Here is a 57,671-nt window from a genome sequence, read left to right as displayed (position 1 = left end):
TTGTGATCACCCGCCAGCCCTGACGAGGAATGTTTGCTCAAACGTGATGCGGTGCTGCGACTTCCGTTATCCGGACGGCACGATCAGCTGAGCGGACCATCTCGGGGCCTCTTCCCCCTAATCGGACATGTCCCTCAACTGGGTCTTCGAGCTCCTGAATTGGGGCGAACGAAGGCCTCCGGAGCGAACTCCGGAGGCCGGTGGGACAGGAGGCGAGCAGCGGTACGTCTCAGTATCCGGACGGCGCCGGGGGCGTGTAGCCGTACCCGGGAACGGGCGCCGCGCCGCGGCCGGCGTGCGCCTCGCGGTCGTAGAAGGGGCGCCCGTTCGCCCGCAGCCAGAGGGCCACCGGGTCGTAGGCGTCGGAGAGGGCGACCGTCGAGACGGGCAGCCCGTCGGGTACGGCTCCGATGGACTGGCGCATCATCGCGCGGACCGTGTCGACGGCCGCCGCGGAGGTGTCGTACAGGTCGAGACCGATGACGAGGTACGGGGAGCCGAGCGCGGGCTGCACCCAGCCGCGGCGCAGCGCCCGGACGGCGGGGGTGCGGTGCGCGTTCTGCGTGAGCAGGGCGTAGAACTGCGGGAGCTCCAGGGTGGGCTCGGTGACCCGCAGCGGCCCGGCGGGCATCCGGTCGAGGCCGGTGGCGATGCGGCGCAGATCGGCCCAGGGGATGCCGACGCCGCCGCCGGGGGCGTGCGGATTGAGCCAGACGCCCCAGCGGTCCGGGTAGAGGGCGCGGGCGATCTCCCGGCCGGCGACGAGTTCGTGGGCGCGGTGCCAGCCGGAGGCGGAGAGTTCCTGGGCGGAGGTGACGCAGGGCGCGTAACCGAAGCCCTCGACCTCCATGTTTCCGTACTGGGCGTCGGCCGAGCCGGGCGAACCGTGCCAGAGCAGCATCCAGAGCTCGCCGTCGGCGAGGGCGTGCAGCAGCTGCTCGTACGCGTCGTAGCGTCCGGGTGCCACCTGGCGCAGCATGTGCTCGACCTGTCCGGCCGCAGCGGTGCCTGACGCGCTCACCCTGGGTCCCGCCCCTCTTCCGTCACCACGTCTGTTCCGGCGTCCGTCCTGGCGACGCCCGTCCTGCCGGCGTCCGTCGTACCGACGCCCGTCCTGCCGACGCCTGTCATACCGACGTCCGTCCTGCTGTCGAGAAGTTCAGCTTAAACAGGCCCTCTGTCACACGGCGGCGCGCTGGTAGAAGGGGCGCACCCGCTCCAGCATCCAGTCGCCGACCGGGTCCTGCGCCATGTCGAGCAGGATGAGGTTGACGGGCCAGGCGACCTCGACCCGTCCGAGGGCGCGGCCGAGGGCGTCCAGCGGCGCGTTTCGGTCGACTCCGTCCCAGGCGGCGAGCTGTACGCCGATGAAGAGGGCGGGTTCGGTGCCCTCGACGCTGGCGAGGGCGCGCCGGGCGGTGACGACGACGCCGGTGGCCTCGAACTCGGCGGAGGCGGCGGCGAGGAAGTCGACGGGGTCGTCCTGCCAGTCGGGCTCGAAGAGGCGGACGCGGCCGCCGGTGGCGGGGCCGTCGAGCGGGGTGCGGCCGGCGCGGCAGAGTTCGGCGACGGCGGGCGGGGGCAGCGGGACGCCGACGGTGCCGCCGGGGTTCACCGCGATGCCGAGCTGCGGGGGCAGGCCGCGGGCGAAGTCGCGGGCGGGGGCGACGGTGAAGGACATGTGGCTGCCGACGCAGGCGAGGAACTGCTGTTCGGAGCTGAAGACGGGGACGAAGGCCGCGCCGTCGATCTCCATGGTGGGGATGTCGAGGTCGGGGCTGTCGGGTCCGCCGCCGTTGGGCAGGGGCACCCAGACCGGGCTGCGCCCGAGTACCTCGACCAGCCGGCCACCGGCCGAGGGGTTGCCGAGTGAGGCGGCAAGGACCTCTTCGAGCTCATTGCCCGGCCACGTCACGTCCACGGTCGCGTTTCCCCTTCTCGCACGGCCTGCCGTACCGGCCGCCCGGCAGCACCCTAACGCCGCCCCGGCGCCGCCGTGGCCAAAAGACAAGGGTACGAGCGCCCGCCGCGCGGCCCCCGGGGAGGTGGTCCCTTCGGGAGGCCGCTCAGGAAGGCTCCCGGAATCCGATCTTCCGCAAGGTGTCCGCCGCGTCCCGGTCGAGCAGGGTCACGGAGGCGCAGCCGTGCGGCAGACGGCCCGACTCGGCGGCGGCGACGAGTCTGCCGACGGCCCGCCGGTGCCGGGCGAAGGCGTAGGAGGAGACGCCCCGGCCCCGGGAGCGCTGGCCCTGGCGGGCGGTGTCCGGGGAGACGTCGAGGAGGACCAGGTGCAGGGCACGGCCGCGGCGACGGGCCTCACGGGCGAGCCAGCCGCGCACCCACGACTGGGTGCCGCAGTCGTGCACGATCACCCCGGCGCCGGAGCGCAGGGACCGGCGCAGCCCGGCGTAGTGCGCGAGCCGGGCCAGCGGGCGGTAGACGGCGTACGGCAGGAAGCGGGGCATGCGGGCCTCCCAGCGCTCCCGGGTGTCCTGGGAGTCGATGCCGGTGCCCTCGACGGCGCGCTTCATGAGGGTGGACTTGCCGCTTCCGGGCAGCCCGGAGACGACCACCAGGTCGCCGGCGGCGAAGGTGAGGGCGCGGGGGCCCCGGCCACCGCGCTCGCGCAGGTCGCGCAGGAGCCGGCCGCGGCCCCGGGTCCTGGCGCGGGCCCGCTGGGACGGTATGCCGGTACTCGGAGCGTACGCACCGGTGTGCTGGAACCTCATTCGCTTCTCCCCCTGCCCGGGCCTGAGAAGACCCTTGCCCACAAAGTGTAAAGAAACGGTAATGAGACACAAGCGATGTGCCCCGCCGAGCTCGCGTGCAATGATGTGCGCGCCAGGCGCGCACAGTCGCCACACAATCGCATACCGGCCGCTCGAATCCGCGCGGGAGAGTTCCGGACCGCCGTGTCCGGACGCCGAAGGAGCAAGACCCTCCCTTGAATCTCTCAGGCCCCGTACCGCGCGGATGAGGCAGATCTGAAAAGCGGGACACGTGCGTGTCCCCACCCAAGGTGCAAGCCGACCTCTCGGTGCCGGTCCCCCGGCGACGAGATGCTCTCGGTGAACCTCTCAGGTTCCATGACAGATGGGGAGGACGTCCTCGCCCGTCATGTGTTTCGTCACCGATCACGCCCTTGGGACCCGGGAGCCACCCCATGAGCACTGCCCCCCGTCTGACCGCCCTCGATGCCCTGCATCGTTCGCTGGGCGCGACCATGACCGACTTCGCCGGCTGGGACATGCCGCTCCGGTACGGCAGCGAGCGGGACGAGCACATCGCCGTCCGCACCAAGGCGGGTCTGTTCGACCTCTCCCACATGGGTGAGATCACCGTCACCGGCCCGGCGGCCGTCGAGCTCCTCGACCACGCCCTGGTCGGCAACATCTCCACGGTGGGCGTCGGCCGGGCCCGCTACACGATGATCTGCCAGGAGGACGGCGGCATCCTCGACGACCTGATCGTCTACCGCCTCGGCGAGACGGAGTACATGGTCGTCGCCAACGCCTCCAACGCCCAGATCGTCCTGGACGCCCTCGTGGCCCGTTCCGGCGGCTTCGACGCCGAGGTCCGCGACGACCGCGACGCGTACGCCCTGATCGCGATCCAGGGCCCGGAGTCCCCCGGCATCCTGAAGTCGCTCACCGACGCCGACCTGGACGGTCTGAAGTACTACGCCGGTCTGCCCGGCACCGTCGCGGGTGTGCCGGCCCTGATCGCCCGTACCGGCTACACCGGCGAGGACGGCTTCGAGCTGTTCCTGAAGCCCGAGCACGCCGAGGGCGTCTGGAAGGCGCTGACGGAGGCGGGTACCCCGGTCGGCCTCATTCCCTGCGGTCTGTCCTGTCGCGACACGCTCCGCCTGGAGGCGGGCATGCCGCTGTACGGCCACGAGCTGACCACCGCCCTCACCCCCTTCGACGCCGGTCTCGGCCGGGTCGTGAAGTTCGAGAAGACCACCAACGAGGGCCGCTTCGTCGGCCGTGAGGCGCTGGAGAAGGCCGCCGAGCGCGCCGAGACCGCCCCGCCGCGCAAGCTCGTCGGTCTGGTCGCCGAGGGCCGCCGGGTCCCGCGTGCCGGCTTCTCGGTGGTCAAGGACGGCGTGGTGATCGGCGAGGTCACCTCCGGCGCCCCGTCCCCGACGCTCGGAAAGCCGATCGCGATCGCGTACGTGGACGCGGCGCACGCCGCGCCCGGCACCCAGGGTGTAGGTGTGGACATCCGCGGCACCCACGAGCCCTACGAGGTCGTGGCGCTGCCGTTCTACAAGCGCCAGAAGTGACGTATCCGTCTCACTTCGCGTCTCACCCCGCAAGACCCACGTTCATCAGCACTCCCCCGATCCAGGAGAATCAGGCCATGAGCAACCCCCAGCAGCTGCGCTACACCAAGGAGCACGAGTGGCTGTCGGACGCCGTGGACGGCGTCGCGACCATCGGCATCACGGAGTTCGCCGCCAACGCGCTCGGTGACGTCGTCTACGCCCAGCTCCCCGCCGTCGGCGACACCGTCACCGCGGGCGAGACCTGCGGCGAGCTGGAGTCGACGAAGTCCGTCAGCGACCTGTACTCCCCCGTCACGGGCGAGGTCGTCGAGGCCAACCAGGACGTGGTGGACGACCCGTCCCTGGTGAACACGGCTCCGTTCGAGGGTGGCTGGCTGTTCAAGGTGCGCGTCGCGGGTGAGCCGGACGACCTGCTCACCGTCGACGAGTACACCGCGTTCTCCGCCGGGAACTGAGACCGGGCCCGAGACCCCTTAGGGATCGATTCATGTCGCTTCTGAACACTCCCCTCCACGAGCTGGACCCCGACGTCGCCGCAGCCGTCGACGCCGAGCTCCGCCGTCAGCAGTCCACCCTCGAGATGATCGCCTCGGAGAACTTCGCTCCGGTCGCCGTCATGGAGGCGCAGGGCTCCGTCCTCACCAACAAGTACGCCGAGGGCTACCCGGGCCGCCGCTACTACGGTGGCTGCGAGCACGTCGACGTCGCCGAGCAGATCGCGATCGACCGGGTCAAGGACCTGTTCGGCGCCGAGTACGCGAACGTCCAGCCGCACTCCGGCGCCTCCGCGAACCAGGCCGCCCTCTTCGCGATCGCCCAGCCCGGCGACACGATCCTGGGTCTGGACCTGGCCCACGGCGGTCACCTCACCCACGGCATGCGCCTGAACTTCTCGGGCAAGCAGTTCAACGTGGTCGCGTACCACGTGGACGAGGCCGGTCTGGTCGACATGGCCGAGGTCGAGCGCCTCGCCAAGGAGCACCGCCCGAAGGTGATCATCGCGGGCTGGTCCGCCTACCCGCGTCAGCTGGACTTCGCCGAGTTCCGCCGGATCGCCGACGAGGTCGAGGCCTACCTGTGGGTCGACATGGCCCACTTCGCGGGCCTGGTCGCGGCCGGTCTGCACCCGAACCCGGTCGAGTACGCGGACGTGGTGACCTCCACCACGCACAAGACGCTCGGCGGTCCCCGCGGCGGCATCATCCTCGCGAAGAAGGCGTTCGCGAAGAAGCTGAACTCCTCGGTCTTCCCCGGTTTCCAGGGCGGCCCGCTGGAGCACGTGATCGCGGCCAAGGCCGTCTCCTTCAAGGTCGCGGCCTCGGAGGACTTCAAGGAGCGCCAGCAGCGCACCCTGGACGGCGCCCGCATCCTGGCCGAGCGCCTGGTCCGGGACGACGTCACCGAGCACGGTGTCTCCGTCCTGTCCGGCGGCACGGACGTCCACCTGGTCCTGGTGGACCTGCGGAACTCCGAGCTCGACGGCCAGCAGGCCGAGGACCGTCTCCACGAGGTCGGCATCACGGTCAACCGGAACGCCGTTCCGAACGACCCGCGCCCGCCGATGGTCACCTCGGGTCTGCGCATCGGTACGCCGGCGCTCGCCACCCGCGGTTTCGGGACCGAGGACTTCACCGAGGTCGCCGACATCATCGCGGAGACCCTGAAGCCCGGCTTCGACGCCGAGAAGGCCGGATCGCTGAAGGCACGGGTGACGGCGCTCGCCGACAAGCACCCGCTGTACCCCGGCCTGTAGTAATTTCGTACCCTTTCGTTCGTACGAACCTTCGGGGCACCGCGCACACTGGACAGTGAGCGCGGTGCCCCACCCCATGTCCCCGCGCCGCATCGCACGCCCTTCTCCGCGCTTTTCTGCTCCACCCCGGCAGACAACGGCGTCTAGCCCCCACAAGGAGTCCTCCCGTGGCCATCTCGGTCTTCGACCTGTTCTCGATCGGTATCGGCCCGTCGAGCTCCCACACGGTGGGCCCGATGCGCGCGGCCCGGATGTTCGCCCGCCGCCTGAAGAACGAGGGCCTGCTCGCCCACACCGCGACCGTACGGGCGGAGCTGTACGGCTCCCTCGGTGCGACGGGCCACGGCCACGGCACACCGAAGGCGGTCCTGCTGGGCCTCGAGGGCAGCTCGCCCCGCACGGTGAACGTCGAGACCGCGGACGACGAGGTCGAGCGGATCAAGTCGAGCGGCCGGATCAATCTGCTCGGCGCCCACGAGATCCCCTTCGACTTCGACGCCGACCTGATCCTGCACCGGCGCAAGGCGCTGCCGTACCACGCCAACGGGATGACGATCTTCGCGTACGACGCGGAGGGCGGCCTCGTCCTGGAGAAGACGTACTACTCGGTCGGCGGCGGCTTCGTGGTCGACGAGGACGCCGTCCAGGGCGAGAACCCGATCGTCCCCGACGACACCGTCCTGAAGTACCCCTTCCGCACCGGCGACGAGCTGCTCCGCCTCGCGAAGGAGACCGGCCTGTCGATCTCCGCGATGATGCTGGAGAACGAGAAGGCCTGGCGCACCGAGGACGAGATCCGCGAGGGCCTGCTGGAGATCTGGCGGGTCATGCAGTCCTGCGTCTCGCGCGGCATGTCCCGCGAGGGCATCCTGCCCGGCGGTCTGAAGGTCCGCAGGCGCGCCGCGAACCTGGCCCGCAAGCTGCGCTCCGAGGGCGACCCGAAGATGCACGCCATGGAGTGGATCACCCTCTACGCGATGGCCGTGAACGAGGAGAACGCGGCGGGCGGCCGGGTGGTCACCGCCCCGACGAACGGCGCGGCCGGCATCATCCCCGCCGTCCTGCACTACTACACGAACTTCGTGCCCGGCGCCGACGACGAGGGCATCGTCCGCTTCATGCTGGCGGCCGGCGCGATCGGCATGCTCTTCAAGGAGAACGCCTCCATCTCCGGCGCCGAGGTCGGCTGCCAGGGCGAGGTCGGCTCGGCCTGCTCGATGGCGGCCGGCGCGCTCGCCGAGGTCCTCGGCGGCACCCCGGAGCAGGTCGAGAACGCGGCCGAGATCGGCATGGAGCACAACCTGGGCCTGACCTGCGACCCGGTCGGCGGCCTGGTCCAGATCCCGTGCATCGAGCGCAACGGCATGGCGGCGGTCAAGGCCGTCACGGCGGCGAAGATGTCGATGCGCGGCGACGGCAGCCACCTGGTCTCCCTCGACAAGGTCATCAAGACCATGAAGGAGACCGGCGCGGACATGAGCGTCAAGTACAAGGAGACCGCCCGCGGCGGTCTCGCGGTGAACATCATCGAGTGCTGAGCACGTAGGTGGCCTGGGCCCTGAACCGCGCCGGGCGCGGTTCAGGGCCCAGGCCGTCCACGCGGAGGGGGTCATCACCACACCGTGAGGTCGTTCCGCTTCCAGAGCGCGACGACGGCGGCCGCCCAGTCCGGTTCCCATCCCGGGCGTATGCCGCGTGCCCCCCCCAGCCTTCCGGCCGCCTCCGCGGGAGGGGGCGCCCGGCCGCCCGCGCCCTCCGCGCCGCCTCGTACATCTCGTGTGCCCTCCGCAGGGCCTGCGCGTCGTCGTCGGCGGTCCCGGTGAAGACATGCGTGCCGCGGCGTTCCGGCGCGGCGGTGTTCTTCATGGGGACGTCGACCTGGAAGTAGGACGGGGTCACGACGCCTCCTCCTTGCCTGTCGGGCCGGCGGCGGCGCGTGAGCGGTCCTCGGCTCGCGTCCGCGCCGGTGGCCGTTCGCTCACTCACCCACGACGCTAGGCGGCCTGCCCCGACGGAAATATCCGTGGCCGGTCGATACGCATGCCCGATCAACAGCCCGGAGGCGGCCCCGGCGGGCTCGGCGGCGCCGCTCCTCCGTCCGCTCCCTGCAGACCGGGCAGACCATCCGCCCGGCAGCCCCTGACGTCCCCCTGGCCGACGTCGGCAGGCGTCGGTCCTCCGGCCGAGGTCCTCGGCGGCCGGTCGCCCCGCGCCCGGCTCACGCCGCCGGGTGCGAGGTCGCCCAGGACGAGGCTCGTACGGCCGGCCTCGTCCTTTCTTGCGTATCCGGGATCGCGCGCTACCGCGTTTTCCGAGCGGGGGACGGCCCCCATAGTTCAACCACTCGGCAGCCAACGCCTTTCGGCCACAAGCCGCTTGCCTTTCGCCGAGCACGCATGGAAGCCCCCCTCGACCGGGGCGCGGCGCCCCTGCGCACCCCCACCCGTCCCGCCCCGATTCCCAGGGCCGGCCGTATCTCCCTAGGAGACCCATGTCCCTCTTCTCCCCCCGTGGACGCCTTGTGCGGGCGACCGTCGCGGCGCTGGCGACCTGTACGGCGACGACGCTCGCCGTCCTTCCGGTCGCGGCGCGGACCCCTGACGCCGGCGCCCCGGCCGCATCGGCTCCCGCGCCCCAGGGGCCCGCGGCCCGGACCACACGGCAGCTCGGATCCGCTGCCGACCCCGCGGCGGCACAGAGTGCCGCCGACTACCTGCCCGTCTCCTACACCTGCAACAGCGGTCTGCGGATCAAGGCGCAGCAGATGACCACCGCGCAGCTCCAGACCACGTGCAGCAGCCTGATAGGCCAGGACGCCTTCTTCCACGACATCGTCAAGGACGGCGGGCGACCGGTGGCCTACGACGTGAACACCTCGCTGGAGGTCGTGGTGTTCGGCTCCCGCGCCGAGTACCAGCGTCTGGCCGGCTACCTCTACGGTGCCAACACCGGTTCGGGCGGTGAGTACCAGGAGGGCAACCCCTCCGCCACCGGCAACCAGGCCCGCTTCGTCACCTACCGTGACGACAGTGTCCAGGCGTTCACGATCAAGAACCTCAACCACGAGTACACGCACTACCTCGACGGCCGCTACGACATGTACGGCGACTGGAACGCCAACATCTCCACCCCCACCCTCTGGTGGATCGAGGGCCTGGCCGAGTACGTCTCCTACGGCTACCTCGGGAAGTGGAACTCGTGGGCGGGCGGTGAGGCGTCGAAGCAGACCTACGCGCTCAGCACCCTGTTCGACACCACGCAACAGCACGACCAGAACAGGATCTACGCCTGGGGTTACCTGGCCGTCTACTACATGCTGGAGCAGCACCCGGCCGACGTCACGAAGATCCTGGGGTACTACCGCACCGGCCAGTGGCAGGCGGCGCGCACGTACCTCAAGCAGACCATCGGCACCCGCTACGACGCCGGCTTCAGGGCGTGGCTGCTGACGTGACCGCACCCGCCGGCCGGGGTCCCTGGTGAGTCGAGGAAGGTTGATTGCGTATCCGTGGAACTGCTCCGCGGATGTTCGGGAGGACCCGGCGGCCGCAGAATGCGTACGTCGACCGACCGGACTCACGGGCCGTGCAGCGGATGTGCGCGAACCGCCCAGCCTCGGTCGGCCGGCTTGTGCACGGACGTGCGGAACGAGCCGGGCGCGGCGCCGTCGGTCAGTCCCGGCCGGCCGGCGTCGCGTCCTGCCGTCCGGCAGTCGGCGGGGCGTGCTCCGCGGCGCGCCTCCCGCCACGGGCTCTTCCGCACGTCCGGGCACCCCGCCCGCCGAGAACCGTGGACAGGCAGCGACGGCCCGTGAGGGTTGCCGCGCGTCCCGACGGGAATCGCACGGCGCGACACGCTTCCCGCGGGTCCCGCCGCGGAGAACGAGAGCGAGGATGGCGGCGTGATCGAAACGCATGGTCCCGCTCTGCGGCCGCTGGCACGTGCTCTCGCCGACCAGCGCGCCGATCCGATCCTCCTGTTCGTCGAAGGCGTCGCAGGAGGAGGGAAGAGCCACCTGCTCCGGGAGCTGGCCGGTCTGCCCGGACCGGCAGGCGCGGCCCGTCTGTGGTGGCGGTGCGGAGTCGAGGGCGGGCAGCCGGACGAGGATCACCGGCGGGGAACGGCCCTGTGGCTGATCGACGACGTCCATCGGGCGGACGCGGGAGAACTCCGGAAGGTGCGCCGGGTGCTGGAGGCGCTGGCGCCGGGCTCGGCGGCCGCCGTGACCTACCGGCCGGAGGAACTCCCCCTGCCCGGCCTGCCCCTGGGCGGTCCGCCGGTGGCCTACCCGTCGAGGCTGACGGTACTGCGACACCGGCTGGAGCCCTGGCCCGAGGAGCGCGTCCGCCGGGCCGCCGAGGAGGCGCTCGGCGGGGCTTGGACGGCCGAGGCTGTACGCGCACTGCACGAGAGCACCGGAGGGGTGGCGCAGGTCGTGGTCGACGTGCTCGGCGCGCTGCGGGAACAGGAGCCCGCGTTCACCGGCACAGTCGCCGAGGTGCAGGCGGCCGGCCCGCCGACGCGCCTGACGGAACTCGTGCTGAGCCGTACGCACGACCTGCCCCCGGCGTACCGTCCGGTGGTCTGGGCGGCAGCCGTCCTCGACGAGCCGGCGGGTCGCGACGAGCTGATCGCGGTGTCGGGCCTCGGAACGGCGGCGGGAGGCGACGCCCTGCTGGGGGCCCTACAGGGCGCGGCCCTGGCCGAGCAGGACGGCAGGTGCCGCTACGGCTTCGCCGTTCCCCTGGCGGCGGCCGCCGTGCGCGCCACTCTTGCCGGCCCGGTCCGCCAGGACCTTCACGGTCGCGCGGCGGCCGTGCTGAGCCGCAGACGGTGCGTGCCGTGGGCGACGGTGGCCGAACACCACAGGACTGCCGGCGACACCCGCAGATGGCTCAGGTGCGTGGAGAAGGCAGCCGAGCAGGCGGCGGCGGCCGGACGACACCAGCAGGCCGTCACCTTGCTGGAGCGGACGCTGGCCTCGTCCGGCCTTCCGTCGCAGATCCGGGCCCGGCTGGCCTCGCTGCTGGCCCGCAGCGCGGTGAACGGGCTGCGCTCGGACCAGACCGTGGAGGTGCTCACGCAGATCGTGCGCGACGCGTCCCTCCCCCCGGCCGTGCGCGGAGAGCTGCGGCTCGACCTGGGACTGATGCTGTGCAACCAGCTGGGCCTGTTCCCCGAGGGGTGGCGCGAACTGGAGACCGCCGCCGCCGAGCTGCGCGAGGTCCGGCCCGACCTGGCCGCACGCGCCATGGCGGCGCTGGTCCTGCCGTACTGGCCGGGCCACCCCGTCGAGGTCCACCGGGAATGGCTGATCAAGGCCACGGCTGCCGCGGACGACGCGGACGACGCGGTCATGCGCACGGCGGTCCTGGCCAACCGGGCCTACCTCGCGACGAGTTGCGCCGACCCCGATGCATGGGAGCTGGTGGAGCGGCTGCCCACCTCGACCGACGACCCCGCACGCGCCCAGCAGTCGGCACGCGGCCTGTGCAACGCCGCCGACTCGGCGGTTTGGCTCGGCTTCCACGACCGGGCCGACGCCCTGCTGGCGGTGGGAGACGACCTGTCCGCCCGGAGCGGCGCGCCGTACATCGAGCACACGGCACGGGGCGCCCGGCTGTTCCAGGAGTGGTGGACCGGCCGGTGGTCGGGCCTGGCCGGGCGGTGCGAGGACTTCGTCGCCGCGACCGCCGACATGCCGGTCATCGCTTCCGAGGCGTGCGTCGTCCGGGGCCTGCTCGCCCTCGCCCAGGGGGACTGGGCGGAAGCGACGTCCTGGCTGTCCCAGCGGGGGACGTTCAGCATGGAGCGGCTGCCCGTGCCCCTGGGCGCGACGGCGGCCGGCGCCATGATCCGGGTGGCGCTGGCCCGCCGGGAGGTGGAGGCCGCGGCGGAGCAGGCGCGCACCGCATGGACGGTGGTGGCCGAGAAGGGAGTGTGGCCGTGGGCCTCGGAGATCGCACCGTGGACCGTGGAGGCCCTGGCCGCCTCGGGTGACAGGGACGCGGCGCACATCGTGGTCCGGCGGTTCGCCCAGGGCCTCGGCCGGAGCGACGCACCCGCCGCCGTGGCCGCGCTGGCCTGGAGCCGGGCCGTACTGGCCGAAACGGAGGCGCCACTCCGGGAAGAACGGGGCGAACCGCCGCGAGAGAGCCTGCTGGAGGCCGCGAAGCTGTACCGGGAGGCCGCGGCGGCCTACGAGGCCATGCCCCGTCCTTACGCCGGGGCGCTGATGGCGGAACGTGCCGCACGCTGCCTGTTCGCCGCGGAGGGCGAGGTGGATCCCGCCGCGGACACGGAGGCCCAGAGCACCGGCGCGCCGCATGCGCCAGGGCAGGGAGACCCCACCACCGCGTGGGCGATCACCGAGCTGGAGTCCTGCACACAGCGCTTCACCGACCTGGGGGCCGTCTGGGACGCCGCGCGGGTCAGGGCCCTGCTGCGCACCCGTCAGCCGGCCAGGAAGGGCCGTCCTCCCGGCCGCCCCTCGCACACCGACGAGCTGTCCCCCCGGGAGGCGGAGGTGGCCCGGCTCGCGGTCTCCGGCCTGACCAACCGGGAGATCGCCGCGACGCTGCACCTCTCCCCCCGGACCGTGGAGCAGCACATCGCCCGCGCCATGCGGAAGACCGGGGCACTCTCCCGGCGCGACCTCGCGCCGGGACCGGAGCGCACGCCCTGACACCCCGCGGAGTACGTCCGCAGGCGGCGGGGCGGGGGTCCGGGAAGCGTCACCGGGCCCCGGGCGGGCGGCAACTCGGCGTTGCGGCGCCCACCCGGGCGGGCGGGTCAGGCCTTGTTGTAGTGCGCCCAGAACTCGTCCCAGGACAGGACGCCGTCGCCGTTGTCGTCACGCTGCTTGATGAGGACCTCGGCGACCGTCTCGGTGACGTGGAAGTCGCCGTGGCGCGCCATGAGGCTCTTGTACTCCGCGGCGGTGATGAAGCCGTCGCCGTCCGCGTCGAACTGGTTGAATGCCGTACGTGCCGACTCGATGTCCGCCACTGCTTCCGCCCCTTCTCGGTGCTTATCTGACGGGGGTCAGATTAGCTGGCCCGCCCCTGCCGGATGATGGGGGTATGAACGAGGTCGCACGGATCCTGGCGGACGCGGCGAGCGGACGGTTCCCCGCCCCGGACGGCACGACGACGGTGGTGCCCCCGCCGAACCCCCGGGACGCCGGGGTGCTGGCCTTCACCGCCCACTCGGTGGTCTTCACGGACGCCGACCCGGCATGGGTGCGGGCCGAGCTGGCGGCCACGTCGAGCGACCCGCTCGCGGCGAGCATGAACCCGGCCTTCCTGGTCGCCCTGATGGCCCGCACCGGCCTGCACATGAACACGATCGACCTGCTGACGGTGGCCGACCGCCTGCCGGGCGCTCCCCCGCTGGAGCTCCGCGAGATCGAGGACCCGGAGCATCCCCGGGTGGCGCGGGCCCTGAAGTTCCGCGACGACGTCCGGGTGTGGGCGGCCGACGGCGGGGTGCTGGTCCTGGGCCGGGGCGTCGCGGGCCGCTGGGAGGCGGCGGTCGAGGTGGACGAGGAGGTCCGCCACCGGGGGCTGGGCCGCGCGCTGGCCACGGCGGCCCGCCACCTCACGCCCGGCGACGTGGTGTGGGCCCAGCAGTCCCCCGGCAACGCCCGCAGCGTCCGGGCCTTCCAGGCGGCCGGCTACCGCCCGGTGGCGTCGGAGGCCCTGCTCATCGCGGGCTGACGGAACCCCGGGCCGACGGACCTGTCCGTCCGGGCGGCCGCTAGCGGAAGACCCCCGTGTGGCCCAGCGAGTAGCGGCCCGGCTGCGGGTAGACGGCGAGGCCGTGGGGTCCGCCGCCGACCGGGATGCGTGCCAGCTGCTTGCCGCTCGCGGTGTCGATGGCGTAGACCTCGGAGTCGTAGCGGCCGGAGAGCCAGAGGACCTTGCCGTCGGCGGAGACGCCTCCCATGTCGGGGGAGCCGCCGTCCGGCAGCCGCCACTTCTTCGTCAGTCCGTTCTTCCCGAAGTCGAAGACGGAGACGGATCCCTCGCCGCGGTTGGGGATGTACATCTCGCGGGAGTCCCGGCTGATGTAGAGCCCGTGGGCGCCCTTGCCGGTGGGCATCAGGGTCGGGGTGGTGAACTTCTCGCCGTCCAGGACCCACACGCCGTGGGCCATCATGTCGGCGATGTAGAAGGTCTTGCCGTCCGGGGAGATCTTCACGTCCTGCGGCATGGCGCCCTCGAAGGGCAGTTTCTGCTGGCCGATCACCTCCATCTTCTCGGTGTCGACCTTGAGCAGTTCGCCGGAGAACTCGCAGGAGACGACGAAGTAGCGTCCGTCGGCGGAGAAGTCGGCGTGGTTGACGCCGTAGCAGCTGACCGGGACGGTCTTCCTCCGCTCCATGGTGTGGGGGTCGCGGAAGACCAGCTCGCGGTCGAGCGAGGCCATCACGATCGCGTACTTGCCGTTGGGCGTGAAGTAGAGGTTGTACGGGTCGTGGACCTCGACGGGCTTGCCCGCGACACCGGTGGCGGGGTCGATCGGGGTGAGGGTGTGGCCCCGGTTGTTGTTGACCCAGAGGGTCTTCAGGTCCCAGGAGGGCACGACGTGCTGGGGCTGGTTGCCGACAGGGATGGTCTCGACGACCTGGTAGGTGGCCGGGTCGATGACGGAGACGGTGTTGGAGTTGGTGTTGGGGACGTAGACACGGGAGGGGAAGTTCTTGACGACCGGGGAGAGCTGGTCGGGCCGGTCCGCGGCGTAGATGTCCTTCGGGTCGAGGACCGGCGGCATCCCGGGGAGGCCGGCGGGCGCCGCGGCCGGCTTGGGTACGGCGGGGGCCGCGGCCTTCTTCACGGGGGCGGCGCCGTCGCCCGGGTCCCCGCTGCCGCAGCCGGCGAGCGCGACGAGGAGGGCGGCCGCGAGGAGCGCTCCGGTCCGGGTCGTGACGGGTCCGCGCGAGCGGTGGGTCGGTGCGGGGCGGGTCCGTGTGTGGTGGGCCTGCGTGCGGTGTCTCTGCGTGCGGTGGGCCATCAGGTCAGCAGCTCCGTGGTGGTGACCGCGCGCAGTCCGCGACGGTCGAGGTCGGCGAGGAGGAGGGGCAGCGCCGCGGCGGTGTCCGGGTAGCCGAAGTGCAGGCTGACGACGGAGCCGGCCCGGACCGACCCGGTGACGTTGCGGACGACGACGGCGGGGCCGGGCGAGGTGAAGTCGAGGGAGTCGACGTCGTAGGAGAGGACGTGCGGGTATCCGGCGCGGTGTGCGGCGCGCAGGACGGCGGGGGCGGCGTGCTGGGTGCGGGAGGGGCGGAACCAGGTGCCGATGGAGCCGGTGAGCCGGCGCAGCCGGGTGGCGCAGGCCTCGATCTCGGCGAGGGCCTCGGTCTCGGTCATGGCGTTGACGTCGATGTGGCGCTGGGTGTGGTTGCCGAGGTCGTGTCCGCCGTCGAGGACCCGGCGGGCCAGGTCGGGGTGGGCGTCGAGCCAGCTGCCGACGGCGAGGACGGTGACGCGGGCGCCCGCCTCCTCGGCCTGGCCGAGGAGTGTCCGGGCGAGGGCGGGGTCGCCCTGGCCGTGGAAGGTGAGGGCGACCCGGGGCCGGTCGCGGGGGCCGTGGGTGATCTCGGCGGGACGGCCGGGGAGGCGCCGGGGTGCGGGGGCCGCGTGGGGTGCGGGGGCGGGGCGTCTCGGGGCGGGCGCGGCGGGGCGGGGGGTCGTGCCGCAGGCGGTGGCGAGGGCTCCCGCGAGGGCGGCGGCCGCTCCGGCCCGGAGGGCTCCGCGGCGGTCGGTCGGCTTCACGCGACCATTCAAAGGCCGCGATGCCCGATTCATTACGATTAGGCCAATTCAGGACGTTTACGGAGCTTCGCCGGGCGTCCAATATGCGGACGACCCCCGGAAACACTCCATGAACCGCATAGCCATTCACTGTTTGCAAGGTGAGTGCCGCACGTCACCAACGATTCACTATTAAAGTGTCCGCTTTTGACCCACCTTGCCCCGCTAGGGACTTTTGGCAGGAGCACCCCTTGTCTGCCATAGTCGGAGTCACCGACCCCCATTGACCCGGGCCAGGTCGACACAGCGGCCGTGGATACACCCCCCCCCCGTCCACGGCGCATCACACGAAAGCCCCCACGTGCCCCACCACGGCACACGGGGGCTTCCGTGTACCCGGAGGCACACGGCGGCGGTGCACGCGGCGACCCTCAGGGGCGGCCGTCGACTCTCAGGGGCGGTCGGCGACCCGCATCTCGAACCAGGTCGTCTTGCCGCGCGGCGCGAGGTCCACGCCCCACCGGTCCGAGAGCTTGTCCACCAGGAAGAGCCCCCGGCCGCTCGTGTCGAGCTCGTGCACCGGCATCAGACACGGCAGCCCCCGCGAGGGATCCCGGACCTCGACCCGGATCCAGCCGCGCCGCCGCTGGAGCCGCAGCGCGAAGACCCGGGCGCCGGTGTGCCGGACCGCGTTCCCGACGAGCTCCGAGACCAGGAGCACCGCGTGCTCGGCGATCGCCGGGCCGAGCGCCCACTGCCGCAGCACGACATGCTGGGTGAGCCTGCGGGCCACCCACGCGGATTCGGGTCGGGACGGCAGCCGGACATCCTCCTCGGCCGGGTTGCCGTACAACTCCACTGCGTCGGCGGCCTGTTCGTCGTCCGCGGCCGGTGACCACCGCGCTGCGGCGGCGCTTGCGCGCTGCCACGGTTGTTCCCTACCCTCCAGGCCCGCCATGCCCCCATCATGGCCGCACGAAGCCGTCCGCGGGGGCCGTTCCGGCGGAATCGGCCCCTACGAAAGGACGTCTGTCAGGTCAGGCGAACTTCGCCTTCCCGGGACCCTCCTCGACGAAGCTGCGCATCCCGTTCTCACGGTCCTCGGTGGCGAACAGGGCGGCGAACCAGGTGCGCTCGATGGCGAGGCCCGTGTCGATGTCGGCCTCCAGGCCCTGGTCGATCGACTCCTTCGCGGCCCGCAGGGCCACCGCGGGGCCCTGGGCCAGCCTGGCGGCCCAGGCGTGCGCCTGCTCGTACACCTCGGCGGCCGGGACGACCCGGTCGACCAGACCCAGCGTCAGGGCCTCGTCCGCCTTGACCATCCGGCCGGTGAAGATGAGGTCCTTGGCCTTGGAGGGGCCGACGAGCCGGGAGAGGCGCTGGGTGCCGCCGGCGCCCGGGATCAGGCCGAGCAGGATCTCCGGCTGGCCCAGCTTGGCGTTGTCGGCGGCGATCCGGTAGTCGGCGCAGAGGGCGAGCTCGCAGCCGCCGCCGAGGGCGTAGCCGGTGATCGCGGCGACGACCGGCTTGGGGATGCGGGCGACGGCGGTGAAGGCGTCCTGGAGGGCGCGGGAGCGCTTGACCATGGCCACGTGCTCCATGACCTGCATCTCCTTGATGTCCGCGCCGGCCGCGAACACCTTCTCCCCGCCGTAGAGGACCACGGCCCGGACGTCGTCGCGGTCGGTCGCCTCCTGGGCCAGCTCGCGCAGCCGGTCCTGGGTGGCGATGTCCAGGGCGTTCATCGGGGGACGGTCGAGGCGGATCGTGCCGACGCCTTCGGCGACTTCGAGGTTCACAGTCATGGAAGGAAGGTTAGTGGCCGTTAACGCGAAGGGGCCCGGTGCTGTTGCTCACAGCACCGGGCCCCTTCGTACCGACCGCGTTCCCGCGGACGCGGTCACGCGGACGAGCGGTGGACTACTTGATCCACTCCGACCAGTCCATGTTCCAGCCGTTGAGGCCGTTGTCCGGCTTGATCTGCTTGTCCTTGGAGTTCTTCACGATGACGACGTCACCGATGATGGAGCGGTCGAAGAACCAGGCCGCCGGCATGGAGCTGTCGCCCGCGCCCCGCGCGTCCTGGAGGCCGACGCAGCCGTGGCTGACGTTGGCGGAGCCGAAGGTGCCCGCGGAGGCCCAGTAGTTGCCGTGCACGAAGGTGCCGGACTGGGACAGACGCATCGCGTGCGGCACGTCCTTGATGTCGTACTCGCCACCGAAGCCGACGGTGGCCCCGTTCATCCGGGTCACCTTGAACTTCTCGCTGATGACCATCTGACCGTTGTACGTGGTCGTGGACGGCGCGCCCGCGGTGATCGGGATCGTCTTGATGACGGCGCCGTCGCGCTCGATCTTCATCGTCTTGGCGCTCGCGTCGACGGTGGAGACCTGACGGCGGCCGATGGTGAAGGTGACCGTCTTCTTCTGCTTGCCGTAGACGCCCGGGCGTCCCTCGACGCCGTCCAGGTTGAGGTGCACGGTCACCTTGGTGCCGGCGGCCCAGTACTTCTCGGGACGGAAGTCGAGGCGGTCGTTGCCGAACCAGTGGCCCTCGATCTGCACGGCCGGCTCGGCCGTCACCTTGATGGCCTTCTCGACGGCCTCGGGGTCCGTGATGCCGCGGGTGAAGTTGATCGACACCGGCATGCCGACGCCGACGGTCGAACCGTCCTCCGGCGTGTAGTGGCCGATGAAGGTGTTCTTCGGGACCAGGGTGGTGAAGGTGGTGTCCTTCGCCGACTCGCGGCCCTCGGCGTCCTTCGCGATCGCGTGGACCTTGTACTGCGTGGCGGCGGCCAGGTGGGCGGTGGGCGACCAGCTGGCGCCGTCCGCCGCGATCCTGCCCTCGACCGGGGTGCCCTTGGAGTCGGCGACCGTGACCGTGGTCAGCTTGCCCTGCTGGGCGGTGACCTTGAGGACGCCGCTGGTGGCGACCGAGTCGGCGCCGTCCTTCGGAAGGATCGTCACGACCGCCTGGGAGGCCGCGTTCTCCTGCTTGCCGCCGCCCTGGGCGGCCGGTCCCTGGCCCCCCGTACCGCCGCCGGCCGACTCACCGCCGCCGCAGGCGGTGAGCACCAGGAGCAGCGCTCCCGCCGCAAGGGCCTGCAGCTTGACGCCCCCGCGTCGGCCGCGCCGCCCCGTCGTCCCTACCGATGCCCCCGATATCGGCTGCCCGTTCACTGTGGTCGTCTCCCCTCACACGGCCTGGCACTGCCACGGCCCCACCCCCGTGCGCATTCACTCGCGCACACGGCGCTAGATAATCACACCGCAGGACACGAAAGATCCTCGTGAATGTCACCGTTCCGTCCCGATCGACCTGCTAAGAGAACGGACGGGCCGGGCGGTGCGGGGGAGACGAAAGGGTCAGCGCAGCGCGGAGCCGGCCTTCCACCGGTTCCACTCCATGTTCCAGCCTCCGAGGCCGTTGTCGGGAGCGACCTCCCGGTCACGGGAGTTGACCACTTCCACCACGTCGCCGATGAGCGTCCGCTCGAAGAACCAGCCCGCGGGCGACTCGGGGCTGCCGCCCTTCTCGTCCCGCAGACCGATGCAGCCGTGGCTGACGTTGGCGCTGCCGAAGGTGTCGGATGAGGCCCAGTAGTTGCCGTGCAGGAAGGTCCCGGACTCGGTGAGGCGCATGGCGTGCGGCACGTCCTTGATGTCGTACTCGCCTCCGAAGCCGACCGTCCGGCCGTCCATCCGCGTCACGTCGTACAGCTCGGTGACGACCATCTTGCCGTTGTACGTGGTGGTCTTCGGCGCTCCGGCGGTGATCGGGACGGTGGTCAGGACCTCGCCGTCCCTCCTGACCTCCATGGTGTGCGCGGCGGCGTCGACCACGGAGACCTGGGAGCGGCCGACGGTGAACCCGACCGTCTTGCGCTGGATGCCGTACACCCCGGGAGCGCCCTCGACGTCCCGCAGGCCGAGCTCGACGGTGACCTTCGTGCCCGGCCGCCAGTACGCGGCGGGACGGAAGTCGAGCCGTTCCTTGCCGAACCAGTGGCCGACGACCTCGACCGGCGGCACCGAGGTGATCCGGATGGCCCGCTCGACCTCGGCGCGGTTCTCGATCGGCATGTTGAAGCCGAAGGAAACGATCATTCCGGTGCCGACCGTGGAACGGTTCTCCGGTTTGAAGTAGCCGATGAACCGGCTCTCGGGCACCACGGTGGTGAAGGTGGTGTGCCGGGCCGAGCGACGGCCGTGCCCGTCGAGCGCCACCGCGTCCACGCTGTACTTGGCCGCCAGTTCGAGCCGGGCCTCCGGCCGGGGCCGCCAGCGCAGCCCGTCGTCGGAGATCCGCCCGGCGACCTCGGTCCGCCGGCCGTCCTCCACCTGGACGACGGTCACCCGTTCGAGCCGCCCGCTGTCCACCTTCACCTCGACCGGCCCCTCGGCCGGCACCCCGCGCCTGCCGTCCTCCGGGCTCACCCGGATGACGTCTCCGGGGGCCCGTGCCTTGCCCGGCAGGGAGATGTCGATGCCTCCTCCGCCGTCCGACGCCGTGCAGCCCACGAGGCCCGCCATCAGTCCCGCCACCGCGAGGGCGTACCTCGCCCGCTTCCATGCAACTGTCACGCTCGGCCCAACGACAGCCACCCTCCAGGGGAAACGTCCGTACGGGGCATGTTGGGAGCCGGGCCGTTCGGGCAGAACAGGGGGAGAACCACGCGCGGGTGCGGCGGCCGGGACGCCGCCGCTCCCCCGGGTGCGGGCCAGACGAGCCGCGGGAGGCCGGAACGGTGGCGAGCGCAGCCGAGCAGGAGGCGGTACCGAAGCATGCCCCGGAGCGGGCCGGGCCACCGGTGTGGCCGGGTGCGCCGATGCCACTCGGCGCCCGCTGCCGGGTGGGGCCCGCCGGGGTCGCGGGCACCAACTTCGCCCTGTGGGCGGGCGGGGCGGAGGCGGTGGAGCTGTGTCTCTTCGACCCCGACGGGACGGAACGGCGGCTGCCGCTGACCGAACTGACCCATGAGATCTGGCACGGCTTCGTGCCCGGGATCGGGCCCGGGCAGCGGTACGGCTACCGGGTGCACGGGCGCTGGGACCCGTGGACGGGTGCCCGCTGGAACCCGGCGAAGCTGCTCCTCGACCCGTACGCGCGGGCCGTCGACGGCGACTTCGCGCTGCCCCCCGAGGTGTACGGGCACGTCCGCGACTGGCCGCAGCAGCATGTGGCCGACACCGTCCGCGACGAGCGGGACTCCGCCCCGCACGTCCCCAAGGGGGTCGTCGTCCAGGACGACGACGACTGGTCCGACGACCGCAGACCCAAGACGCCCTGGCAGGACTCGGTCATCTACGAGCTCCACGTCAAGGGCTTCACCCGGCTCCACCCGGGCATCCCCGAGCGGCTGCGGGGCACCTACGCGGGGCTGGCGCACCCGGCGGCGATCGAACACCTCGTACGGCTCGGGGTGACGGCCGTCGAACTGCTCCCGGTGCACCAGTTCGCCCACGAGGACCACCTCCTGCGGCGGGGTCTGCGCAACCACTGGGGCTACAACTCGATCGGCTACTTCGCCCCGCACGCCGGCTACTCGTCCTCGGGGACGACGGGGCAGCAGGTCGGCGAGTTCAAACGGATGGTGCGGGCGCTGCACGCGGCCGGCATCGAGGTCATCCTCGACGTCGTCTACAACCACACCGCCGAGGCGGGCGAGCTCGGCCCCACGCTCTCCCTGAAGGGCATCGACAACCGCGGCTACTACCGGCTCCAGTCCGACGCCCGCCGGTACGCCGACTACACCGGCTGCGGCAACACCCTGCACGTCGTCCAGCCCCAGGTGCTGCGCCTCATCACCGACTCCCTGCGCTACTGGGTCACGGAGATGGGCGTCGACGGCTTCCGCTTCGACCTGGCGGCGGCTCTCGCCCGCTCGATGCACGACGTCGACATGCTCTCCCCCTTCCTCGCCGTGATCGCCCAGGACCCGGTGCTCCGCCGGGTCAAGCTCATCGCCGAACCCTGGGACGTGGGCAACGGCGGCTACCAGGTGGGTGCCTTCCCGCCGCTGTGGACCGAGTGGAACGACCGCTACCGCGACGCCGTACGGGACTTCTGGCGCGGCGCGCTGCCCGACGTACGCGACCTCGGCTACCGCCTCTCCGGCTCCAGCGACCTGTACGCGTGGGGCGGGCGCCGGCCGTACGCCTCCGTCAACTTCGTCACCGCGCACGACGGCTTCACCCTGCGGGACCTCGTCACCTACGAGCGCAAGCACAACGAGGCCAACGGAGAGGGCAACCGCGACGGCACCCACGACAACCGCTCCTGGAACTGCGGGGCGGAGGGCGAGACCGACGACCCCGGGATCAACGCGCTGCGGCTGCGCCAGCAGCGCAACCTCCTCACCACCCTGCTCCTCTCCACCGGTGTCCCCATGCTCGTCGCGGGGGACGAGATGGGCCGCACCCAGGGCGGCAACAACAACGCCTACTGCCAGGACAACGAGACCGGCTGGATCGACTGGAACCTCCCGGACGACCCCGGCCGGGCCCAGCTCCTCGCGCTGACCCGGCGGCTCCTCGCCCTCCGCCACCGGCACCCGGTCCTGCGCCGCCGTGCCTTCTTCTCCGGCCGCCCCCAGGGCACGGACGGGCTGCGGGACCTGGCCTGGTTCACGGCCGAGGGCGCCGAGATGACGGAATCCGACTGGTACGCGCCCACGGCCACGCTCGGGCTCTATCTGTCGGGCCGCGACATACCGGGCCGGGACGAGCGGGGCGAGCAGATCACCGACGACAGCTTCCTCGCCTTCCTCCACGCGGGCCCGCGCCCCCTCGACCTCCGCCTTCCGGGACCTCCGTGGGCGGAGACGTACGAACTGGTCGTCGACACGGCCGCGGAGGACCAGTCGGTCACACCGGGAACGGTCCACCGGGGCGGCGGGATCCTCACCGTGGGGGCCCGCTCGATGGTGCTGCTCCGGGTCGGCGGGTGAGCCCCGGCCCGGCCACCGCGGCGCGACGGCGGTGGCCGGGCGGGCGGGTGCTCCCCCTGCGGACCGGGGCGCGGCCCGCACGGGCACCCCGTGCCGCGGGCCGTCCGAACATCCCCCGTGACGGGCCCGCGTTCTCGAACAGTGTCCGGTCAGGTCCTCGGCGGTGTCTTTGGCTTTCGGCGCACGGATCCTTGACTCTGCGCGCACTCCCGGTGCTCGCTGGGGCTGTGGCCGTGGGCCGTGCGGAAGGCCCTGCTGAAGGCCGCGTGGTGGCGGAAGCCCCAGCGGGCGGCGACGGACCGGACGGGAGTGCCGTCCTGCGCGGGGTCGGCGAGGTCCCGCGCCGCGCGGGCGAGCCGCTCGTCGCGGATCCAGCCGGCGACGGTGAGGCCGTGGTCCTGGTAGAGCCGGTGGAGATGGCGCAGCGAGATGTGGTGGGCGGCGGCGACGGTGCCGGGGGCGAGGTCCGGGTCGGCGAGGCGGCGGCGGGCGAAGTCCTGGGTGCGCAGGAAGAGCGCGCGGCGGCGGCTCTCCGGTTCGGTCGCGCCGTCGGCGTCGAGCCGTGCGGCGGCCGCGCCCGCGAGCAGGTCGAGGAGCACGGTCGTCAGCCGCGGCCCGTCCTCGGGCCGGAAGGCCCCGGGCTCGGCGGCGATCCGGCCGAGGAACGGGGCGAGCAGCGCGCCGAAGCCGCTGTCCCCGGGGATGCGGAGGGCGACGAGCCGTTCGGCCTCGCGGGCGGGGAGCGGCAGCAGGGCCTTCGGGAACTGGACGACGATGTGGTCGAGCCGCCCCGCGGGGTGCCGGGTGACCCCGTCGAACGGCAGTGAGGAGTCGTAGACGGTGAAGTCGCCGGTGCGGAAGACGTTCTCCCGGCCGGCCTGCGCGATCGCCATCTCCCCGCCGAGGGTGAGCGACAGCTGGTAGTAGCCGGGGTCGGCGCGGCGGATGAGCCGGGGCGTGCGGCGGGTGGTCAGCGGCGGATAGCGCAGGGCGGTGACCTGGGCGGCTCCGAGGTCGACGGTGTGCGCCTCGGCCCGGAAGTCACCGGCGTGCTCGCTGGCCATGACGGTGGGGATGAGGGCGGCGGCCGTCATGTCGTGCCAGTACCCGAACCGCTCGCGGGCCGGCAGCTCCTCGGTGCTGATGCGGTGGACGCGCACGGTGCCCCTCCCCCGGTCGGCTCGCGAGGGGGCGGCGGTCAGGAGCGGCCCAGGATCCCCCGGTCGTACCCTGCGGCGACGGCGGCCGCCCGGTCGTTGACCCCCAACTTGCCATAGATGTGGGTGAGATGGGTCTTGACGGTGGCCTCGCTGATGAACAGTTCGGCGGCGATGGCCCGGTTGCCGGTGCCCTTGGCGACGAGGGCGAGGATCTCGCCCTCGCGCGCGGAGAGCGCGGTTCCGGCGGCCTGGGCCGCGGGTGACCGGACGGCGGTGACGAGTCGGGTGGCGACGGCCGGGGACAGTACGGTACGGCCCTCGGCGGCGGCCCGCACGGCCCCGAACAGTTCCTCGCGGGGGGCGTCCTTGAGGAGGTAGCCGGTGGCGCCCGCCTCGATCGCCGGGAGCGTGTCGGTGTCCGTGTCGTAGGTGGTGAGGACGAGGACGCGGGCGCGGGCGCCGAGGCGGGTGAGTTCGGCGATGGCGTCGACTCCGTTGCCGCCGGGCATGCGCAGGTCCATGAGGACGACGTCCGGGTCGAGGCGCAGGGCCAGTTCGACGGCCTCACGACCGTCGGAGGCCTCGCCGAGCACACGGAAGCCGGGGCCGGGGCCGGAGCCGGCCGCGGTGAACATGCCGCGCAGTCCGTCCCGTACGACGGGGTGGTCGTCGACGATCAGCAGGGTGATCTCATTCATGGCGTGGCCAACGGTACGCGAGCGGAGATCGCGGTGCCCTCGCCCGGAGCGGTCTCGACGGTGACGGAGCCGGTGAGGCGCTCGGCGCGGGCGCGCATGCCGTCGAGCCCGAACCCGCCGTACCTGTCGTCGCGTTCGCGCAGGACGAGCGGGTCGAAGCCCCGGCCGTCGTCCCGAACGTCGAGGGTGATCTCGTCGCCCATGTAGGAGAGGGTGACGCCTGCCCGGGTGGCCCCCGAGTGGCGTGCGGCGTTCGACAGGGCCTCCTGGGCGATCCGCAGCAGTGTGGCGGCGACCTCCTCGTGCAGCGGCCGCTCGGCGCCCGTGACGGTGAACCGGGTGTCGACGCCGCTGTGTTCGGCCCAGTCGGCGACCGTCTTGCGCAGGGCCTCGGGGAGGGTGTCGTGGGCCAGGGCGACCGGACTCAGATTCCGTACCGAACGGCGGGCCTCGCCGAGGCTGTGCCGGGCGAGATCGGCGGCCCGCCGCAGATGGACGTCGGCACGGTCCCGGCCGGGGACGGCCTGGGCGGCCTGGAGCTGGGTGACGACTCCGGTGAGGCCCTGGGCGATGGTGTCGTGGATCTCGGCGGCGAGCCTGCGCCGCTCGTCGGCGATCCCGGCCTCGCGGGCCTGGAGGAGGAGCTGGGCCTGGAGGGTCGCGTTCTCGGCCAGGGCCTCTTCGAGACGGCTGTTGGCGCGGGCGAGTTCGGCGATGGTGGCGGTGCGCTCGGCGGCCTTCTCGGCGTCCTTCTCGGCGAGGTGGGAGAAGGCCATGGCGAGGCAGGCGTTCAGGGCGAACAGACCACCGAAGGCCAGCCAGTTCACGGGGGAGGCGGGCGGCAGACCGCCGGACTGGGAACCGGCCATGGTGGCGGCGGTGACGAGGAGTCCGGCCCGGGCGAGGCGGCGGGGCAGCAGGTGGACGGCGTCGAAGGAGCCGACGCAGGCGTAGATCGCGAAGAAGGGGTTGAGCCAGGTGAGCGCGAACGCGAGGGCGGTGCGCAGGGCGAAGAAGGCGACGGAGGCCGGCCCCGGCGCCCCGGGCACGAGCACGGGTCCCGTACCGGGCCGCTCGGCGCCCCAGCCGGTGGCGGCGACGATCCGGGCGCAGCGACGGTCCCACACCGCGTGGAGGAGGAGCACCCCCGCCACGAGGACGCCGGCCGCCACCGTCTCCGTACGGTCCATGATCAGGTCCGCCGACGCGCCGGCGATCGCCAGGGCGATGCCGAGCAGTCCGTACGGTCCCCAGCGGAAGAACTGGCGCCAGCGCTCCTCGACGGTGGTGGGCACGCCGCCCTCGCCCCCTCTCACTCCCAGCGGAACCAACGCACCGACGCGCCGGTGAGCGCGGCCGTCCACAGGGCCATCACGCCGAGCGCCGCCCAGCCGGGCCCGCCGCCCGAGGCGGCCGCGTCGAGGGCTTCGGAGGCGGCGCCGAACGGGGTGAGCCCGACGATCCGTTGCAGCGTATCGGGCATGGCCTGGACGGGCACCCAGACGCCGGCCGTGAACATGGTGGGGAAGAAGACGACCGAGCCGACGGCGGTGGCGATCTTCTGGGTCCGGGAGACCGCGCACACGGCGGCGCCGACGGCCAGCGAGCCCGAGACGGCGAGGAGCAGGGCGAGGACGTACCCCGCGGGGTTCCCGGGCAGGGCGACGCCGAAGGCCAGCCGGCCCACCGCGATCACCAGGACCGAGGAGACCAGGGCCGCGCAGGCGTGCAGCGCGATCTGGGCGTTGAGCAGCGCCATGGGCCGGACCGGGGTGGTGGACAGGCGGCGCAGGATGCCGCGTTCGCGGTAGCCGGCGAGGACCGGGGGCATCGCCTGGAGCCCGGCCATGATGAGGGCGAAGAGGACGGAGACGGGCACGTAGAGGTCGATGACCCGGCGCCCGCCGAGGTCCTCGGAGACTTCCCGGAAGGACGGGATGAGACCGAGGATCACGAGCAGCACGGTCGGCGAGACCATCACCCAGAACAGGGTGCCGGGCTCGCGGCCGAAGAGGCGGAGCTCGGTCCGCAGGATCGCCGTGGCAGGGCTGGGCGTGTTCGGCGTACTCATCGGAGGTCGGCTCCCGTCAGGTCGAGGTAGGCGTCGTCGAGGGTGGCGTCGGTGACCCGCAGCTGCCGGGCCGTGACGCCCCGGCGGGCGAGGAGGGAGACGAACGCGGCGACGGTCTCGTCGGTGCCGGCGACGACCGTCCGGCCGTCCGCCACCGTGACGGAGACGGCTTCGGGCAGGGCCCGCAGTGCCTCGGGGTCGAGCGGGGTGTCGGCCGCGAAGGAGATCACCTTGGCGGCGGCGGCCCGCCCGATCAGCCCCTCGGGGGTGTCGAGCGCGGTGATCCGGCCCTGGTCGAGAAGGGCGATCCGGTCGCAGAGCCGCTGGGCCTCCTCCATGAAGTGGGTGACGAGCAGCACGGTCACCCCGTCGTCCCGGATCGACTCGACGAGCGACCAGACCTCGCGGCGGGCGCGCGGGTCGAGGCCGGTGGTGAGTTCGTCGAGGACGACGACCCGGGGGTCGCCGAGGAGCGCGAGGGCGATGAAGAGCCGCTGCTTCTGGCCGCCCGACAGCTTTCCGAACCGGGTCCTGAGGTGGGGCAGGAGCCCTAGCCGTTCGGCGAGCGCGTGCCGGTCGGCGGGCCGCTCGTAGAAGGAGGCGTACAGGTCGAGCGCCTCACGGACGGTCAGCTTGGCCTGGAGCTCGCTCTCCTGGAGCTGGACGCCGAGGACCCGGGTGAGCGCGGCGCGCTCGGTGGCGGGGTCGTGGCCGCAGACCCGTACCCGGCCCTCGTCGGGGGTCCGCAGTCCCTCGACGCACTCCACCGTCGTGGTCTTGCCGGCGCCGTTGGGGCCGAGGATCCCGAAGATCTCGCCCTCGCCGACCTCGAACGACACCCCGTCGACGACCTTCCGGCCGGCGTATGTCTTGTGCAGTCCCCGCACCTCGATCGCTGTCATGCCCCCAGGCTGTCGGCCGGTGCGCGGCACGGGTATCGGCCGACCCGCTCGTCTTCGCCATCAGCCGATCGGTTGACGGCGGGTACGACCCGGGGGCGCGGGGCCGGTACGACATCCGGCCGGAAAACCGGATGAGACGTGTCAGTGGTGAACCGTATGGTCGGACCTGATGCCCGAGAAACCTGTCGCCCCAGAGCCCCCCGGTCCCGACGCCCCCGACGCCGCCGGCACTCCCGCCGCCCCCGACCGTTCGACGGTGCGGGTGCTGCTCCGTCTCTGGCCGTACGTGCGGCCCGTGCGGGGGCGGCTGTTCACGGCCGCGGTCGTCGCGATCGTCGCCTCCTGTCTGTCGCTCGTCATCCCGCTCGTCCTGAAGTGGATGGTGGACGGGCCCGTCGCGGACCGGGATCCGGGCGGGGTGTGGCTGGGCGCCCTCTATCTGCTGCTGCTCGGTGTCACCGAGGCGGTGCTCTTCGGCTACCGGCGCTGGCTGGTGGCGCGGCCGCTGTCCGGGGTCGAGGCGCGGATGCGGGCCGATCTGTACGGCAGGCTCCAGCGCCTCCCGATCGCCTTCCACGACCGGTGGGCCTCGGGTCAGCTGCTCTCGCGCGGCACGACCGACCTCATGCTGGTGCGGATGTTCCTGGCCTTCCCGCTGACGTTCCTCCTGGTCAACGGTGTGACGATCCTGGCTGGTTATGTCCTGCTGCTCGCCCAGGACTGGTCCCTCGGTCTCGTCCTGCTGACCCCGGTCGTCCCCCTGGTGATCGTCTGCTCGCTGTTCGAGGGCCGGTACGGGGTGGTCGCGCGCCGCGCCCAGGACCAGGTGGGCGATCTGACGACGGTCGTCGAGGAGAGCGTCCTCGGCATCCGCATCGTGAAGGGCTTCGGCCGGCACCGCAGCCAGGCGAGGGCCTTCCGTGACCTCTCCGGGCAGTTGCGCGGCACGGAACTCGCCAAGGCGCGGCTGCTCGCGATGATCTGGGCGGTCATCACCGTCGTACCGGAGCTGGCCATCGGCGCCGCCCTCGTCCTCGGCACGATCCAGGTGGCGGACGGGAACCTCTCGGCGGGCACGCTCGTCGCGTTCCTGTCGACGGCCCTCGCGCTGCGCTGGCCGGTGGAGTCGATCGGCTTCCTGCTCGCGATGAGCCAGGAGGCGGCGACCGCGACGGAACGGTACTTCGAGGTGATGGACGCCGACGAGGAGCCGGACACCCCCGCCGGGACCGGCGCCGCGTCGGACGGCCCCGACGGGGTGCGGTTCGAGGGCGTGTCGTTCCGCTACCCGGACGCCCCCGAGGGCTCCCCGCCCGTCCTCGACGGGGTCGACCTGCACATCCGTCCCGGCGAGACCCTGGCCCTGGTCGGCGGCACGGGCTCCGGCAAGACCACGCTCACCGCGCTCGTACCGCGGCTGCACGAGGCGTCCGGCGGCCGCATCCTCCTCGACGGCGAGGACATCGCCCGGATGGAACGGGGGCGGCTGCGGTCCCTGGTGTCGGTGGCCTTCGAGGAACCGACGCTGTTCTCCGCGAGCGTCGGGGAGAACGTCCTGATGGGAACCGACGGGACGGCGGGCGAGCCGGAGCTGCGCCGCGCCCTCGGCGTGGCGCAGGCGGACGGCTTCGTCGACCGGCTGCCCGAGGGCTCCGGGACCCAGGTCGGCGAGCAGGGCCTGAGCCTCTCCGGCGGCCAGCGCCAGCGGCTCGCCCTGGCCCGGGCGGTCGTCGGCCGCCCCCGCTTCCTGGTCCTGGACGACCCGCTCTCCGCTCTCGACGTCCACACGGAGGCCCGGGTCGAGGCGGCCCTGCGGGAGGTCCTGCGGGAGACGACGGCCCTGGTGGTGGCGCACCGCCCGTCGACGGTGATGCTGGCCGACCGGGTGGCCCTGCTGTCCGAGGGCCGGATCACGGCCGTGGGCACGCATCAGGAACTGCTGCGGACCAGCGAGGAGTACGCCTGGCTGATGTCCGGCGAAGGCAAGGACGAGCGATGACAGAGACGACGACCCTCACCGAGCGGCAGGCCCCGGCCGAACCGGAACCGGCCGGGGACCCCTTCGACCGCGACGACCTCCCGGCGCCGCCCGGGGCGACCGGCGCCCTGCTGCGCTCGCTCCTGGCCGGCCACCGCGCACGGGTCGCGATCGCCGCGCTGGTCCTGCTCGTCAAGGAGGGAGCCGTCCAGGCGGGCCCGCTCCTGGTCGCGTACGCCATCGACCGGGGTGTCCCCGCCTTCCGCGCGGGCGACCACGGACCGGTCGTCGCGGTGGCGCTCGGCTACCTCCTGTGCGCCTCGCTCTCGGGCCTCCTCCAGTACGTCTTCGTCCGCGGGGCCGCCCGGATCAACCAGGACGTCCTCCTCGACCTGCGCGGCCGCATCTTCCGGCACGCCCAGGTCCTCAGCGTGGACTTCCACGAGCGCTACACCTCGGGCCGGCTGATCTCCCGCTCGACCACGGACGTCGAGTCCCTCCGGGAGCTGCTCTCGGAGGGGCTCCAGGAACTGATCGGCGTCCTCCTCTCCTTCGTCTCGATCGCGGCCGTCCTCCTCTGGCTGGATCCGGGCATCGGCGCGGTGGCGGTGGCGTCCTTCGTTCCCCTCTACCTCCTGGTGGGCCTCTACCGGAGGCGCGCGGGGGCGGTGTACGCCGAGCGTTCCACGGCCATCGCGGGCGTGATCGTGAAGTTCGCCGAGACGATGAACGGCATCCGTCCGGTACGGGCGTTCCGCCGGGAGGAGATCAACGACGCCGAGTTCGCGGCCCTCAACCACCGGCACGAGCGCAGCAACGGCGACGCGCTCCTGGAGATGGCCCGGTACGTGGTCGGCTCGCGCCTCGTCGCCAACACGGCGGTCGCCGGCATGTGCCTGTGGGGCGCCCACCGCGTGGCCTCGGACTCCCTGCAGCTGGGTGTCCTGGCGGCGGCGGTCCTGTACATGCGCCGTCTGTACGACCCGATCGACCGGCTGGGCATGTTCCTCAACTCGTACGAGTCGGCGGCCGCGTCCCTCACCAAGATCGCGGGCCTGCTGGCCCAGGAGCCGGGGGTGCCGGAGACGGCCGCCCCCAGGCCCCTTCCGGACCGCTCGGGCTCCAAGGGCCGCGAGGTGGTCTTCGAGGGGGTCCGCTTCGCGTACCGGACGGGCGGCGAGGTGCTGCCCACCATGGACCTGACGATCCCGGCGGGCCAGACGGTCGCCGTCGTCGGAGCGACGGGCGCGGGCAAGTCGACCCTCGCGAAGCTCCTCGCCCGGTTCTACGACCCCACGGACGGCGCGGTACGGCTGGACGGCGTGGACCTGCGCGACCTGTCCACCCCGGAACTCCGCCGGGGCGTCGTGATGGTCACCCAGGAGGCGTTCCTCTTCTCCGGGACGGTCGCGGAGAACATCGCGATCGGCCGCCCGGACGCGAGCCGTGCGGAGATCGAGGAGGCGGCACGCGCCATCGGGGCGCACGAGTTCATCTCCGCCCTCCCGGACGGCTACGACACGGACGTGCGCAAGCGCGGCGGCCGCATCTCGGCCGGCCAGCGCCAGCTGGTGGCCTTCGCGCGGGCGCTGCTCGCGGACCCCGCGGTGCTGATCCTCGACGAGGCGACGAGCTCCCTGGACGTACCGGGCGAGCAGGCGGTGCAGCGCGCGATGGACACGGTCCTGGCGGGCCGTACGGCGGTGGTCATCGCCCACCGCCTGTCCACGGTCGAGGTCGCGGACCGGGTCCTGGTGATGGAGTCGGGCCGCGTCGTGGAGGACGGCACGCCCTCGGCCCTGGTCACCGGAGAGGGCCACTACGCGGGGCTGCACCGGGCCTGGCGGGAGAGCCTGGTGGGCTGAGGACACCACCGGGCGTCCTCGCGCCGGGCGCCCGGCCGGGGGCCGTACTCCGGACGCACGGGGGCTGTGCCCCAGGCAGCGGAGCCCGTACTCCGGACGCACGGCGGGGTCCGTACTCCGCGCGCCCGGCGGGGTCCGTACTCCGGGAGCTCTGTGAGTCTCAGCCCCGCCGGGCGTCCGCCGCCCGCAGCAGGAGGAAAGCCAGCACGGCAGCGCCGGCCATCAGCACCGCGGCTCCCACGGCGACCGCCCCCATGGCGTCCACGAACGCGTCCCGCGCGGCGTCGAGCACCGAGGGCCCCCGGTCCAGCGCGCCCCCCAGCGTCTCCCGGGCCGCGGCCGGTGCGGAGGCGGGCATCGCGGCGGTGTAGACGGCCGCCCCCAGGGATCCCAGGACGGCCATGCCGAGCGCCCCGCCGAGCTCCTGCCCCGACTCCAGGACGGCGGCGGCGGAGCCGGCCCGCCCGGGCGGCGCGGCCCCCAGGGCGAGCTCGTTGGCGAGGGTCATCGCGGAGACCAGCCCGGCGGCGTACACGGCGGCGGCCACGAGCACCACCCACAGGGGCGTGGCCCGGTCGACACCGGCGAGCCGGCCGAAGCCGGCGGCGGCGACGAGGAACCCGCCGCCCATGACGTACGCGCGGTCGACCTTCCGGGCGAGCGCCGCGGCCACGGGTGCGGCGACGAGCACGCCACCGGTCGGGACCAGGCTCCACAACGCCGCCTCGAACGGACTCCGCCCGAGAACGGACTGCAGGTACTGGGTGAGGAAGACGGCGAAGCCGACGGTCGCCGCCATGGCGATCAGATTGACGAGCACGGACCCGCCGTAGGCCCGGTTCCGCAGCAGAGCGAGATCGACCACGGGACGGGCGAGCCGCGACTGCCGCCGGACGAAGACGACCGCGACGGCCGCCCCGGCCGCCACGCCGCTCACCGGCAGGACGGCCCAGCCGTCCTGGGCGATCTCCTTGATGCCGTGGATGACCGGCAGCACGGCCCCGAGCGACAGCACGGCACTGAGCACGTCGAACTTCCCGCCGTCGGCGGCCCCGTCGCCCTTGGACTCGGGGAGCAGCGGCGGCCCGAGCACGAGCAGCAGCACCATGGCCGGCAGGTTGACGAGGAAGACGGACCCCCACCAGAAGTGTTCGACGAGCGCGCCGCTGACCACCGGTCCGAGGGCGATGCCGCTCGCCATCACGGAGGTCCACAGGGTGACCGCCTTGGCGCGCTGTGCCGGATCCGGGAACAGCACCCGGATCAGCGCGAGCGTGGCGGGCATCAGACAGGCCCCGGCGACTCCGAGCAGCGCGCGGGCGCCGATGAGCGCGCCCGGGCTCTGGGCGTAGGCCGCGGCGACCGAGGCGACGCCGAACAGGGCCGCGCCGCCGAGGAGGACCCTGCGGCGCCCGACACGGTCGCCGAGCGCGCCCATGGTGATGAGGAGACCGGCGAGGACGAAGCCGTAGGTGTCGAGGATCCAGAGCTGTTCGGTGGCCCCGGGTCGCAGGTCGGCGCTGACGGAGGGGAGGGCGAAGTACAGGACGGAGACGTCCATGGAGACGAGGAGCAGCGGCAGCATGAGGACGCCGAGTGCGGTCCATTCACGTCGCCCGGCGTGGGCGGAGCCGGGGCCGCCGCCGGGTGCGGCCGTCGACTCGGGGCTTGAGGTGAGTGTCATGCGAGGAGGGAAGCAGCGGTGCGCGTACGGTGCCACCGGCGCCCTAGTGCACGGTCGACAACGGCCCTGTGGAAGGGTTTCAGGGGCGCGTACGGCGTCCTCCGCGCACTAGTACACTCCCCGCCCATGGCACCCAGGACACCCCCGACGCCCGAGCCCCCGGTGGCTCCCGCGCCGCCCGCGCCGCCCGCGCCGCCGGAGCCGCCCTACCTCGCCATCGCCGCCGAACTCCGCCGCCGCGTGCGGGCGGGCGAACTGTCCCCGGGGGACAGGTTCCCGTCCACCCGCGCGATCACCCGGGACTGGGGTGTGGCGATGGCGACCGCGACGAAGGCGCTCGCGGTGCTGCGCCAGGAGGGCCTGGCACGCCCGGAGCCGGGGGTGGGCACGGTGGTCGTGTCACCGGCCCCGAGAGCGACGCGGGGCCCGGGGACGACGCGGGGCCCTGCGGCGGCCGGCGAGGGGACGACGACCCCGGCGAGCGCCTCCCTCGCCCGGGAGCAGATCGTCGCGGCCTCCCTCGAACTGGCGGACGCGGAAGGCCTGAACGCCCTGACGATGCGTCGTGTGGCGACGACCCTGGGGGTCTCGACGATGGCCCTCTACCGCCATGTTCCGGGCAAGGCGGAGCTCGTCCGCCTGATGACGGACGCGGCCTGCGGCGAGGTCCCGCTGGGGCCCGTGCCGGCGCACTGGCGCACGGGCCTCGAACAGGGCGCGCGCTGGCTGCGCGCGGTGTACGCGCGGCACCGCTGGATGGCGCACGCGATGGCCTCGTTCACCCGACCGGTCGCGACGCCGAACGCGATGGCGTACACGGAGTGGGTGCTGCGGGCGATGCGCGGCACGCCGCTGACCCAGGACCAGAAGCTGCACACCCATCTGGTGATCTTCGCCTACGTCCAGGGCCTGTCGATGGCGGACGATCTGGAGGAGCAGGCGCGCCAGGATTCGGGCATCTCCGACGGCGAGTGGATGGAACAGAACGAGCCACGATTCGACGCGATCCAATCTGCGGGCTCGTACCCCGAGTTGGCCTCCGTGACGCGTGGGGGCGGCTTCGGTCTCGATCTGCGGACGCTCTTCGAATTCGGGCTCGGACGAACACTGGACGGCATCGCGTCCATGATCGATGAAACGTCCGGTTAACGAACACGGCCTTACGAGCAGCGGACGATTTCCGGCCAACTTGCCGATGCGCTCCTGACAGGTCCCCGTCATTCCTGTCACTCTCTCACCGGCTCTTCGCACCAGCGTTCACCGCTTCATCCGAACGAGTTCCACGTCACACGAACGTGCTCCACAGCTCTGCTTGCTCCGCCCGGACGGACCGACCCAGTCCGCCGGTACCCCCCTCGCAAGAAGGAGTCTGCGTGAGATCCACGCCCAGCCGTCGCGCCACCGCGACCGGCGCTCTGATAGCCGCTGCCGCCATGCTCGCCGTGAGCGTCCAGACGGGTGCCGCCACCGCGGCCGACGCCCCCTGGAGCATCGCCCCGAAGGCCCAGCAGGGCACCTCGGCGAACCCCGGCAAGCTCCCGGCCGACCTCACCCCGGCCGAGCGCACCGCGCTCATCAAGGCGGCCGACGCCGACAAGGCCGCCACGGCCAAGTCCCTCGGCCTCGGCGCCCAGGAGAAGCTGGTCGTCCGTGACGTCGTGCAGGACCGCGACGGCACGACCCACACGCGCTACGAGCGCACCTACGCGGGGCTGCCCGTCCTGGGCGGCGACCTGATCGTCGCCGAGACCAAGGCCGGCGTGACCACCGGTGTCACCAAGTCCACCCGCGCGGAGCTCAAGAACATCGCCACCTCCGCCACCGTGGCCCCGGCCGCCGCCGAGAAGCAGGCCGTCGGCCTCGCCCAGGCGGACGGCTCGGACAAGGCCAAGGCCGACCGCGCCCCGCGCAAGGTCGTCTGGGCGGCCAACGGCAGCCCGGTGCTCGCGTACGAGACCGTCGTCGGCGGCCTCCAGCACGACGGCACCCCGAACGAGCTGCACGTCGTGACGGACGCGAAGACCGGCGCGAAGCTCTTCGAGTGGCAGGCCATCGAGACCGGCACCGGCAACACGCAGTACAGCGGCCAGGTGACGCTCGGCACCGCGCCCTCGTACACGCTGACCGACACCGGCCGCGGCAACCACAAGACGTACAACCTCAACGGCGGTACGTCCGGCACCGGCACGCTGTTCAGCAACACCACCGACGTGTGGGGCAACGGCACGCCGTCGAACAAGGAGACCGCGGGTGCCGACGCGCACTACGGCGCCGCGCTCACCTGGGACTACTACAAGAACGTGCACGGCCGCTCCGGCATCCGCGGTGACGGCGTCGGCGCGTACTCCCGGGTCCACTACGGCAACGCGTACGTCAACGCCTTCTGGTCGGACTCCTGCTTCTGCATGACGTACGGCGACGGCGCGGGCAACACCAAGCCGCTGACCTCCATCGACGTGGCCGCGCACGAGATGACGCACGGCGTCACCTCCAACACCGCCGGCCTGGTCTACAGCGGCGAGTCCGGCGGCCTCAACGAGGCCACCTCGGACATCTTCGCCGCGGCCGTCGAGTTCTACGCCAACAACGCCAACGACCCGGGCGACTACCTGGTCGGCGAGAAGATCGACATCCGCGGCAACGGCACCCCGCTCCGCTACATGGACAAGCCGAGCAAGGACGGCTCGTCCAAGGACGCGTGGTACTCGGGCCTCGGCGGCATCGACGTCCACTACTCCTCGGGCCCGGCGAACCACTGGTACTACCTGCTCTCCGAGGGCAGCGGCGCCAAGACCGTCAACGGCGTGAACTACGACTCGCCGACCTCCGACGGCCTGCCCGTCACCGGCATCGGCCGCGACAAGGCCTCGCTGATCTGGTTCAAGGCGCTCACCACCAAGTTCAGCTCGAACACCAACTACGCCGCTGCCCGCACGGGCACCGTCGCGGTGGCCACCGAGCTGTACGGCGCCAACAGCCCCGAGACGCTCGCCGTCCAGCACGCCTGGGCCGGCATCAACGTCGGTACCCGTCCCGGCGGCGGCGAGCCGCAGCCGGGCAAGGTCTTCGAGAACTCCGCCGACGTGTCCATCCCGGACAACGGCGCCGCGGTGACCTCCACGGTCAACGTCACGGGTGTCACGGGCAACGCGCCCTCCACCCTGAAGGTGGACGTGGACATCGTCCACACCTACCGCGGTGACCTCGTCGTCGACCTCGTCGCCCCCGACGGCTCGGTCTACAGCCTGAGCAACCGGTCCGGCGGCAGCGCCGACAACATCGTCCAGACCTTCACCGTGAACGCCTCCTCCGAGGTCGCGAACGGCGCCTGGAAGCTCCGCGTCCAGGACAAGGCCTCGATCGACACCGGCTACATCAACAACTTCAAGCTCACCTTCCCGTAAGCCCGCAGGGGCAAGCGGGTGAGTGAGTGAACCCGAGTCACAAGTGCCGGACGCCCGGAGGGATCCTTCCCTCCGGGCGTCCGTGCGTCCCGGCGCCCGCGAGGGCCCTCCGTACCCTGGGACCCATGATCAAGGTGCTGCTGGCCGACGACGAGACGATGATCAGGGCCGGAGTGCGGGCCATCCTCGCCACCGACCCCGGGATCGAGGTGGTCGCCGAGGCCGGTGACGGACACGAGGCCGTCGAACTCGCCCGCGAACACCGGCCCGACGTCATCCTCCTCGACATCCGGATGCCCCGGCTCGACGGACTGGGCGCGGCCGAGGAGCTGCGCGCGGCCGTGCCCGGCGCGGCCGTCGTCATGCTCACCACCTTCTCCGAGGACACGTTCATCGCACGGGCCCTCGGCAGCGGCGTCAGCGGCTTCCTGCTCAAGTCCGGGGACCCGCGCGAGCTGATCGCCGGGGTCAGGGCCGTGGCCGGGGGCGGCGCCGCCCTCTCCCCCACGGTCGCCCGCCGGGTCATCGACACCCTCGGCGGCGAGCGCTTCACCCGCGCGGCCGCGGCACGGACCCGTCTCGAACCGCTCACCGGCCGGGAACGGGAGGTCGTCGCGCTCCTCGGCGCCGGGCTCTCCAACCAGGAGATCGCCGAGCGGCTGTACGTCGTCGAGGGCACCGTCAAGGCGCATGTGAGCGCCGTCCTCGGCCGCCTCGGCCTGCGCAACCGGGTGCAGCTCGCGGTCCTCGCGTACGAGGCGGGCCTGGTCCCCGATGCGTGAGCGCGTCTTCGACCTCCTGCTGTGGCTGCTGCTCTGCGTCCCCGTCCTGCTGAAGTCGGACCCGAACGACGGGGGCAGCTGGTTCCAGGTCGCCGTCGGCGTGGTGGTGCTCGCCGGCTGTGTCGCGGTCAGCAGGCGGTGGCCGCTGGTGCCGCTCGCGGCCACGGTCGCGGCGAGCCTGCCGGCCACCCTCGAACTGTTCACCCCCTCGTACAGCCTGGCCCTGATCGCCTTCGGCTACCTCGCGGGACGGCGCCAGGAGCACACCCGGGCGGCGCTCTGGCTGTTCGGGGCGATCGCGGTGACGGGACTGGCCCTCACCTGGGCCACCCGCACCTCGCTCGGGCAGTGGTTCACGCTGCTGCTCGCGCTCGCGCTCGCCGTCGTCGCGCCCTGGCTGATCGGCCGCTACGTCCGGCAGTACGACCGCCTGGTGCGGAGCGGCTGGGACCTGGCGGACCGGATGGAGCGGGAGCAGGCGGCGGCCGCCGACCGGGAGCGGCTGCGGGAGCGTTCCCGGATCGCGGGCGACATGCACGACTCCCTCGGCCACGACCTGGCCCTGATCGCGATCCGCGCGGGGGCCCTGGAGGTCTCGCCCGAGCTCGGCACCGACCAGCAGCGGGCGGCGGGCGAACTGCGCCGGGCCGCGGCGGACGCCACGGCCCGGCTGCGGGACATCATCGGTGTCCTGCGCGAGGAGGACGAGGCCGCCCCGACGAGCCCGCCGGGCGAGACGGTCGAGGAACTGACCTCGCGCGCCCGCGCGTCGGGCCTCGCGGTCACCCTGGTCACGACACCGGTGCCCACCCTGCCGGGGATGTCCGGGCTGGCGCTGCACCGGGTCGTGCAGGAGGGCCTCACCAACGCGGCCAAGCACGCGCCGGGATCGGCCGTGTGGGTCACGGTCGTCCAGGACGCGACGGAGGTGCGGGCCGAGGTGATCAGCGGCCCGGGCACGCCCGCCGACACCCGCTCGGGTCCCGCGGCGGGTCCCGGGTCCGGCGGCGTCTCGAAGAGCTCCGGGTCCGGCGGAAAGGGCCTCGTCGGTCTCGACGAGCGGGTCCGGCTCGCGGGCGGCACCCTCACCCACCGCCCCACCGAGGAAGGCGGGTTCGCCCTCTCCGCCGTGCTGCCCCGGAAGGCTCCCGCGCCGCTGCCCGCCGCCCCCACCTCGGCCCGCGAGCTGGACCGGGCGCGCCGGGAGGTGCGCAAGGACCTGGCACGGGCGATCTGGATCCCGCTCGCGCTCCTCGCGGCCCTCGGCCTGCTGATGGCCGGGGTCGCCCTGTGGACGCAGGCCCAGTCGTACCTGGAGCCGGACGACTACGCCCGGATGCGGCTCGGGCAGTCGCTCACGAGCATCGCCGAGTCCACCGACGACTGGCCCGAGCACCCGCTGGACGCCGCGCCGCACGTGGCCCCGCCGGAACCGGCCGGCATGGACGAATGCCGGTACTACCGGTCGACGTTGCTCGCCGCGATCCCGGTGTACCGGCTCTGCTTCGTCGACGGTCACCTCGCCGCCAAGGCCGAGGTGCCGTGACCCGCGCCCCCCGAGGGGCCGGGCAGGATCCGGAAGGGACGGCCTACCGGAGCAGCACCCCCGCTCCCTCCCCCGTCGTCTCCTCCGGCAGGGCCACCAGGCCCAGTTCCGCCGGGTGGGCGAGGAGGGGGTGGGTGGGGCGGACCCGGATCGTGCAGCCGAAGGTGCCGGTGCGGTCGAGTTCCAGGGTGCCCGCGTACGGCTGGCGGCCGTCCAGGTCCGGGCCGCCCGTCGGCTTCAGGGGGACGGCCCGGGGGTCGGCGAGGGTGTCGTCGGCGTCGACCCGGCCGGTGACGGCCTGCACCTCGACGTCGTCGGGGGCGAGGGCCCCGAGGGCGACCCGGACCCGGACGACCGGGGTCGCCCCGAGTTCCGCGTCCGCGAGGTCGTCCGCCAGGCCGTCGCCGACCTCGACGTGGTCGACGGTGACCTTGGGCCAGGCCTCCCGGACACGGGCCTTCCAGGCGGCGAGGTCCCGCGCCCTCTCGGGGGTGAGTGCCCGGCGGGCGGCCGCGGCGGGGACGTACAGCCGCTCGACGTACTCGCGGACCATCCGGTCGGCGAGCACCTTCGGGCCGAGGTCGGTGAGGGTGCGCCGGACCATCGCGGTCCAGCCGGCCGGTACGCCGTCGGGGCCCCGGTCGTAGAAGCGGGGGGCGACCCGGCGTTCGATCAGCTCGTAGAGGGCGGCGGCCTCCAGGTCGTCGCGCCGGTCCTCGTCCGCGGCGGCGGCCCCGTCGGCGGTGGGGATGGCCCAGCCGAAGTCGGGCTCGAACCACTCGTCCCACCAGCCGTCGAGGACGGAGAGGTTCAGACAGCCGTTGAGGGCGGCCTTCATCCCGCTGGTGCCGCAGGCCTCCAGGGGGCGGAGGGGGTTGTTGAGCCAGACGTCGCAGCCGGGGTAGAGCCCGCGGGCCATCTCCATGCCGTAGTCGGGCAGGAAGACGATCCGGTGCCGGACCCGCGGGTCGTCGGCGAACCGGACGAGCTCCTGGACGAGCCGCTTCCCGCCGTCGTCGGCGGGGTGGGCCTTGCCGGCGACGACGAGCTGCACGGGCCGCTCGGGGTGGAGCAGCAGGGCCCTCAGCCGGTCCTTGTCCCTCAGCATCAGCGTGAGCCGCTTGTACGAGGGGACCCGGCGGGCGAAGCCGATGGTGAGGACGTCGGGGTCGAGGACGGAGTCGGTCCAGCCGAGTTCCGCCGCGCCGGCCCCGCGCTGCCGCCAGGAGGCCCGCACCCGCTCCCGTACGTCGGTCACGAGCCGTTCGCGGAGGGTGCGGCGCAGCTCCCACAGCTCGCGGTCGGCGGGATCGGGGCCGAGCCGGCCGACCTCGGGCGCGACCCAGGTGGGGGCGTGGACGCCGTTGGTGACGGAGGTGATCGGCACCTCGTCGGCGTCGAAGCCCGGCCAGAGTCCGGCGAACATGGCCCGGCTGACGGCCCCGTGGAGCGTGGAGACGCCGTTGGCGCGCTGGGCGAGGCGCAGCCCCATGGCGGCCATGTTGAAGACGCCGGGTTCGCCGCCGAGCGGGGTCTCGTCGCCGAGCGCGAGGACCCGTCCGGTGTCGACGCCGGGCAGTGCGCCGTCCTCGCCGAGGTGGCGGGCGACCAGGCCGCGGTCGAAGCGGTCGATGCCGGCGGGGACGGGCGTGTGGGTGGTGAAGACGGTCCCGGCGCGGACGGTCTCCAGGGCGCTGTCGAAGTCGAGTCCCTCGCCCTGGAGTTCGCGGATGCGTTCCAGGCCGAGGAAGCCGGCGTGGCCCTCGTTGCTGTGGAAGACCTCGGGGGCGGGGGTGCCGGTGAGCCGGGTGTACGTGCGGACGGCGCGGACTCCGCCGATGCCGAGGAGCATCTCCTGGAGGAGCCGGTGCTCACTGCCGCCGCCGTACAGCCGGTCGGTGACGCCCCGTTCGACGGGGGCGTTCTCCTCGACGTCGGAGTCGAGCATGAGGAGCGGGACGCGGCCGACCCGGGCGATCCAGAGGTGGGCGTGCAGACTCCGCCCGCCGGGCAGGGCGAGGGTGACCCGGGCGGGGGTGCCGTCGGCCTCCCGGAGCAGGGTGACCGGCAGTTCGCCGGGGTCGAGGACCGGGTACTGCTCCTGCTGCCAGCCGTCGCGGCCGAGGGACTGGCGGAAGTAGCCGTGCCGGTAGAGCAGGCCGACGCCGATGAGCGGGACACCGAGGTCGCTGGCGGACTTGAGGTGGTCGCCGGCGAGGATGCCGAGGCCGCCGGAGTACTGGGGCAGGGCGGCGGCGACGCCGAACTCGGGCGAGAAGTAGGCGAGGGCGGCGGGCGGCGTGCCGGGCTGCCGCTGGTACCAGCGGGGGCCGTGGAGATAGGTGTCGAGGTCCTCGGCGGCGGCGCGGAGCCGGACCAGGAAGTCCTGGTCGGCGGCGAGCGCGGCGAGCCGGGGGGCTTCGAGTGCGCCGAGGATCCGGACGGGGTCGGCGCCGGACGCTCCCTCGGGCGCGAGGGAGTCGAAGAGGGCCCGGGTGGGCTCGTGCCAGGACCAGCGCAGGTTGTGCGCGAGGTCGGCGAGGGGTCGAAGGGTGTCGGGGAGGACGGGACGCACGGTGAATCGACGGATTGCCTTCACGTGTTCCACCTTCGCAGGCGAGTACGGAGCGGAGTGGACGCACCACGCTGTGCGTCCGTCGTTCCGCTCCGACGGTAGGGCACGATCCCCCCTCCGGGCCACGGCGCGTGGGGAGCGGCGGGGCGCGTGTCAGCCGGTGACCGGGAGCGGCACCTCGTACGGGGAGCCCTGGTTCACGGTCGTCGGGTCGAAGGCGCCGGTGGCGGCGTACCGGCAGGCGATGTCGGCGAGTTCCTCGGCGGGGATGACGTCGTGGATGTCGGTGAAGCCCTGCGGGGCGCGGGCGTGCGCGAGGTTGATGACGACCTCGGGGCCGAGCTCCCGGTTGGCCCGTTGGAGCGCGGTGGTGACGGGGCGGCGTTCGCGCTCGTACGCGGCGAGGCCCTCGGCCGGGTCGGGGTGCCGGGCGAGGGCGTGGGCGAGGGCGCGGGCGTCGACGATCGACTGGGTCGCCCCGTTGGAACCGATCGGGTACATGGCGTGGGCGGCGTCTCCGATGAGGGTGGTGCGGCCGCGGGTCCAGCGGTCCAGGGGCTCGCGGTCGACCATGGGGTACTCGTACGCGGAGTCGGCGGCGCGCAGGATGTCGGGGACGCGGACGCCGTCGAACTCCCAGCCCTCGTAGAACGGGAGGAAGGTCTCGACGGGGACGGGCCGGTTCCAGTCGCCCAGGAACCGTTCCTCCCCGGGCACCGCCCCGGTCCGGCAGGTGCGCTCGGCCGGCCGGGCGAGCGCCCAGTTCACCAGGACCTCCCTGCCGGGTCCGGTGGGCCGGCCCATCGGGTAGACGACGGCCTTCTGCCGGTCGTCCCCGGCGATGAGCATGAACGAGCCGACCGCCCGGGCCGGCATCCGGGACACCCCCCGCCACACCAGCGTCCCGTTCCACGACGGCCCGCCCTCCCCCGGATGCAGCGCCGCCCGCACCGCGGACCGGATGCCGTCCGCGCCGATCAGTACGTCCGGTTCCAGGGAGGCACGGCCCTTCACCGCGCCCTCGCGGTGTTCGAGCCGCAGTCGCGGGCGGCGGCCGGGCGGCAGTTCGACACCGGTCACCCGGACGCCGGTGACCAGGGCGGCGGGTCCGAGCCTGGCCCGTACCGCCCCGGCCAGGACCTGCTGGAGGTGTCCTCGGTGGACCGACAGCTGGGGCCAGCGGTAGCCGGCGCCCAGACCGCGCGGCTCCCGGGATATGAGTCCGCCCGAGCGGTGGTAGTAGCGCAGCTCGCGGGTGCGCAGGGCGCCCGCCTCCAGGGCGTCGAGCAGGCCGAGGGCGTCCAGTTCGCGGACGGCGTTCGGCATCAGGTTGAGCCCGGCGCCGACCGGGCGGATCGCGGGTGCCGCCTCGACGACCGTCACCCGCTCGAACCCGGCGGCGTGCAGGGCGAGGGCGGCGGTGAGGCCGGCGACTCCGCCGCCGGCGATCACGATGTGCGGGCTCTGCCCGTAGTCCGGGACGGGGCCGCGGCCGTACGGGGCGGGCGCGCGGCCGTACGAGGAAGGGGTGCGGGCGTACGCGGAGGGGGTGTGGGGGGACATCTCGACTGCTCCTTCGGCGCCGCTACGCGGCCGACGGCCCGACTGGGGCCCCTGCGGGACGGCGCCGCACGATCGCGCGGCGCACCATGGTCTCGTTCTCCCTGGTCAGGTCCAGGATCGAGCGCAGCAGCGCGACCGGGGCCCCGCCGCTGCCCTCCTCGTACAGCCGCATCTCGTCGCTGTACGCCTTGCGGGCGATGCCGAGGTGCCGGGCGCGGAAGGTCTTCAGGAGGCGCAGCACCCGGCCCAGTGCCTCCGCCGAGGCGGTGAGCGAGGGCGGCAGCCGGTCGGCGCCCTCCCAGCTCACCGCGGCCGACAGCTTGCTCACCGCCGACACCCCGCCCCGGTGCCGGGCGTGGAAGGCGCGCCAGGCGGGCAGCGCGTACGGCACCGACTCCGCGAGGAAGCCCTCGTAGGCGGGGTCCGAGCGGTCGCACTGCCACAGCGTCAGATCGACCGGCCAGAGGGGCACCTGCGCGGCGGCCGGTCCCAGATAGTCGCGGCCCGCCACCTCGACCTCCTCGAAATAGGGGCGCAGGGTGAGCGCGAAGTACTCCGGCGACACCCGCGCGACCGTGAGGTCGATGGAGTCGACCACCGCCCGCAGCCGGCGGGCCACCCGGTCGAGGGCGGCCGCGAAGCCGGGGTCGTACGGTTCGAGGCGGGCGATGCGCCCGCAGTCGTCGAGGGCGGCGACGAGGCCGGGGAAGACCATCCGCACCGCGTCCTGGAGGAGGGCCTCCGTGGGGTGGCCGGTGTACGTGCGGCGGCGCGGGCCCGGCGGGTTCCAGGTCGTGTAGTGGTGGACGGTGTCCCGGGGCACCATGTCGGTGCGGCGGCCGAGGAGTTCGAGGACGGGCAGTGCCTCCGGTACGGCGGTGAGGGGCTGTACGCCGTGGCGCTTCAGCGAGCCCAGCAGGATGCCGAGGTCGCGCATCGCGGCGCAGGCGGCGCCGACGCTCCACTGTGCGGCCCGGTCGGGGTCCGGCACCAGGGCGCGCAGCGCGACGGTGAGCGCGGCCACGTCGGCTCGCGCGTTCATCGCGGGTACCGCGGCGAGCAGGGCGTCGGCACCGAGCGGGTCGGCGGCGCGTATGTCGTCGGTGCGGTGCCGCGGATCGCCGAACAGCAAGACGTGGACTCCTTCTTCAGGGGCTCGGTTCGCCGAGGACGCACGGCTCACCCGCCCGTGGTGGTGGCCGGTCGTTCGGGTGCGTGCGGGTGGGCGCTGGCCGGACACCCGGTCCTTCGGTGCCGGGGAGGGCGGCCGGGGCGCCGGCGACCGCGATGTCCGTGATCGGCGGAAGCCCGCGGCGCGGGCGCGGCCGGGTGGAGGCGAGCGCCCCGCGCCGCGGCCCCGGTGGCGTGGTCACCGGGTGGTCCCCAGGCCGTAGCCGTCGAGACAATCCTGGGCGAGGCTCTCGCACTCCTCGGCGGCGCCGGCCCAGGTCTGCATGGTCAGGTAGACGTGCGGGGCGCCGTGGTAGAAGCGTTCGTACTGCTCGTGGCGTCCCGCGAACTCGGAACCGAGGGCGTCCCAGGCGAGCTTGAGGAGTTTGAGGCGGTCCTCCGCGGGGTGGCCGGGGCTGCCGAAGTAGCGGCGGACCAGCGGCCCGAGCTCGGGGTGGAGAAGGTCCCGGCCGCTCGCGGGGAGCTGGACGAGGGCCCCGCCCGCGAGGAGCTTGATGTCCTGGACGGCGCGTGGATAGAGCTCGCCGGCCATGATCCGCTGGGCGAAGGAGATCTCCTGCCCGGGGCGGACGCCGCCGCGTCCGCCGTCGACCTGTTCGTACGAGGCCTCGGCGGCCAGTACGAAGGCCTTGGCCTGCGCGACCATGCCGAGGAGCCGGCCGATGGCCTGGGTGACGGGCGGCAGTTTCCCGGTGCCGTGGGAGCGGCTGATGAGGATCGCGAGTCCGGTGAGGAACTCCAGCTTGGTCCAGAAGCGGGTGGCGGACTGGTGGACGAAGTTCACATAGGCGGGGGTCTGCCACCAGACGGCGCCGGTGGTGGCCGGGTCGCGGTAGGTCAGGACCCGTTCCCAGGGGACGAACACGTCCTCGCAGACCAGCATCGCGTCGTTCTCGTCGTACCGGGAGGAGAGCGGGTGGTCGAAGACGGACCGGGAGCGTGCCTCGTAGGAGGTGCGGGAGATCAGCCGGAGGCCGGGGGTGCCGGGCCGTACGGAGAAGGTGACCGCGTGCCCGGTGTCGTCGGCGGGGAGGGGTTCGATGGTGCCGACGAGGATCTCGTCGGCGAAGACGGCGCCGGTGCCGACGGTCTTGGCGCCGCGGACGACGATCCCGCCGTCGCGTTCGGCGACGACCCGCAGGGTGAGGTCGTCCTCGCCCTGTCCCGGGGCGGGGTTGCCGAGGGTGAACGCGGTGTGGAGGTCGCCCTCGGCGAGTCTGCGGTGGAAGGCGAGGGCGTGTTCGGCGCCGTCGAAGGTCTCGCCGGTGAAGACGGCGGGCGCGGCGGCGAACCCGGCCGCGCCGGCGGCCATGTAGTCGGGGGTGCGGCCGAGGAAGCCGTAGCTCGCGCGGGCGGTCGTCCGGAAGGCCTGGCGGCGGGCGACGAGGTCCTCGTACGAGCGGGGTACGGCGTACGCGCGGCGCACCCCGCCCCGGACGAGGACGGGGTGGTGCGCGGGGTCGTCGGCGAGGTCGTAGAGCCCGGCGAAGGAGGCCGCGGTGGACCGGAAGGCGGGGTGGGCGGTGACGTCCTCGATCCGTTCCCCGTCGAGCCAGATCCCGCGCCCGTCGCGCAGCCCCTCCAGATACTCCTGCCCGGACCTCGTCACCGGTGTGTCGCCGCCTCTCCTCGGGTGTCACGGCTGTGCCGGTCCCGAGCCTGTCCGGCACGACCCGTCCGGACAATGAGCTTCCGTCCAGGGGTCCTTAAGAACCGTCCAGGTACTCCCGAAGATGTCAGGTCGGCCGACCTGAAGCCGCTCGGCCGGGCGGGTCGGACCGCTCGGCCGGCGGGCCCGGGCCGCTCGGCCGGGCTCCCCGGAGACGCTCGTCCGGCCCGGCCGGCACCGTTCAGGCGGCCCGGACGGCTCCCGCCCGGTACTCCCCCGGTGTCACCCCGAACCACTTCCGGAAGGCGAGGTGGAAGCCGACGGCGCTCTGGTACCCGACGCGGGCGGGCACCGCGGACTGCGGGAGCGAGGTCTCCGTCAGCAGCCGTCCCGCCTCCTGCATCCGGCGGGCGGCGAGGTACCGGGCGGGCGACTCGCCGACCAGGTCGCGGAAGGCGGCGGTGAACGCGGAGCGGGACATGCCGACCTCCCGGGCGAGCGAGTCGATCGTCCACGGCTCGGCGAACCGGGTCGCGATCATGACGACGGCCCTGCTGATCCCCGGGTGCCCGAGCAGTGGCAGCGAGGCCGGGTTCCCGGCGAGTTCGCGGAGCAGCGGGCGGAGCGCGAGGACGAGGGCCATCTCGAAGGCTCGCAGGGTGATGAGCCGGTCGCCGGGCCGGACGGGCCGGTCGGGGGCGGCAAGCAGCCGGAGGGTGTCGCGGAGCAGCGGCTCGCGGTCGACCTGCGGGCCGTCGAGGACGAGCGCCCAGGGCAGCGAGGTGTAGAGGCCGGTGGCGGCGCTGGCGTCGTAGTGGAGTCCGGCGCAGAGCAGCCGGCTCTCGGGTCCGCTGCCCTCGATGACGATCTCGCCGGAGGTGCCCGGTTCCCGCTCGGGGAGGACGGCCTTGAGCGGGACGCCCTGGCGTTCGGGCCGGTCGGAGAGGCGGTGCGCGGTGCCGGTGGGGAAGACGACCAGGTCGCCGGCGTGCAGTTCGAGGGGCGGTTCGTCGTCGGTGGTGATCCAGCAGGCTCCCTCGACGACGTAGTGGAGGACGGCGCAGCTGCGTTCGGCGTCGCCCTCGATGGCCCAGGGGGCGCGGACGTGCCAGCGGCTGTCGAAGACTCCGGTGAGCCGGAGGGGTTTGAGCAGTTCGCTCAGCAGGTCGTCGTGCTCGTCGTGCGGATCACGCCGGTCGCGCGGTTCGCGCGTGCCCCGCTGATCGCTCGGATGGTGACGGTCGGTTCCCACGGTTTCCATGGACGATCCTTCAACTTCCGCCCCGGTTTGTTAATTGAACGGCCGAAGCCGTCGCGGCGAGCCTGGAAGGACGCCGTCACGACAGCAGCGACAGCCTATCGAAGGGCCTCAGACACACATGTCCAGTGAGATTCCGATGCGGGTGGCGGTCGTGGGCGCGACCGGGTTCCAGGGCGGCGCCGTGGCGCGTCTGCTCGCCGAGCGACACCACCGGGTGCGGGCCCTGACCCGGCGCCCCTCGGCCGACCGGCCGCCGTTGCCGGGGGCCTTCTTCCTCGCCGGCGACCTGGGGCGTCCCGAGGACGTGCGGCGGCTCTTCGAGGGGACGACGCACGGGTTCGTGACGATGCCCCTGGTCTACGACCCCGAGCAGGTGGAGGAGTACGCGCTGAACGTCGCGGAGGCGGCCCTGGACACGGGGATCGTCCGGCTGGTGTTCAACGCCAACACCCGGATACCGCTGGGGCCGACGGACGTCGCCGCGTTCGAGACGCGGCGGCTCGCGGAGCGGGTGCTGAGGGACAGCGGGGTGCCGCTGGTGGTGATCCGGCCCCCGGTGTACCTCGACAACCTGTTCTCGCCGTGGAACGGTCCGGCCCTGGTCGACGAGGGCGTACTCGCCTATCCGCTGCCGGCGTCCGCGCGGACGGCGTGGCTCTCGCACCGGGGCCTGGCGGAGGCGGCGCTCGCGGCGCTCACCCGGGAGGGGCTGGAGGGCCGGACCTTCGACGTCGGCGGCGAACGCTCGCTGACGGGAAGCGAGCTGGCGGCGGCCTTCGGCCGGGGGCTCGGCCGGGCGGTGCGGTACGAGGAGCTGGATCCGGCCGCTTTCGAGCGCGCCCTCGGCCGGCTCCTCGGCCCGGAGACGGCGGCGGGAGTGGCCGGGATCTACCACTACATGGCGACCGGCGCCGATCCGCTGCTGATGGCCGACGACGACGGGGTCTCGACCGAGGTCCTCGCGCTCGAACCGGCGCCGGTGGAGGAATGGGTGGCCCGCCAGCCCTGGCAGGTCTGGTCCTCCGACACCTCCCCGCTGCGCTGACCGCGGCCCCGGGCCGAACACGGCCCGGGGCCGAAATAAACGACCTCCGCCCCACAAAGGCGGGGGTTGTTTGTTGTCCGGGTCCTGTGCTTGCCGGTACGGCTACGCCCTAGTAGTTAACAAAGCGCCGGGATTGCCCACCCGGGAACCGTGGGAAGGCTCCTGCGGTACTCCCCCGAACCCCTCTCCCCGTGACCCCTGTTCATCCCTGTGGACCCGCCATCCGAGTGAACGCGCACAGGAGCGGCCATGCCCTCGACCCGTCGGCCGTCGACGGAGCTAGAAAGAGCGCACAACCACCACCCGCACCCCCGTAAACCGTCAGGTGATGCTGTGAATCCGCTCATGGGACGCATTCCCGTACTGGACGTACGCCCGCTGGTCGACTGTGGCCGGCGCCCCGCCAAGGCGGTGGCCGGAGAATCCTTCGAGGTGACGGCGACCGTCTTCCGCGAGGGCCACGACGCGGTCGCCGCCAATGTCGTGCTGCGCGGTCCCTCGGGCCGCCCCGGCCCCTGGACCCCGATGCGCGAACTGGCGCCGGGCACCGACCGCTGGGGGGCCGAGATCACCCCGGACGCCGAGGGCCTCTGGACGTACACCGTCGAGGCGTGGAGCGACCCGGTGGCCACCTGGCGGCACACCGCGAAGATCAAGATCCCGGCCGGGATCGACTCCGAACTCGTCCTCGCCGAGGGCGCCGAGCTGCACGAGCGGGCCGCGAAGGGCGTCCCGAAGAAGGGCGGCGGCCGGGAGGCGGTGCTCGCCGCCGCGGACGCGCTGCGCGATGTGTCACGGCCCGCCGCCGTCCGCCTCGCGGCGGCGCTCTCCCCCCGGGTGGTGGACTCCCTCGACCGTCACCCGCTGCGCGAACTCCTCTCCGCGTCACCCGCGTTGCCGCTCCAGGTGGAGCGGGAGCGGGCCCTGTTCGGCTCCTGGTACGAGTTCTTCCCGCGCTCGGAGGGCGTGCGGAAGGTCAAGGGCCGCACGGTCCCCGGGAACTTCCGGACCGCCGCCGAACGGCTTCCGGCGGTGGCGGCGATGGGCTTCGACGTGGTCTATCTGCCGCCGGTGCACCCGATCGGCGAGACCCATCGCAAGGGTCCCAACAACTCCCTGTCGGCGTCGCCGAACGACGTGGGGGTGCCGTGGGCGATCGGTTCGCCGGAGGGCGGGCACGACGCGCTCCACCCGGACCTGGGCACCTTCGAGGACTTCGACGCCTTCGTGGCGAAGGCCCGGGAGCTGCGGCTGGAGATCGCGCTGGACTTCGCGCTCCAGTGTTCCCCGGACCACCCGTGGGTGGAGAAGCACCCGGAGTGGTTCCATCACCGCCCGGACGGTTCGATCGCGTACGCGGAGAACCCTCCGAAGAAGTACCAGGACATCTATCCGATCGCCTTCGACACCGATATGGACGGGATCGTCGCGGAGACCGTGCGGGTGCTGCGGCACTGGATGGACCACGGGGTGCGGATCTTCCGCGTCGACAACCCGCACACCAAGCCGGTGGTGTTCTGGGAGCGGGTGATCGGCGAGATCAACGGGGCCGACCCGGACGTGATCTTCCTGGCGGAGGCGTTCACGCGGCCGGCGATGATGCGGACGCTCGGCGCGATCGGCTTCCAGCAGTCGTACACGTACTTCACCTGGCGGAACACCAAGGAGGAGCTCACGGAGTACCTGACGGAGCTGTCCGGCGAGACGGCGGCGCAGATGCGGCCGAACTTCTTCGTGAACACCCCGGACATCCTGCACGCCTATCTGCAGGAGGGCGGCCGGCCCGCGTTCGAGGCGCGGGCGGTGCTCGCGGCGACGCTCTCGCCCTCCTGGGGCATGTACGCCGGGTACGAGCTGTGCGAGGGCACCGCGCTGCGGGACGGCAGCGAGGAGTACCTCGACTCGGAGAAGTACGAACTCAGGCCCCGCGACTGGGAGTCGGCGGAGCGGGCGGGGACCACGATCACTCCGCTGATCACCACCCTGAACCGGATCAGGCGCCGTCACCCGGCACTCCGCAGGCTGCGGAACATCACCTTCCACGAGACCGACAACGCGCAGGTGATCGCGTACAGCAAGCGAACGGGTTCGAACATCGTTCTGGTGGTCGTCAACCTCGACCCGCACCACACCCAGGAGGCTTCACTCTCGTTGAACATGCCGGAACTCGGCCTCGACTGGCACGAGACCGTGCCGGTGCGCGACGAGCTCACCGGCGAGACCTATCACTGGGGCAGGGCCAGTTACGTGCGTCTGGAGCCGGGTGTCACACCCGCGCACGTCCTCGTCCTGCGACCGTCCCCGCAGACCGGAGGGTCACCCACCTCATGACTGTCAACGAGCCCGTCCCCGACACCTTCGAGGACACCCCCGCCAAGGACCGCGATCCCGACTGGTTCAAGCGGGCCGTCTTCTACGAGGTCCTCGTCCGTTCCTTCCAGGACAGCAACGGGGACGGCGTCGGCGACCTGAAGGGCATCACATCCAAACTGGACTACCTCCAGTGGCTGGGCGTGGACTGCCTCTGGCTGCCGCCGTTCTTCAAGTCCCCGCTACGGGACGGCGGCTACGACGTCGCCGACTACACCTCGGTGCTGCCCGAGTTCGGCGACCTGGCCGACTTCGTGGAGTTCGTCGACGCGGCCCACCAGCGCGGCATGCGGGTGGTCATCGACTTCGTCATGAACCACACGAGCGACCAGCACGAGTGGTTCCAGGAGTCGCGGCGCGACCCGGAGGGGCCGTACGGCGACTACTACGTCTGGGCCGACGACGACAAGCAGTACGCCGACGCCCGGATCATCTTCGTCGACACCGAGTCCTCCAACTGGACCTTCGACCCGGTTCGCAAGCAGTACTACTGGCACCGGTTCTTCTCGCACCAGCCCGACCTCAACTACGAGAACCCGGCGGTGCAGGAGGAGATCCTCTCCGCGCTGAAGTTCTGGCTGGACCTGGGGATCGACGGCTTCCGGCTCGACGCGGTGCCGTACCTGTACCAGCAGGAGGGCACCAACTGCGAGAACCTCCCCCGGACCCACTCCTTCCTCAAGCGGGTCCGCAAGGAGATCGACGACCACTACCCGGACACGGTGCTGCTCGCCGAGGCCAACCAGTGGCCGGAGGACGTCGTCGACTACTTCGGCGACTTCCGCTCGGGCGGCGACGAGTGCCACATGGCCTTCCACTTCCCGGTCATGCCGAGGATCTTCATGGCCGTCCGGCGCGAGTCGCGCCACCCGGTCTCGGAAATCCTGGCGAAGACCCCGGAGATCCCCTCCGGCTGCCAGTGGGGCATCTTCCTGCGCAACCACGACGAGCTCACCCTCGAGATGGTCACGGACGAAGAGCGCGACTACATGTACGCCGAGTACGCCAAGGACCCGCGGATGCGGGCCAACATCGGCATCAGGCGCCGTCTCGCCCCGCTCCTCGACAACGACCGCAACCAGATGGAGCTGTTCACCGCGCTGCTCTTCTCGCTGCCGGGCTCACCGGTGCTGTACTACGGCGACGAGATCGGCATGGGCGACAACATCTGGCTGGGCGACCGGGACGGGGTGCGGACCCCGATGCAGTGGACGCCCGACCGGAACGCGGGCTTCTCCTCCTGCGACCCGGGACGGCTCTACCTCCCGACCATCATGGACCCGGTCCACGGCTACCAGGTGACCAATGTCGAGGCGGGGATGGCGTCGCCGTCCTCGCTGCTGCACTGGACGAAGCGGATGATCGAGATCCGCAAGCAGAACCGCGCCTTCGGCACCGGCACGTACACCGAACTCCCGGCGTCCAACCCGGCGGTGCTCGCCTTCCTGAGGGAGGACGGTGACGATCTGGTCCTCTGCGTGAACAACTTCTCGCGGTTCGCGCAGCCGACCGAGCTCGACCTGCGCCGCTTCGACGGGACCCACCCGGTGGAACTGATCGGCGGGGTGACATTCCCGGCCATCGGCCAGCTCCCCTACCTCCTGACCCTTGCGGGACACGGCTTCTACTGGTTCCGTCTCAAGAAGGGCTGACCGACGGTCAGTTCGGATTCGTCCGGGGTGGGACGGTTTCCTCCCGTCCCACTCTGGGCACTGTGAACCACACACGATTCAGGTCCATACGGGCCTTCTTGCCGGGCCCATACGGATCTTCCCCCTCCGACACGTCCCGCACATCCGGACAGCCCCTGCCGCCATCCGGGACACTCTGCGCATTTGAACGTATACGACAGCCAACTGCGCGCCCCGGGGAAAGGACGCGATGCCATGCCGGAGACCGCATCCACCACCCGGGCCCCGGACGCCCTCCTCCCGTCCCTCACCCCCCTGCTCCACGAATGGCTGCCCCGGCAGCGCTGGTTCGCGGGCAAGGGCCGCCGGGTCACGGGATTCACTCTGGAAGCGGCCACCGAGCTGCTGCCCCTGGACGGCCCGGGACCCGGTCTCCTCCATCTGCTCGTGCGGGTCGAACAGCCGGGACGCCCGGCCGGGACACCCGCCGACTGCTACCAACTGCTCCTGGGCGTGAGGACCCAGCTCCCGCCCCGCCTCGCCCCCGCCCTGATCGGGCGGATCCGGCAGGGGCCGCTCGCCGGACGTGCCGTGTACGAAGGGCTGCGCGACCCGCGGCTCGCCGGCCTCCTCTACGAGCGGCTGCGCACCCCGGGCCGGACCGGCCCCCTGCGCTTCCACGCCACGACGGCGCTGCCGCCCGCACTGGCCCCCCGCATGCTCGACGCCGAGCAGTCCAACTCCTCCCTGGTCTATGGAGATTCGTTCATCCTGAAGATCTTCAGACGGGTCAGCCCGGGCGCCAACCCCGACCTGGAGCTGCCCCTCGCCCTCGCGGGGGCCGGCTGCGCCCGGGTCCCCGCCCCGGTCGCCTGGTTCGAGTCCGGAGCCTCCACCCTCGGCGTCCTCCAGCCCTATCTGCGGAACTCCCGTGACGGATGGCGGCTCGCCCTCGACGCACTCGCCGACGGACGGGAGTTCACCGCCGAGGCGCGGGCACTGGGTCGGGCCACGGCCGAGGTCCACCTGGCCCTCGCGGAGGCGCTGCCGACCCGGAGGCTGCAGCGGTCCGAGACCGAGCAACTGGCGGCGGCGATGGACCGGCGGCTGCACGCGGCCGCCCAGGCCGTCCCGGCGCTCATGCCGTACGTCCCCGGTCTCCGCGCGGTCTTCGCGGCGGCGAGCGGGGCGGACGGCGGGAGCGCGGTCCAGCGCATCCACGGCGATCTGCACCTCGGACAGACCCTGCGGGGCTCCGACGGCGGCTGGGCCGTCATCGACTTCGAGGGAGAGCCGGCGAAGCCGCTCGACGAGCGGCGGAGCCCCCAGCCCACCGTCCGCGACGTCGCCGGCATGCTCCGCTCCTTCGACTACGCGGCCCGAACGCACCGGCCCTGGAACGCGGACTGGGCCGCGCGGTGCCGGGCGGCCTACTGCACGGGGTACGCGGAGGCGGCCGGGACGGATCCACGCACGGACCCGGCGCTGCTGCGCGCCTACGAGACGGACAAGGCGGTGTACGAGGTCGTGTACGAGGCGCGGCACCGGCCCGACTGGCTGCCGGTGCCGATGTCCGCCATCGAACGCCTGTCGACCCCCCGATGACCCCCCACCCCACCCGAGCCCGCGCCCCCACGCGACCGCGCCCCACAAGCCGGCCGGGCGTCACCCACCCCGCGCGCCCACCGGACGTCGCCCCACACCACGCGCACCGCACCCCGCCGGGCGTTGCCCACCCCACGTGCGCCGGCGCACCCGCCGGGCGTTGCCCACCCGCCGTGTGGGCAATCGTCCCGCTGGGGCGGGACGGGTGGGCACACGGGACGGCGCCCTTGGCGGCGCGTCCGCCCCCTGGGCCTTGACCCGCACCACCAGTGCGCCGCACAACGGGTGCGGGTCCAGGCCCGGAAGCCTGAGCGCCCGGCAGGGGCGACGTCCGTTGTGCCCACCCGTTCCGCCCCTGCGGAACGTATGCCCACAACGCGGGTGGGCGGGGGCGCGGTGGCCCCCGTTCGGCTCAGTCCGCGGGGTGCGTTCGGGGGTCCCGCCTGCGGGAACCGCAGCCGCCGCCCGTTCGGCCGAGTGTCCCGTCCCCACGCCCCACCGTTGCGCAGCAGTACCCCCGCAAACCCGTACCCCGTACCCCCGTACTCCTCAGGAGGCATCCCGGTGACCGCCCGCCCCGCAGGCAAGTCGGCCCGCAGCACCACGAAGGACCCGAAGGCCTCCAAGGCCCCCAAGGCTTCGAAGGCCCCCAAGGCCGCCGCGCCACCGCGGCAGGCGCCCCCGCTCGATCCGGGCGACCGGGCCCGGCTGCTCGCCGGGGAGCACCACGATCCGCACGGCGTGCTCGGAGCTCATCCGGTGCGGGGCGGTGTGGTGGTCCGGGTGCTGCGCCCGTGGGCGAAGGAGGTCACCGTCGTCAGCAAGGGCAGGCGCGTCCCGCTCCGGGACGACGGCGACGGGCTGTTCTCGGCGCTGCTGCCGTTGCTCCGCAAGGTCCCGGCGTACGAGCTGAGTGTCCGCTACGACGGGCCCGACGAGCTCGCCGTGCAGGACCCGTACCGCTTTCTGCCCTCCCTCGGCGAGCTGGATCTGCATCTGATCGGCGAGGGCCGGCACGAGGAGCTGTGGACGGCGCTCGGCTCCCGGGTCATGACCCACGGGGGCGTGTCCGGCACCCGCTTCGCGGTCTGGGCGCCGAACGCGCGCGGGGTGCGGGTCACCGGTGACTTCACGCACTGGGACGGCACGGGGCTGCCGATGCGCTCCCTGGGTTCGACGGGCGTGTGGGAGCTGTTCGTGCCGGGGGTCGGCGAGGGCGCGCTGTACAAGTACGACATCACGCGGCCGGACGGGACGCACACCGTCCGCGCGGACCCGATGGCCCGCCGTACCGAGTGCCCGCCGAACACCGCGTCGATCGTCACCGAGTCGCACTACACCTGGGACGACCAGGAGTGGATGGCGCGCCGGGGGGCCCGGCCGCACCACGAGGCGCCGCTCTCGGTGTACGAGGTCCACCTGCCGTCCTGGCGGCCGGGGCTCTCGTACCGCCAGCTGGCCGAGCAGCTGCCCGCGTACGTCCGCGACCTCGGCTTCACGCATGTGGAGCTGATGCCGGTCACCGAGCATCCCTTCGGCGGCTCGTGGGGCTACCAGGTGACGGGGTTCTACGCGCCGACGGCCCGGATGGGCACGCCGGACGACTTCAAGTTCCTGGTCGACGCGCTGCACGCGGCGGGGATCGGGGTCCTGATGGACTGGGTCCCGGCGCACTTCCCGAAGGACGACTGGGCGCTGGCGGAGTTCGACGGGCGTCCGCTGTACGAGCACGAGGACCCGCGCCGGTCGCACCACCCCGACTGGGGGACCCTGGAGTTCGACTACGGCCGCAAGGAGGTGCGGAACTTCCTGGTGGCGAACGCCGTGTACTGGTGCCAGGAGTTCCACATCGACGGGCTGCGGGTGGACGCGGTGGCCTCGATGCTCTACCTGGACTACTCGCGGGAGCACGGCGAGTGGCTCCCCAACGAGTTCGGCGGCCGGGAGAACCTGGACGCGGTGGCCTTCCTCCAGGAGATGAACGCGACGGTGTACCGGCGCTGCCCGGGGATCGTGACCTTCGCGGAGGAGTCGACCGCCTGGGACGGGGTGACGCGCGCGACGGACCAGGTGGGGCCGGGCGGCTTCGGCGGTCTGGGCTTCGGCATGAAGTGGAACATGGGCTGGATGCACGACTCGCTGGAGTACGTGCAGAAGGAGCCGGTGCACCGCAAGTACCACCACCACGAGATGACCTTCTCGATGGTGTACGCGTACAGCGAGAACTACATCCTGCCGATCTCCCACGACGAGGTGGTGCACGGCAAGCGGGCCCTGGTGTCGAAGATGCCGGGCGACTGGTGGCAGCAGCGCGCCAACCACCGCGCCTATCTGGGCTTCATGTGGGCCCATCCCGGCAAGCAGCTGCTCTACATGGGTCAGGAGTTCGCCCAGGGCGCGGAGTGGTCGGCGGATCACGGGCCCGACTGGTGGCTGCTGGATCCGGCGTACGGGGCGGAGCCGGACCACCGGGGGGTGCGGGATCTCGTCCGGGACCTGAACACGGTCTACCAGGCGACGCCGTCGCTCTGGGAGCGGGACACCGCCCCGGAGGGCTTCCAGTGGGTGGTCGGGGACGCGGCCGAGGACAACGTCTTCGCCTTCCTCCGTTTCGACGCGTTCGGCTCGCCGCTGCTCGCGGTGTCGAACTTCTCGCCGGTCGTACGGCACGACTACCGGCTCGGTGTGCCGGAGTCGGTGGTGGCGTGGGCGGAGGTCCTGAACACGGACGCCGGCCGGTACGGCGGCGGGGACGTGGTGGGGCGCGAACCGGTCAAGACGGAGTCGGTGCCGCACCACGGGCGGACGTCCAGCGTCCGGATGACTCTGCCGCCCCTGGCGACGGTCTGGCTGCGGCCCGCCTGAGCGCCCCGGGGAGCGGCGCCCCGAGGGGACAGGACGTGCGCTACCCGCCGGTAAAGGACTCTACCTGTCCGATAATTGACGCTCGATCAGTTGATGGTTCACTCGTTCGGGCATCCCGCTCGTTGTTCGGCTATCTTCGCACTCCGGATCAGGCCGACAGGTCCAGATGAGTGGGGACACCATGCAGGACACCGTGGAGCGGCCCCTGTCGCCGCAGCTGTGCCATCGGGTGCGCAGCGAGGACACCTTCCCCGTCGAGTGGCGACCGCTCGACGGGAAGGACCGCTTCGCGGTGCGGGCCGCCTGGCCCACCGATCACCCGTTCTTCACCCCGGTCCGCCGGGGTGAGGAGCTGTGTCACGACCCGCTGCTTGTCGTCGAGACGCTGCGGCAGTCCACGATGGCGCTGCTGCACGCGGCCCACGGGCTGCCGCTGGACCGGCACATCCTGCTGGGCGAGATCTCCCTGTCCTGCGACCCGGCGGGCCTCGCGGTGGCCGGCGAGGAGGCGGACATCGAGGTCCGCTTCGCCGAACTCCTCTCCCGGGGCGGCCAGCTGTCCGACATGCGGGTCGAGTGGACCGTGCGCCGGGTGGCGCGGGTGGTCGCGACCGGCGCCGCCCGCGCCCGGTTCGCCGGACCCGCCGCCTACCGCAGACTCCGCCGCGGGCACGTCGAGGCCGGTGCGGTCCGCCCGGCCCCCTGGATCCGCCGGGCCCCGGCGCCGCTCACCGGGCGGGACAGGGCCGACGACGTCCTGCTCGCCCCGAGCGGCCGGGAGGGGGTGTGGGAACTGGTCGTCGACACCGGTCACCCCACCCTCTTCCAGCGGCCCAACGACCACATACCGGGGATGCTCTTCCTGGAGGCCGCCCGGCAGGCCGCCTCCGCCGCCGTCTGGCCCCGGCCCTATCTGCCGGCCGCCCTGTGGGTCGTCTTCGACCGGTACGCCGAGTTCGACGGCGGCCCCTGCCTGCTCCGGGCGACACCCGGGAGCACGGCGGGGGCGTTCGAGGTCGTCGGTCACCAGGACGGCGAGCGGCTCTTCACGTGCGGGCTGCGGAGCGGATGATCCCGAGCCGCTGGGTCGCCCGGGTCAGCGCCACGTAGA

Annotated in this window: 42 protein-coding genes and 1 riboswitch (1 of these 43 cut by a window edge); of the genes, 20 read left to right on the top strand and 22 right to left on the bottom strand. The window is 72.6% G+C overall.

Features of this window, described 5'->3' with window-relative positions; all coding sequences use genetic code 11:
* Positions 1-229: 229 nt before the first annotated feature.
* The 3 genes from IE311_RS07635 to IE311_RS07625 all read right to left on the bottom strand — a co-directional run bounded on the left by IE311_RS07635 (position 230) and on the right by IE311_RS07625 (position 2,729).
* Positions 230-1,021, bottom strand: a complete 792-nt coding sequence (locus IE311_RS07635) for an enhanced serine sensitivity protein SseB C-terminal domain-containing protein (protein WP_189830817.1) — start codon at positions 1,019-1,021, stop codon at positions 230-232.
* Positions 1,022-1,180: 159 nt separating this feature from the next.
* Complete coding sequence (locus IE311_RS07630) at positions 1,181-1,921, bottom strand: enhanced serine sensitivity protein SseB (protein WP_189830816.1); 741 nt, start codon at positions 1,919-1,921, stop codon at positions 1,181-1,183.
* A gap of 145 nt (positions 1,922-2,066) precedes the next feature.
* A complete protein-coding gene (locus IE311_RS07625; protein ID WP_189830815.1) occupies positions 2,067-2,729 on the bottom strand; it encodes an AAA family ATPase in 663 nt (220 codons plus the stop codon).
* Between the two features lie 153 nt (positions 2,730-2,882).
* A riboswitch (glycine riboswitch) is annotated at positions 2,883-2,978 on the top strand.
* 185 nt (positions 2,979-3,163) lie between these two features.
* On the opposite strand from IE311_RS07625, the gene gcvT reads away from it, so the two are divergent.
* The 6 genes from gcvT (at position 3,164) to IE311_RS07595 (ending at position 12,729) form a co-directional block, all read left to right on the top strand.
* On the top strand, positions 3,164-4,288 hold the full coding sequence (gene gcvT / locus IE311_RS07620; protein WP_189830814.1) for a glycine cleavage system aminomethyltransferase GcvT: 1,125 nt from the start codon (positions 3,164-3,166) through the stop codon (positions 4,286-4,288).
* Positions 4,289-4,365: 77 nt separating this feature from the next.
* Positions 4,366-4,746, top strand: coding sequence for a glycine cleavage system protein GcvH (gene gcvH, locus IE311_RS07615; RefSeq protein WP_189830813.1), 381 nt, complete (start codon positions 4,366-4,368; stop codon positions 4,744-4,746).
* Between the two features lie 32 nt (positions 4,747-4,778).
* Complete coding sequence (locus tag IE311_RS07610; protein WP_229901780.1) at positions 4,779-6,044, top strand: serine hydroxymethyltransferase; 1,266 nt, start codon at positions 4,779-4,781, stop codon at positions 6,042-6,044.
* A 167-nt stretch (positions 6,045-6,211) separates the two neighbouring features.
* Positions 6,212-7,582 carry an L-serine ammonia-lyase gene (locus IE311_RS07605; protein WP_189830812.1) on the top strand — a complete coding sequence of 457 codons (1,371 nt, stop codon included), beginning with the start codon at positions 6,212-6,214 and terminating at the stop codon, positions 7,580-7,582.
* A 953-nt stretch (positions 7,583-8,535) separates the two neighbouring features.
* Entirely contained in the window at positions 8,536-9,498 is a 963-nt protein-coding gene (locus IE311_RS07600) for a collagenase (protein WP_189830811.1), read from the top strand.
* A 447-nt stretch (positions 9,499-9,945) separates the two neighbouring features.
* A complete protein-coding gene (locus IE311_RS07595) occupies positions 9,946-12,729 on the top strand; it encodes a helix-turn-helix transcriptional regulator (RefSeq protein ID WP_189830810.1) in 2,784 nt (927 codons plus the stop codon).
* Between the two features lie 107 nt (positions 12,730-12,836).
* Here IE311_RS07595 and IE311_RS07590 read toward each other — a convergent pair whose 3' ends face one another.
* Positions 12,837-13,052 carry an EF-hand domain-containing protein gene (locus IE311_RS07590; protein WP_189830809.1) on the bottom strand — a complete coding sequence of 72 codons (216 nt, stop codon included), beginning with the start codon at positions 13,050-13,052 and terminating at the stop codon, positions 12,837-12,839.
* A gap of 74 nt (positions 13,053-13,126) precedes the next feature.
* On the opposite strand from IE311_RS07590, the gene IE311_RS07585 reads away from it, so the two are divergent.
* Entirely contained in the window at positions 13,127-13,762 is a 636-nt protein-coding gene (locus IE311_RS07585) for a GNAT family protein (RefSeq protein WP_189830808.1), read from the top strand.
* A gap of 40 nt (positions 13,763-13,802) precedes the next feature.
* Here IE311_RS07585 and IE311_RS07580 read toward each other — a convergent pair whose 3' ends face one another.
* The 6 genes from IE311_RS07580 to IE311_RS07555 form a co-directional block, all read right to left on the bottom strand.
* Positions 13,803-15,059, bottom strand: a complete 1,257-nt coding sequence (locus tag IE311_RS07580; RefSeq protein WP_229901779.1) for a YncE family protein — start codon at positions 15,057-15,059, stop codon at positions 13,803-13,805.
* A complete protein-coding gene (locus tag IE311_RS07575; RefSeq protein WP_229901778.1) occupies positions 15,059-15,823 on the bottom strand; it encodes a polysaccharide deacetylase family protein in 765 nt (254 codons plus the stop codon). Before IE311_RS07575 ends, IE311_RS07580 begins: the two co-directional genes overlap by 1 nt.
* Positions 15,824-16,253: 430 nt before the next feature.
* Positions 16,254-16,760, bottom strand: a complete 507-nt coding sequence (locus IE311_RS07570) for an ATP-binding protein (RefSeq protein WP_189830806.1) — start codon at positions 16,758-16,760, stop codon at positions 16,254-16,256.
* Positions 16,761-16,839: 79 nt separating this feature from the next.
* On the bottom strand, positions 16,840-17,607 hold the full coding sequence (locus IE311_RS07565; RefSeq protein WP_189830805.1) for an enoyl-CoA hydratase/isomerase family protein: 768 nt from the start codon (positions 17,605-17,607) through the stop codon (positions 16,840-16,842).
* 115 nt (positions 17,608-17,722) lie between these two features.
* Positions 17,723-18,985 carry a L,D-transpeptidase gene (locus IE311_RS07560; protein WP_189830804.1) on the bottom strand — a complete coding sequence of 421 codons (1,263 nt, stop codon included), beginning with the start codon at positions 18,983-18,985 and terminating at the stop codon, positions 17,723-17,725.
* Between the two features lie 186 nt (positions 18,986-19,171).
* Entirely contained in the window at positions 19,172-20,389 is a 1,218-nt protein-coding gene (locus tag IE311_RS07555; RefSeq protein WP_189830803.1) for a L,D-transpeptidase, read from the bottom strand.
* A 245-nt stretch (positions 20,390-20,634) separates the two neighbouring features.
* On the opposite strand from IE311_RS07555, the gene glgX reads away from it, so the two are divergent.
* Entirely contained in the window at positions 20,635-22,755 is a 2,121-nt protein-coding gene (gene glgX / locus IE311_RS07550; protein ID WP_229901777.1) for a glycogen debranching protein GlgX, read from the top strand.
* Between the two features lie 149 nt (positions 22,756-22,904).
* On the opposite strand, the gene IE311_RS07545 is transcribed toward glgX, so the two are convergent.
* The 5 genes from IE311_RS07545 to IE311_RS07525 are packed head-to-tail and all read right to left on the bottom strand — an operon-like array spanning position 22,905 to position 27,586.
* Positions 22,905-23,915 (bottom strand): AraC-like ligand-binding domain-containing protein, encoded by a 1,011-nt coding sequence (locus IE311_RS07545; RefSeq protein WP_189830801.1) that lies wholly within the window; start codon positions 23,913-23,915, stop codon positions 22,905-22,907.
* Between the two features lie 38 nt (positions 23,916-23,953).
* Positions 23,954-24,613, bottom strand: coding sequence for a response regulator (locus tag IE311_RS07540; protein WP_189830800.1), 660 nt, complete (start codon positions 24,611-24,613; stop codon positions 23,954-23,956).
* Positions 24,610-25,908: an ATP-binding protein gene (locus tag IE311_RS07535; RefSeq protein WP_189830799.1), complete on the bottom strand. Its 1,299-nt coding sequence runs from the start codon at positions 25,906-25,908 to the stop codon at positions 24,610-24,612. Before IE311_RS07535 ends, IE311_RS07540 begins: the two co-directional genes overlap by 4 nt.
* A gap of 17 nt (positions 25,909-25,925) precedes the next feature.
* Entirely contained in the window at positions 25,926-26,684 is a 759-nt protein-coding gene (locus tag IE311_RS07530; protein ID WP_189830798.1) for an ABC transporter permease, read from the bottom strand.
* On the bottom strand, positions 26,681-27,586 hold the full coding sequence (locus tag IE311_RS07525; protein ID WP_189830797.1) for an ABC transporter ATP-binding protein: 906 nt from the start codon (positions 27,584-27,586) through the stop codon (positions 26,681-26,683). Before IE311_RS07525 ends, IE311_RS07530 begins: the two co-directional genes overlap by 4 nt.
* Before the next feature lie 169 nt (positions 27,587-27,755).
* Between IE311_RS07525 and IE311_RS07520 the strand changes: the two genes are divergently transcribed.
* Positions 27,756-29,585, top strand: coding sequence for an ABC transporter ATP-binding protein (locus IE311_RS07520; RefSeq protein ID WP_229901776.1), 1,830 nt, complete (start codon positions 27,756-27,758; stop codon positions 29,583-29,585).
* Entirely contained in the window at positions 29,582-31,429 is a 1,848-nt protein-coding gene (locus tag IE311_RS07515) for an ABC transporter ATP-binding protein (protein ID WP_189830796.1), read from the top strand. Before IE311_RS07520 ends, IE311_RS07515 begins: the two co-directional genes overlap by 4 nt.
* Before the next feature lie 160 nt (positions 31,430-31,589).
* On the opposite strand, the gene IE311_RS07510 is transcribed toward IE311_RS07515, so the two are convergent.
* Complete coding sequence (locus IE311_RS07510; RefSeq protein ID WP_189830795.1) at positions 31,590-33,113, bottom strand: MFS transporter; 1,524 nt, start codon at positions 33,111-33,113, stop codon at positions 31,590-31,592.
* A gap of 126 nt (positions 33,114-33,239) precedes the next feature.
* On the opposite strand from IE311_RS07510, the gene IE311_RS07505 reads away from it, so the two are divergent.
* The 4 genes from IE311_RS07505 to IE311_RS07490 all read left to right on the top strand — a co-directional run bounded on the left by IE311_RS07505 (position 33,240) and on the right by IE311_RS07490 (position 38,845).
* Entirely contained in the window at positions 33,240-34,262 is a 1,023-nt protein-coding gene (locus tag IE311_RS07505; RefSeq protein ID WP_189830794.1) for a TetR/AcrR family transcriptional regulator C-terminal domain-containing protein, read from the top strand.
* A gap of 224 nt (positions 34,263-34,486) precedes the next feature.
* Entirely contained in the window at positions 34,487-36,517 is a 2,031-nt protein-coding gene (locus IE311_RS07500; protein ID WP_189830793.1) for a M4 family metallopeptidase, read from the top strand.
* Between the two features lie 125 nt (positions 36,518-36,642).
* A complete protein-coding gene (locus IE311_RS07495; protein WP_189830792.1) occupies positions 36,643-37,299 on the top strand; it encodes a response regulator in 657 nt (218 codons plus the stop codon).
* Positions 37,292-38,845, top strand: a complete 1,554-nt coding sequence (locus IE311_RS07490; protein ID WP_189830791.1) for a sensor histidine kinase — start codon at positions 37,292-37,294, stop codon at positions 38,843-38,845. The genes IE311_RS07495 and IE311_RS07490 overlap by 8 nt, the downstream gene beginning before the upstream one ends.
* A 43-nt stretch (positions 38,846-38,888) precedes the next feature.
* Here IE311_RS07490 and glgP read toward each other — a convergent pair whose 3' ends face one another.
* The 5 genes from glgP to IE311_RS07465 all read right to left on the bottom strand — a co-directional run bounded on the left by glgP (position 38,889) and on the right by IE311_RS07465 (position 47,044).
* Entirely contained in the window at positions 38,889-41,444 is a 2,556-nt protein-coding gene (gene glgP, locus IE311_RS07485; protein WP_189830790.1) for an alpha-glucan family phosphorylase, read from the bottom strand.
* A 129-nt stretch (positions 41,445-41,573) separates the two neighbouring features.
* Positions 41,574-42,983: an FAD-dependent monooxygenase gene (locus tag IE311_RS07480; protein WP_189830789.1), complete on the bottom strand. Its 1,410-nt coding sequence runs from the start codon at positions 42,981-42,983 to the stop codon at positions 41,574-41,576.
* Positions 42,984-43,005: 22 nt separating this feature from the next.
* On the bottom strand, positions 43,006-44,112 hold the full coding sequence (locus IE311_RS07475) for a monodechloroaminopyrrolnitrin synthase PrnB family protein (protein ID WP_189831027.1): 1,107 nt from the start codon (positions 44,110-44,112) through the stop codon (positions 43,006-43,008).
* A gap of 240 nt (positions 44,113-44,352) precedes the next feature.
* Positions 44,353-45,783, bottom strand: coding sequence for a 4-hydroxyphenylacetate 3-hydroxylase family protein (locus IE311_RS07470; protein ID WP_189830788.1), 1,431 nt, complete (start codon positions 45,781-45,783; stop codon positions 44,353-44,355).
* 241 nt (positions 45,784-46,024) lie between these two features.
* Positions 46,025-47,044 carry an AraC family transcriptional regulator gene (locus IE311_RS07465; RefSeq protein ID WP_229901774.1) on the bottom strand — a complete coding sequence of 340 codons (1,020 nt, stop codon included), beginning with the start codon at positions 47,042-47,044 and terminating at the stop codon, positions 46,025-46,027.
* Positions 47,045-47,162: 118 nt separating this feature from the next.
* Between IE311_RS07465 and IE311_RS07460 the strand changes: the two genes are divergently transcribed.
* The 6 genes from IE311_RS07460 to IE311_RS07435 all read left to right on the top strand — a co-directional run bounded on the left by IE311_RS07460 (position 47,163) and on the right by IE311_RS07435 (position 57,632).
* A complete protein-coding gene (locus IE311_RS07460) occupies positions 47,163-48,089 on the top strand; it encodes an SDR family oxidoreductase (RefSeq protein ID WP_189830787.1) in 927 nt (308 codons plus the stop codon).
* A gap of 345 nt (positions 48,090-48,434) precedes the next feature.
* Complete coding sequence (locus tag IE311_RS07455) at positions 48,435-50,420, top strand: alpha-1,4-glucan--maltose-1-phosphate maltosyltransferase (protein ID WP_229901773.1); 1,986 nt, start codon at positions 48,435-48,437, stop codon at positions 50,418-50,420.
* Positions 50,417-52,111 carry a maltose alpha-D-glucosyltransferase gene (gene treS, locus IE311_RS07450; RefSeq protein WP_189830785.1) on the top strand — a complete coding sequence of 565 codons (1,695 nt, stop codon included), beginning with the start codon at positions 50,417-50,419 and terminating at the stop codon, positions 52,109-52,111. Before IE311_RS07455 ends, treS begins: the two co-directional genes overlap by 4 nt.
* Before the next feature lie 234 nt (positions 52,112-52,345).
* Positions 52,346-53,695 carry a maltokinase N-terminal cap-like domain-containing protein gene (locus IE311_RS07445; protein WP_189830784.1) on the top strand — a complete coding sequence of 450 codons (1,350 nt, stop codon included), beginning with the start codon at positions 52,346-52,348 and terminating at the stop codon, positions 53,693-53,695.
* Between the two features lie 564 nt (positions 53,696-54,259).
* Entirely contained in the window at positions 54,260-56,560 is a 2,301-nt protein-coding gene (gene glgB / locus IE311_RS07440) for a 1,4-alpha-glucan branching enzyme (RefSeq protein WP_189830783.1), read from the top strand.
* Between the two features lie 181 nt (positions 56,561-56,741).
* The gene (locus IE311_RS07435) at positions 56,742-57,632 is read left to right on the top strand and encodes a ScbA/BarX family gamma-butyrolactone biosynthesis protein (RefSeq protein WP_189830782.1); all 891 of its coding nucleotides are present in this window, start codon (positions 56,742-56,744) and stop codon (positions 57,630-57,632) included.
* On the opposite strand, the gene IE311_RS07430 is transcribed toward IE311_RS07435, so the two are convergent.
* Positions 57,607-57,671 carry the 3' end of a HelD family protein gene (locus tag IE311_RS07430; protein WP_189830781.1) on the bottom strand. 2,179 nt of this gene lie beyond the right edge of the window, so the window shows 65 of its 2,244 coding nt (coding positions 2,180-2,244); the start codon falls outside the window, past its right edge — the gene reads right to left on this strand; it ends in the stop codon at positions 57,607-57,609. The two genes, IE311_RS07435 and IE311_RS07430, sit on opposite strands and share 26 nt — an antisense overlap.

Source organism: Streptomyces zaomyceticus (assembly GCF_014656215.1).
GTDB classification, from domain to species: Bacteria; Actinomycetota; Actinomycetes; order Streptomycetales; family Streptomycetaceae; genus Streptomyces; species Streptomyces zaomyceticus.
The sequence above is the reverse complement of the archived record's forward strand: the minus strand, read 5'-3'. Positions and strand labels throughout refer to the sequence as shown.

Coding starts and splice junctions, on each gene's coding strand:
- IE311_RS07625 (WP_189830815.1), bottom strand. CDS start 2,729: ATGAGGTTCCAGCACACCGGTGCGTACGCTCCGAGTACCGGCATACCG.
- gcvT (WP_189830814.1), top strand. CDS start 3,164: ATGAGCACTGCCCCCCGTCTGACCGCCCTCGATGCCCTGCATCGTTCG.
- gcvH (WP_189830813.1), top strand. CDS start 4,366: ATGAGCAACCCCCAGCAGCTGCGCTACACCAAGGAGCACGAGTGGCTG.
- IE311_RS07610 (WP_229901780.1), top strand. CDS start 4,779: ATGTCGCTTCTGAACACTCCCCTCCACGAGCTGGACCCCGACGTCGCC.
- IE311_RS07600 (WP_189830811.1), top strand. CDS start 8,536: ATGTCCCTCTTCTCCCCCCGTGGACGCCTTGTGCGGGCGACCGTCGCG.
- IE311_RS07585 (WP_189830808.1), top strand. CDS start 13,127: ATGAACGAGGTCGCACGGATCCTGGCGGACGCGGCGAGCGGACGGTTC.
- IE311_RS07580 (WP_229901779.1), bottom strand. CDS start 15,059: ATGGCCCACCGCACGCAGAGACACCGCACGCAGGCCCACCACACACGG.
- IE311_RS07570 (WP_189830806.1), bottom strand. CDS start 16,760: ATGGCGGGCCTGGAGGGTAGGGAACAACCGTGGCAGCGCGCAAGCGCC.
- IE311_RS07565 (WP_189830805.1), bottom strand. CDS start 17,607: ATGACTGTGAACCTCGAAGTCGCCGAAGGCGTCGGCACGATCCGCCTC.
- glgX (WP_229901777.1), top strand. CDS start 20,635: ATGCCACTCGGCGCCCGCTGCCGGGTGGGGCCCGCCGGGGTCGCGGGC.
- IE311_RS07540 (WP_189830800.1), bottom strand. CDS start 24,613: ATGAATGAGATCACCCTGCTGATCGTCGACGACCACCCCGTCGTACGG.
- IE311_RS07530 (WP_189830798.1), bottom strand. CDS start 26,684: ATGAGTACGCCGAACACGCCCAGCCCTGCCACGGCGATCCTGCGGACC.
- IE311_RS07525 (WP_189830797.1), bottom strand. CDS start 27,586: ATGACAGCGATCGAGGTGCGGGGACTGCACAAGACATACGCCGGCCGG.
- IE311_RS07520 (WP_229901776.1), top strand. CDS start 27,756: ATGCCCGAGAAACCTGTCGCCCCAGAGCCCCCCGGTCCCGACGCCCCC.
- IE311_RS07515 (WP_189830796.1), top strand. CDS start 29,582: ATGACAGAGACGACGACCCTCACCGAGCGGCAGGCCCCGGCCGAACCG.
- IE311_RS07510 (WP_189830795.1), bottom strand. CDS start 33,113: ATGACACTCACCTCAAGCCCCGAGTCGACGGCCGCACCCGGCGGCGGC.
- IE311_RS07505 (WP_189830794.1), top strand. CDS start 33,240: ATGGCACCCAGGACACCCCCGACGCCCGAGCCCCCGGTGGCTCCCGCG.
- IE311_RS07495 (WP_189830792.1), top strand. CDS start 36,643: ATGATCAAGGTGCTGCTGGCCGACGACGAGACGATGATCAGGGCCGGA.
- IE311_RS07490 (WP_189830791.1), top strand. CDS start 37,292: ATGCGTGAGCGCGTCTTCGACCTCCTGCTGTGGCTGCTGCTCTGCGTC.
- IE311_RS07480 (WP_189830789.1), bottom strand. CDS start 42,983: ATGTCCCCCCACACCCCCTCCGCGTACGCCCGCACCCCTTCCTCGTAC.
- IE311_RS07465 (WP_229901774.1), bottom strand. CDS start 47,044: ATGGAAACCGTGGGAACCGACCGTCACCATCCGAGCGATCAGCGGGGC.
- IE311_RS07460 (WP_189830787.1), top strand. CDS start 47,163: ATGTCCAGTGAGATTCCGATGCGGGTGGCGGTCGTGGGCGCGACCGGG.
- IE311_RS07455 (WP_229901773.1), top strand. CDS start 48,435: ATGGGACGCATTCCCGTACTGGACGTACGCCCGCTGGTCGACTGTGGC.
- treS (WP_189830785.1), top strand. CDS start 50,417: ATGACTGTCAACGAGCCCGTCCCCGACACCTTCGAGGACACCCCCGCC.
- IE311_RS07445 (WP_189830784.1), top strand. CDS start 52,346: ATGCCGGAGACCGCATCCACCACCCGGGCCCCGGACGCCCTCCTCCCG.
- IE311_RS07435 (WP_189830782.1), top strand. CDS start 56,742: ATGCAGGACACCGTGGAGCGGCCCCTGTCGCCGCAGCTGTGCCATCGG.